We start from the raw sequence: 56,364 nt of genomic DNA, 5'->3' as shown, positions 1-56,364 counted from the left end.
GCGTACGGCTCGTGTGTACGAGGCGTACGCACGCATCCATGGCCGAGCCGGGCCGACCGTGGCGGTGCGGTCGGTCAGCTGCCGCAAGAGATGTGATCGGTCGGCATCGGGGACGAGCAGCACACCGGTGGCGTCCGGCAGATCGTCGAGGACGAGGGTGGTCGGGTCGAGCGCGCGGTAGGCCGGCCGGGCCTGGGCGGCGGGCAGCAGGACCGCGGTCAGCGAAATGGGAGGCTGCCACCCGGCCCGTTGCACGGAGGCCAGCAGCACGTCCGGGCTCGCGCCGGCGAGGAGGTCGCGGGCCAGGTGTTCCAGGTGGCGTTCGTGGGCCATGCCTCGGGCGGCCAGTTCGTCGGCGTGGCCCGCGGCGCTGGCGGCGGAGAGCTCGTCGATGTAGGCGAAGGTGAGTTCGGCGAACTTGGCGACCTCGGCGGCGGGCAGACCTGCGGGTACGGCACCCGCTGCCAGGCATCGCCAGGCCACGCGGGCGCCGACGCGGTAGGCGCTGAGCAGGGCGTCCATCGAACGGCCGTCGCGCACCTCGCCGCGGCCCAGCTCGTAGGCTGCCTCACCGGCGTCGCCGCCTGTGGCGTTCCCGCTCGCGAGGTCCAGGTAGTGCCCCAGGGCGGTACGGACGGCTCGGCGGATGGTGCCGCCCATGCGGCCCGAAAGGGCGTTGGCGTAGGGAGGGACCTCGTCGATGATCGCCTGGACGACCTCGTCGGCGGTGGTCCTCAGTGCGGCCCGGAGTGCGGTGACCGTCGTCTCATCCAGGGCCAGTTCGCTGGCCCTCCGGATTGCATGGCTCATGTTTTGTTCCCTGCGAACAATTCAGCCGACCAGATTTACGTCCTGCGGTCAGGACTTTACGCCTTGAGGCGCAGCAAGCTGGAGCCATGACGAGTGCAGCCCTCCGCAGCAGGGCGTGGAAACTGCTGGAGATGGTCACGACGCCGCTGCTGCCGTCGGACTACCTCGACCTGGTCAGCCCGCTGCGTGCGGGCGCCGACCTGCGTGGGCGCATCGAGGCCGTGCACCCCGAGACGGGTGACGCCGCGACTGTCGTGATCAGGCCGGGACGGGGCTGGCGCGGCCACACAGCCGGTCAGTACGTGCGGATCGGGGTCGACATCGACGGGGTACGCCTGTGGCGTGCCTACTCCATCACCTCGCCGACAAACCGTCAGGACGGCCGCGTCACGATCACCGTGAAGGCGATCCCGGACGGCAAGGTCAGCAACCACCTGGTCCGCCGGGCGAAACCGGGCACGCTGATCCAGCTCGACCAGCCGACCGGTGACTTCGTGCTGCCGCAGGCCAAGCCCGCCAAGGTGCTCTACCTGACGGCCGGCAGCGGCATCACGCCCGTGATGGGGATGCTGCGCGACATCGAGTTCGACGACGTCGTCATGGTCCACTGCGCGCCACGGTCGCAAGACGTGATCTTCCGCGACGAACTGCACGACCTGGTCGCGGACGAGAAGCTGCGGCTCACCGAGGTGCACACCGACACAGACGGCCTGCTCGACATCGCCCGTCTCGACGAACTCGTGCCCGACTGGGCCGAACGCGAGACCTGGGCCTGCGGGCCCGCGGGCCTGCTCGACGCCGCCGAGAAGCACTGGACCGAGCACGCCGTACAGGAGCGCCTGCACACCGAACGCTTCCGCCCCAGCATCGTCGTCGCCGGCGACGGCGGCGAGGTCACGTTCAGCGTCACCGGCAAGACCGTCGACGCGGACGGCGCCACGCCGTTGCTGGACATCGGCGAGGAGGCCGGCGTGCTCATGCCCTCCGGGTGCCGCATGGGCATCTGCTTCGGCTGCGTCACGCCACTCAAGGCGGGCGCCGTCCGCGACCTGCGCACCGGCGAGATCACCGAGGCCGAGCCGGGCGTCCTCATCCAGACCTGTGTGTCCGCCGCGGCGGGCCCCTGCGACATCGAACGGTAGGAACACCTTGACCGCCATCGACCCCACCGCCCACCTGACCGCGGAGCAGATCGAGGAGCTCGGCCACGAGCTGGACGCGATCCGCGACGAGGTGATCGCCGGCCGCGGTGAGAAAGACGCCGCCTACATCCGTAAGGTCATCTCGGCGCAGCGCAAGCTCGAGCTGGTCAGCAGGGGCGTGCTGCTGTTCTCGATCTTCCCGCCCGCGTGGCTGCTCGGCACCGCCGGTCTGTCCGTGGCGAAGATCATGGACAACATGGAGATCGGCCACAACGTCCTGCACGGCCAGTGGGACTGGATGCGAGACCCGAAGATCCACTCCACCACCTGGGAGTGGGATCACGTCTCGCCGTCCGAGCAGTGGAAGCACTCGCACAACGAGCTGCACCACACGTACACCAACGTGATCGGCAAGGACAACGACCTCGGCTACGGCATCATGCGCGTCGACGAGGACCAGAAGTGGCACCCCTTCCACCTCGGCCAGCCGCTGTGGAACTTCATCAACGCCTGCTTCTTCGAGTACGGCATCGCGGCGTACGACCTGGAGCTCGCCAAGAACCTGCACAAGCGCCACCGCAAGAACCCGGAGTTCCGCGCGCGGGCCAAGGCCGTGGGCCGCAAGATCCGCAAGCAGGTGCTCAAGGACTACGTGATCCACCCGCTGCTGTCGGGCCCGTCGTTCCTCACCACGCTCGGCGCCACGTTCACCGCGAACCTGGTCCGCAACATCTGGTCCCACTCGGTGATCATGTGCGGGCACTTCCCCGAGGGCGTGCAGGTCTTCGAGCGCCGGTCGATCAAGGGCGAGACGCGCGGCCAGTGGTACCTGCGCCAGATGATGGGCTCGGCGAACATCAGCGGCAGCAGGGCCATGCACTTCATGACCGGCAACCTGTCGCACCAGATCGAGCACCACCTGTTCCCCGACCTGCCGAGCAACCGGTACGCCGAGGTCGCGGTGAAGGTGCGCGCGCTGTTCGAGAAGTACGAGCTGGAGTACGTCACCGGGCCGCTGCCCAAGCAGGTGGTCTCCGCGTGGCACAAGGTCTTCCGGCTCTCGCTGCCGAACAAGAAGCCCAAGGTCATGACGCCGGACCACGAGCAGGAACTCGTCGCGGCCTGACTCCCGGTACTGGTTCAGATCTTTCGGCCGTACCGGCGGCACCGCCGGCTTCGGACGGTCGCTCAGACACCCGGAAAAGGCGGCGTTTCATCCATTATGAGGCCCGGACCAAGCGGCACTCCGACGGTCGGCCGCAGACTTCAGCGTCGCTGCTGCCCGGCGTCCGGGTCGACGTGGACGCCGAGCCGCGGCCGGACTGCGGCGCCTTCCGGATCGGCGGCGAGCGGGACCGACTGGAGCCCGGCAAGGGCGAGTTCGTGCTCCTTGTCCAGCTGACGGTCGGTCAGAGCCGCTACGTATGGCCGGTGTTCCTCTTCTGCGGGCAGCGCGCCCCATCAGTCGGCGACGCGCTGTCCCGCCCTCGGACATGAGCGGCTGGCCCGCGAGTACGGTGACGCCTCCTTCGTCCTGTTGCTGAAAATCGTCAACTCACAGGCGTACGGCCCCGATGTGGTGGAACTGGTCGCGGACGTGACCCGGGCGGCGGAGACCGAACCGCCCCCGGTGGCGGCCCGCACCTCACACCGGGCCTCCTGGGACGCGGTACCTCTCAACGCACGACCGCGGTCGGCGCCGTGTCCCCGACCCTCGCCGTGGGGTCGGCACGCCTACTCCTCCGCGACCTCGGCGTACAGCTGCGAGAGTTCGGGGACACCGCTGTCGGCCCACTCGTGTCCGAAGGCGACGACGTCGAACTCCCGGCCCGAGAGGAGCCGTACGACGGGCCGGCCGTCCGGCCACAGCTCCCAGACAGCCCCGGGGACCGTGCGCACGATGACGGTCCCGAGATACAGACCGGCGTCGTTGCCCAGCCAGTCGAGGATCTCCTCGTCGTCCCGCCAGCGCGGCACCAGCTGGTCCAGCGCCTCCAACGAGCCGGTGGAATCGTCGAGTCGGACGCCCTCCCGGGCCGCGTGGGAGCGGAGGAGTTGGCACTCGGAGAGCAGCTCGGCGATGCCTGCGGGGTCGGGAGCGTCGTGCCTGGCGCCCCGGTTGCCCAGGAAGGGGATGTTCATGACTCCAGCGTGTCACCGGCACCGCCGTACGCACCACAGGCGGGAGCCAATGGCGTGTCCGGACCGGTCCGGAAACCGCCAACGGCCCTGCCCCGCGCGGGGGTTGACCCGGCGCCCCGGCCGGGCGCCGGTGGTCAGACGTCCAGGTCGACGACGACCGGGGCGTGGTCCGAGGCGCCCTTGCCCTTGCGCTCCTCGCGGTCGACATAGGCGTCCGTGACCGCCTTCGCGAACGGCTCGTTGCCGTACACCAGGTCGATCCGCATACCGCGGTTCTTGGGGAAGGCGAGCTGACGGTAGTCCCAATAGGTGTACGGGTGCTCGTACTTGAGCGGGCGCGGGACCACGTCGGAGAGGCCCGACCCGCGCAGGGCGGCGAGAGCGTCCCGCTCGGCGGGGGTGACATGGGTGGCGCCCTCGAAGGCGGCCGCGTCGTAGACGTCGTCGTCCGTCGGCGCCACGTTGTAGTCGCCGAGTACGGCGAAGGGACGGCCGCCCCGGGCATCGTCCGCGACGGCCGCCCTCAGCGCCTCGAACCACCCGAGCTTGTAGGTGTAGTGCGGGTGGCCGACCTCGCGGCCGTTGGGCACGTAGACCGACCAGACGCGGACCGGGCCGCAGGTCGCGGAGACGGCCCGGGCCTCGCGCGCCCCCTCGTACCCGGGGTCGCCCGGGAGGCCCTTGACCACGTCCTCCAGGCCCACCCGGGACAGCACCGCCACCCCGTTCCACCGGCCGTCCGCGTTGACCGCCGCCTCGTAGCCCAGCTCGCGCAGCTCGTCGAACGGGAACTGCGCCTCCGCCAGCTTGGCCTCCTGGACGCAGAGCACGTCGGTGCCGCTGCTCTCCAGCCAGGCCAGCAGCCTCGGCAGGCGTGCGGTGATCGAGTTCACGTTCCAGGTCGCGATGCGCATGTCCCCCAACCTACCGGGCGGGTCCGACACTCACAGGACCGTGGCCTCGCCGGGCGCCAGCCGCAGGTGCTCGGCGCCGCCGAGGGCGCCGATCTGGTGGTCGTAGATGGGCCGGGCGAGGTCGGTGAGGAGGGCGTCGTGGATGTCGTAGGCGCGCTGCGGTCCGACTTCGCGGACGTACTCGATGACCTCGGAGATCTTGTTCCAGGGGGCCATCACCGGGAGCATCAGGGTCTCGACGGGCAGGCCGGGGACGGTGAGGGCGTCGCCGGGGTGGAAGACCCGGCCGCCGTCGACGAGATAGCCGACGTTGGTGATGCGCGGGATGTCCGGGTGGATCACCGCGTGGAGCTCACCGTGCACCTGGATGTCGAACCCGGCCGCGGTGAAGGTGTCGCCGTGACCGACGGTGTGCACCCGGCCGGGGAAGGCGGCGGAGATCTTCTCCGCGACCGACCGCAGGGTCCAGATCTCGGCGGCCGGGTTCGCCTCCAGACCGGCCCGCAGCCGCTCCTCGCTGAAGTGGTCGGGGTGCTCGTGGGTGACGAGGACGGCGTCCGCGCCGGCCGCGGCGTCCTCCTCGCTGAAGGCGCCCGGGTCGATGACGAGGGTCCGGCCGTCCTTCTCCAGACGGATGCAGGCGTGGGACTTCTTGGTGAGCTTCATGGTTCCATCCTGTCCCGCGGACCCGGCGGACGGACCGCCGATCACTCCGTGGGGGTCGTCTCCTCGCGGATGACCCGTTGGGCCACCTTGAAAGCGCTGTTCGCCGCCGGCACCCCGCAGTACACGGCCGCCTGCAACAGCACCTCCCCGATCTCGACCGGCGTCAGGCCGTTGCGCAGCGCCGCGCGGGTGTGGACGGCCAGCTCGTCCAGATGGCCGCCCGCGACCAGCGCGGTGAGCGTGACACAGCTGCGCGAACGCCGGTCGAGGCCGGGCCGGTCCCAGATCTCGCCCCACGCGTAACGGGTGAGGAACTCCTGGAAGTCCCCCGAGAACGCGTCGGCCTGCGCCAACGTCCGGTCGACATGCGCGTCCCCGAGCACCTCACGGCGCACCTTGATCCCGGCGTCGTAGGGATCGGGCCGTCCCGTGACCTGCGGCGGTACGACGACGGCGGGCGCGATCTCGGCGATGGGCGCGGTCTGCGGCGGCGCGACGACGACGGGGTTGGCCAACGCCCCTGGAATGGCGACCTGCCCGGTGGCGGAGTCGACGAAGGCGGGCTGCCAGGCGGTGGAGAAGTGCCGGACCAGCAGGTCGGTGACGGCCGTCGGCTGCTCGACCGGGACCAGGTGCGAGGCGTCGGGTACGACGGCGAGGCGGGCGTCCGGGATACCGGCGACCAGGGTGCGGGCCTCGGCGGGCCCGGTGACCTGGTCGTCCGAGCCGACCAGGACCAGCGTCGGCACCCCGATCCGGGACAGCTCGGCCCGTACGTCGAACGCGGCCAGCGCCTCACAGGCGGCGATGTAGCAGCCGGGGTCGGTGGTACGCACCATCTGCACGGCCCACTCGGTGATCGCGGGCTGCGCCGCCGCGAACCCGCCGGTGAACCAACGCTCGGGCGCCGTACGGGCGATGGGGTCGAGCCCGTTGGTACGCACGATCACTCCGCGCTGCCGGAACTCGTCCGCCGTGCCGAACCGCGGCGACGCGGCGATCAGCGCCAGCGAGGCCACGCGCTCCGGGTGCCGCAGCGCCAGCTCGATGCCGACGGCGCCGCCGAAGGCACAGCCCGCGTAGCCGAAGCGCTGCACGCCGAGGGCGTCCAGCGTGGCCAGCAGCCGGTCGGCCAGGTCGGAGACCGAACCGGCCGCGTGCGCGGGGGCACCGCCGTGGCCGGGCAGATCGAACCGGAAGACCCGCCACTGGTTCACCAACTCGGGCACCTGCCGGTCGAACATGTGCCACGTCGTACCGAGGGAGGGTCCCAAGATCAGGACGGGCAGGTGTTCTGGCCCGTCAAAGCGATACTGCAGCGTTTCGATCTTGCTTCCGCGCACGGGATCACACCTTCATCTGTCACGATCTGTCACACGCCCCCTGCGAGACCTCCGCGAGCCCGCGACGCTGGAAGCAGACCCGCCGCGTCCGGCTTCACGTACCACCTCCGGGCCGTCCTCACGTCGCTGCGCCCAACCCACATGGCCGACAAGTGATCCGGCAACCGTTGTCGGCCAGGTACGTCAGTCAGGACGCCCGAGCATCGTACAGACGGAGCCTTGGAAGACGGTTTTCGTCCAGAACCCTGGGGGCCGGCGGGCGAAGAGGAGAACAGCGAATGAGTGAGTCCGTCGCCCTCGTCCCCGTCACGCTGCCCAGCCGAGTCACGGGGTGTCGGAGCCGGAGCCGGAGCCGATGTCGAGGCTGCCGAGGGCTCCGGTGGGGGCGGTGCTCCACACCGCTCTTCTTCTTCGGCGGCTGCGGCTGGAACGGCGGGGCCCCGTACGGCCGCTGCCCGTAGGTCCGGCAGGCCGAAATCCCCCAACCCACAGGCGAGTTGCCAACGGCCACGCTGAGAGGAAGGCGCCCGGAAGTACGGGACCGCCGCCAAGACCAGCGGGGGCTCGGGCAGGCCGTCGCCCGGTGCTCGGCGCGCTCCGCGTGTGGTCAGGGGTGTGCGCTGGTCCGGCTGCTGGATGTAGGACGCGGCGCCCTGTGCCTACGCCTCGAACGTCCGCGGCCGTAGAGCCACTTGGTGAGGGGGCTTCTCAGGTCAGGAGGGGCGGGATGCGGCGTCGCTGCGGGGCCGGGCCGCCTCGCTCGGCCCGGTGGCGTGGGCGAGGAGGCGTAGGGCTGTCGCCGAGGGGGACCCGGGAGCGGCCGTGGCGATCACGACGACCGGTCCGTTCCCCTGCGGGCTCTGGAGCGTCTGCTGGGTGACGGTCAGGGTCCCGACCGTGGGGTGGCGCATCTCGTAGTCGGCGACATCGCAGGCCTGAATCCGGTGATCGGCCCACATCGCCGCGAACTCCGGGCTGTGCATGGTCAGTTCACCGATGAGCCCGGCCAGCAGGGGGTCCTCCGGATACCGGCCGGCGGTGATGCGCAGGTTGCCGACCACGGCCCTCGCCTTGGCGGGCCAATCGGTGTAGAGGTCCCGGGTGTGAGCGTCGAGGAACACCAGCTTCGCCATGTTCGGCCGACGGCCCGGTTCGGCGGGACTGTCCCGGTCGAAGTGGCCGGCGAACAGCGCGTGGCCCTGCGCGTTCCAGGCGAGCACGTCAGTACGGCGGCCCAGAACGATGGCGGGTGTGCCTTCGACAGCTGCCAACAACGCGCTGACAGCCGGGGTGACCCGCTCGGGGCGGGGACGCGACGCGGCTTTTCCCCGCTTCGGCGCTCGGGCGAGCTCGTGCAGATGGGCCCGCTCGGCCTCGTCCAGGCGCAGGGCGGTCGCGAGGGCCTCGAGCACCTCGCGCGAGGCGTTGTGCGACTGGCCCTGTTCAAGCCGGGCGTAGTACGGCGCGCTGATGCCCGCGAGCATCGCCAGTTCCTCCCGCCGCAGCCCCGGCACCCGGCGCCGCTCGCCGTACGTCCGCAACCCGACACCCTCGGGCCGCAGAAGGCCCCGGCGTGCCTGGAGGAAGTCGGCGAGCTGCCCGTGCTTGTTCATGGCACCGAGTATGCGCACCAGCGACGCGCTGTGCCTCACCCTGCCAGGGTGCGGATCGGCAGGGTCTGGCCGCTCTGCGCACCGGCCCCCACGATGAGCCGTATGCCCTTTCCACCGTCTGCGCCTTCGGGAGAATGCATGAGCACACCAGCGTCCCGGAGCAGCGTCTCCCCCTCGCGCGACGCGCTGGTCGGCCTCGATCTGACGCCCCTCACCTTCACCAGGCGGTGCTGGGTCGACCTGCCGCCGGACTCCGTGTACCCCCTGATCAGCGACGTGTCCCTGATCGAGACGTGGAGCCCGAGCGCCAGCGCCGTGAGCTACGAGCCCGGAGACGGCCCATGGGTCGGCGCGCGGTTCAGCGGCCGCAACCGGCGTGACGGGCGCGAATGGGTCACCCACTCCGAGGTGGTGCGGGCCGATCCGGGTTCCGCGTTCGCTTTCGTCGTCGGCGGCGCCGAGGAAGGCATCGTTCGCTGGGACTGGCACCTCCACCCGCGGGGCGCCGGCAGCGTCGTCCAGCAGACCTGGCGACTGCTGCGTACCGACCCGGTCCTGGGCGACACGCCCGAGGACCTCTATGCCCTACGGGACCACATGGCGGACAGCGCGGAGACCACCCTGCTCGCCCTGGCGGAGTGGATCGCGGGCCGTCGCGACCGGTAGCCATCCCCGCTCGTGGATCTCGTGACCGAGGCCTTCGCCGTCCTACGCGACGGATGTCGCCGGCTGCCTGCCTGACGGCGTGTGCGCCCTGCGGGCCGCGGGCAGCCGGGGACCACGTCGGGGATCGCTTCCAACAGCCGGGCGTTCGTCTCGGCGGGGGACGAGTGGGGGTCGAGCGAGCACGCCGTCGAACGTGGTGCACGCGGCTGCCGAGGACACATGGGGGCGGCGAGCCGTGAGGGTGTGGGACCGGGCGTCGCGGCGGTGGCGCCGACCGTGAGCGATCCCCAGGACGGCCGCGGCCGAGAGGCAGGGTACGGCGATCGCCGGCTGCCGGTGCCGGGGTGGGGTGGGGTGGGGTGGGAAGGAGCGGCGGTGGCGGTACGAACGGGCGCGTGTGTTCCCCAGCCGGAGGACGAGTAGAGCTGCCGCCGGCGCGGCGCCGGACGGCCCGGACCACGCGCGACGCTCGCCGCCAGGGCTGGGTCAGAGCCCGCCCGGTGTGCCGAGGCCGGTCAGCGCGCCGACCGGGTCCAGGTCGGGGGTGCCTCTCGGCCACCAGTCCTCGCGGCCCGGTTCGGACTCGTAGGCGTACCACAAGTGGTCCTGGCCCAGGCGAAGTTGGACATGGCCGAGCGGGTGGGTGAGGTGGTTGTGCCGGGGGCGGAAGGCGGGGAGGTCGGCGGCTAGGAGCAGCGGCCTGGCCCGGTCGAAGCGGCCCGCCGGCGGGTCCCAGGACTCTTCGAGGACGGTGAGCCCTTCGAGGCCGCCCTGCCGCCACGCGGCGACGGCGCGCGCCAGCTCGGTCGGGGTACGGCCGACGGCGGTGGCGAGCGAGGCGTAGAGGGACCGGGTGGCGGCGGTCAGTCCGGAACCGGGGCGGGCGGCGGCCAGGCGCACCGCGTCCTGCCAGAGCGTCAGTTGACCGACGGGGTCGCGGCCGGAGCTGAGCAGGGTGTGGGCGCGGGCCGCCGCGTCCGTCGCCAACTGATCCAGCGCGAACGGGTCCGGGCCGCCCGGGGCCGCCGGATAGGCGGGGGGCTGTCCGGGGTGCGGCGGCACGGGCAGTGGCGCGGGGAGCGGCGGGAGCCGGCGCGGCGCGAGCGCGTCCGTAGCCCGGACGCCGGGCAGGGGCGCGGGTTTCTTCTCCTGGGCGGCGCGGGCCGCACGGGCGGCGTTGCGACGGGAGAGCTCGTCGAGCAGGCTGCGTTCGCCCCGGCCGCGCAACAGGAGCAGGACGAAGGGGTCGGCGTCGAGCAGCCGGGCGGTCTGGTAGCAGAGGGCGGCGGCGTGCTTGCAGGGGTGGCCGGCGTCGGGGCAGCTGCACTGCGGGTCCAGGTCGCCCGGGCCGGGCAGCAGCGTGACCGCGTGCTCCGCCAGCGACCGCGGCATCTCCTTGTCGAGCAGTGCGGCGATGTCCCCGGGCCGCTCGGCGACGGCCTCCAGGAACAGCTCCCAGTCCGCGTCGTCGAGTGTCCGCAGCCGCACCTGCACCCGGTACGGACGCGGACGGCTGCCCTTCACGTACGCGAGCACGAGCCCAGGGGTCACGGTGATGGCGTCGACGTGGCCCTGCTCCGCGTAGCCGCGTCCGCGGGCCAGCCGCTTGACGTCGAGGGCGCCCTCCTCCAGCGCCGAGACCCAGGCGTTCCCCCACCAGCTTTCGGCGAACCCCGCGGCGGGTGAGGCGACGGGCGGAAAGGCGGGGAAGGTGCGCCGCAGGTCGCCGTCGCGGCTCGGAGCGGCCATGGACGAGGGGAGTTGCGGGTCGGGCCGGGGGACGGCGGCGAGCGGCGGGGGCGGCACGGCGGCCGGCGGGGGCGGCACGGACCGTCCCGTGCCACCGTCCGGAACGGGGGTCGCCGACACCAACATCGACGCGGCGTCGGGGAGTTCTCCGACCGTCCGGGGCGGTGGCCCGAACGTCCGGGGCGGTGGCCCAGCGGGAACGGCGTCGCTCGGGTCGGCCGAACTACTCTGCGGCACACGGCTGTTGCTGTCGGCCTCCGCCTCCGGCGAGGTGTCGTCGGCGGGCATCCGGAAAGCATCCGCGAGCAACTCCCGTAGCTGCCGGGCCCGGGCCTCCGCACCGGGCACGCGCGCCTCGCTCGGGCCCCGAGCCGCCCCGGACGCGGCACGGGAGGACCGGCGACGCGAATCAACTCCCGTTCCTGCGGCCTCCGTTCGGACCCGCCGCGCCTCGTCGCGGGCGGCCCGCAGCGCCTCGCGGGCGACGTCGGCGGGACGCCCGGCCTGGCCTCCGGCCCCCACTGCGGGAGTTGTCGCGTGCGTCCGCGCCGGGCCGGATTCCGGCGGGCGGGGTGCGTTCGTGTCGTCGCGGGGAGTTGACCACGCGCCGGAGTTGTCACCGGAGGGGTCCGGGGCCGCACCGTCCGTCGGAGTGCTCAGACGCTCGGCCGGGGCAGCGGTGGTGTACCCGTCGGACCCGGCGCCCTTCCCCGCGTCCCGCTCGGTGGCTTGCCCAGTCCTCTGGTCGGTGGCCTTCCCTGTCTTCCGTCCGGTGTCCCGCCGCCCGGTGTCCTTCTCTGTTTCGTGCGCTGTTTCGTTCGCTGCGTCGTGCGCTGTGTCGTTGTCTGAGTCGTGCGCTGTCTCCGGGGCTGCCTCTACGCCGGGGTCCTCGTCCGTCGCGACGCCCGCGTTGCGGCGCTCGGCCACCGCGCGGCGCAACGCGGCACGGGCCGCGTCCCCCGGGCGTGCCTCCGACCCGGCAGTGCTTCCGGGCGTCGTCGGGCGACCGCCCCGAGCCGTGCCCGCGTCCACATCCGCGTCCGTCTCCCGCTCCGCCCGCTCGCGTGCGGCCAGGAGGGCGCGACGGATCGTCTCCGCGGGCCGAGCCTCCGGGGTCTCCTCCAACGGAGGCCGCGCGACGGCCTGTTCGCCGTCCGCCGACCCGGACCCTGGCTCCCGCTCCCGCGAGGTGTGCGCTTCTCCGCGCATACCGAGCAGCTTCCCCGCAAGATCCCCCAGCTTGACCGGTTCTGTCTCCTGTCGGTCTCCCCCGGCGGGCTCTCCGCTCCCCGGCGGCCACGCGTCTTCGGCTGCCGTCATGACGCACCCCGCAGCGACACCAGGTCGGACAGCTCGCGGTCCGTGAGTTCGGTGAGGGAGGACTCGCCGGAGCCGAGGATCGCGTCGGCGAGGGCGCGCTTGGCCTCCAGCATCTCGGCGATGCGGTCCTCGACGGTGCCCTCGGCGATGAGGCGGTGGACCTGGACCGGCTGGGTCTGGCCGATGCGGTAGGCGCGGTCGGTGGCCTGCTCCTCCACCGCCGGGTTCCACCAGCGGTCGAAGTGGACGACGTGCCCCGCGCGGGTGAGGTTGAGTCCCGTGCCGGCCGCCTTGAGGGAGAGCACCAGGACCGGGATCTCCCCGTTCTGGAAGCGGTCCACCATGCGCTCGCGCTCCGGCACCGGCGTACGGCCGTGCAGAAGGTCCACGGGGACGGCGCGGGCCGACAGGTGCGTGGCGATGAGACGGGCCATTCCGACGTACTGGGTGAAGACGAGGGCGGAGTCGTCCTCGGCGAGCAGGGTGTCCAACAGCTCGTCCAGCAGGGCGAGTTTGCCGGAGCGGAGCGCCTGCCGGTCCGTCCCGCCGTGCGTCGGCTCCTCCTTGAGGTACAGCGCCGGGTGGTCGCAGATCTGCTTCAGGGAGGTGAGCAGTTTCAGGACCAGGCCCCGGCGGGCGATGCCCTTGGCCGTCTCGATGGCCAGCAGCGACTCGCGGACCACCGCCTCGTACAGGGAGGCCTGTTCGCGGGTGAGCGGTACCGGGTGGTCCGTCTCCGTCTTGGGCGGCAGTTCGGGGACGATGCCCGGGTCGGACTTCTTGCGGCGCAGCAGGAAGGGGCGCACCAGCCGGGCGAGCCGGGTCGCCGCCTCGGCGCCGGCGGCCTCCCCGTTCTCCACGGCGCGCGCGTGCCGGGCGCGGAAGGACTTCAGGGGGCCGAGGAGCCCCGGTGTCGTCCAGTCGAGGAGGGCCCAGAGCTCCGACAGGTTGTTCTCGACCGGTGTGCCGGTGAGGGCCACGCGCGCGGCGGTCGGGATCGTACGCAGGGCTTTCGCGGTCGCGGAGTAGGGGTTCTTGACGTGCTGTGCCTCGTCCGCGACGACCATGCCCCAGGGCTGCTCGGCGAGGGCGGGGGCGGCCGAGCGCATGGTGCCGTACGTCGTGAGGACGAAGCCGCCGGTCAGGTCCTCCAGGGTGCGGTCGGGGCCGTGGAAGCGGCGGACGGGGACACCGGGGGCGAAGCGGGTGATCTCCCGCTGCCAGTTGCCGAGGAGGGAGGCGGGGCAGACCACCAGGGTCGGTTCGGGGCGCGCGCGGCGCAGGTGGAGCGCGATGAGGGTGATGGTCTTGCCCAGGCCCATGTCGTCGGCGAGGCAGCCGCCGAGGCCGAGTGAGGTCATGAGGTCGAGCCAGGCCAGGCCCCGGAGTTGGTAGTCCCGGAGGGTGGCGCGCAGCCCGGGCGGCGGTTCGACGGTGCGTACCCCGGCGGTGAGACGGTCGCGCAGGGCGGCCAGCGCGCCGACCGGGACCGCCTCGACGGTCTCACCGTCGATCTCCGCGGTGCCGGTGAGGGCGACGGACAGGGCGTCCACCGGGTCCAGTAGGCCCAGTTCGCGCTTGCGGGCCTTGCGGACGAGGGCAGGGTCGACGAGCACCCACTGGTCGCGCAGCCGGACGACCGGGCGGTGGGCCTCGGCGAGGAGGTCCATCTCGGCTTCGGTGAGCGGGTCGCCGCCGAGCGCCAACTGCCAGCGGAACCGCAGCAGTTCCTCGCTGTCGAGGAAGCCCGTGCCGTCCGTCGCCGAGCCCGGTGCCGACCGGACCACCGCGGTCGCCGAGAGGTCCTGCGCCAGGTCCCGGGGCCAGTGCACGGCGACCCCGGCCGCCGCGAGCCGGCCGGCGGCGACCCCGAGGAGGTCGCCCAACTCCTCCTCCGACAGGGCCAGTACGTCGGGGACGTCCTGTTCGGCGAGCCGGTCCAGCGGGGGCCAGACGCGGGCCGCGCGCCGTACGGCCAGGGCCGCGTCGACCCGCGCGCGGGGGCCGAAGGCGGTGTCGGCCGCACCGGCCCACAGGGGCGCCGCGTCCACCACGAGGGTGGGGTCGGCGAGGCTGTGCACCTGGACGACGGCGGCGCCCGCGGTGCGGACCTGTCCGCCGTCGTCGAAGAGGTCGCACGCCGACAGGTCCAGGCGCAGCGAGATCCGTACGCCCGCGTCCATCCCGGCGGCGACCTCCGCGGCCCAGTCCTGGGCGCCGGTCAGCCGCTGGGGGCGGCGGTCCGCGAAGGGTTTCCCGGACACGTACGGTGCGGCCGGGGTGCGGGGCAGGGTGTCCGCGACCGCGTCGAGGAAGGCGCGGGTCAGTGCCTCCGGCTCGGGCAGCCGGAGCGGGCCCGGTCCGGGCAGCGGCACCGCGTGTCCCTCGTACGGCAGGGCGGCGGCGACCGCGCGGACGTACGCGATGTCCTCCGGGTCCAGGGGGCCGGCCCGCCAGGCGTCGTGGCCCGTGGCGGTGAGGCCGGGCAGCAGCCGGCCGCGGGCGGCGAGCCGCAGGGCGTGCAGGGCGGCGGCGCCCCAGCAGGCCGTGGCGGGGTGGGCGGCGGGGTCGCGCCGGGCGCGCACCAGCAGCGGCAGCGCCTCGTCGAGCGAGAGGGTCAGCGCGGGGGCGGGCCCTCGGCGCACTCCGGTGCCGTACCGCCGTACGACGGTGAGTTCCGTACGTCCCGGGTGGTCGGCGGCCTCGGTGGGGAGGGGGCCGTCGTCGGGGGCCCAGAACGCCATCCGGCCCTCGCGCGGGAGGGACGACGGCAGGAAGACCGCCGCCAGCCGCACGGGGACGCACTCCGCCGGCGCCGTGCCGTTCATACGTCCTGTCACCTCCCGCCCGTCGGTCCCGCCAGTTGTCTTCGACTCTACGGGCGGGGTCTGACAATCGGCTCCGGCGGCCGTGCCGAGGGCGGGCGGAGAGCCGGTGCCGGGGGGCGGGGCGGTGCTACGGAACCGTGCGGGAGACGACGTAGACCATGGGGAAGACCGGGTCGGCGAGGTTCACCACGATGTCCTGCGTGGGCGCCGGGGCCTTCTGCTTGCGGACGGTGCCCCACCAAGGGCCGGGGCCGGTGAAGTGCCAGCCGGTGATCTTCTGGTCGCGGGCGCTGATCTCGATGTCGCCCTTCTTCAGCTGGTCGCGGTTGACCTCGACACCGGCGAGGAAACTGTCCAGGCCGGCCTGGGTGGTGCGGAACTGGGCGTAGAGACGGCTGGTCTTCCAGTTGTTGGTCTCGTAGTAGGCGGTCCGGTCCGCGGGGTGCGGGACCGGCAGCTGGTAGAGGCGGCGCTGCACCTTGGAGGGCCAGCCGGCGGTGAGGCCGGTCGCCGAGTACTTGTCCTCCTTCTCCTTGCCGCTGTGGCGGCTCTGGTTGGCGGAGATCACCAGGTAGCCGGCCGGGACACCGATCAGGAGCACGATGATCAGCAGGGTGAGCGCCCTGCGACGCGCCTTGTGCCTGGGGTCCTCCGGTGGCCGGCGCGGCTCGTCCGGGGGTGTGGCCTGGCGGGGCAGCGAGGCCGTCACAGGGTGTCCCGGGTGGAGCGGCGGGCCTCCGCGTACCGCTCGTAGCGTTCCGAGCGCTCCACCCTGCGGCGCTTGGCGCGGCGGAAGCGGCGGGCGACCAGGCGGGCGAGGTCGGCGGCGCCGACCATGCCGGCCTCGGGGCCGAGCTGGGCGCGCACGATGCGGGCCTCGGGGCGGTAACCGCGGCCGGTGAGCTGGCGCTTGAACGCGTCCCGGGCGGGGCCGATCAGCAGGTCGTCGGCGGCCGAGACGCCGCCGCCGATCACGAAGCAGGACGGGTCGAGGGCGGCGGCGAGGTTGGCGATGCCGACGCCGAGCCACTGGCCGATGTCCTGGAGCAGCTCGATGCACATCGCGTCGCCGTCGCGGGCCAGTTCGGTGATCATCGGGCCGGTGATGTCGCCGATGCTGCCCTTGACGTGCTCGATGATCCCGTACGCCACCGGGGAGTCGGCCGCGGCCAGTTCGCGGGCCTCTCTGACCAGGGCGTTGCCGGAGCTGTACTGCTCCCAGCAGCCGCGGTTGCCGCACGGGCAGCGGTGGCCGCCGGGCACGACCTGCATATGGCCGAACTCGCCGGCGACGCCGTACTTGCCGCGCTTGACCTGGCCGTCCTCCAGGATCGCGCCGCCGATGCCGGTACCGAGGGTGATCATGACGAGGTGGTCCTCGCCGCGGCCGGCGCCGAAGCGCCACTCCGCCCAGGCCGCGGTGTTGGCGTCGTTGTCGACCAGTACGGGGACGGAGAGCCGCTCCGAGATGCGGTCCCGGAGGGGCTCGTTGCGCCAGGACAGGTGGGGGGCGAACAGGACGCGGTTGCGGTCCGCGTCGACCCAGCCGGCCGCGCCGATGCCGACCGCGTGCACGTCGTGCCGGTCGGAGAGGTCCAGGACGAGCTCCACGATGGTGTCCTCGACCACCCTGGGGCTCTTGGACTTGTCCGGGGTCTCCGTGCGGAGCTTCTCCAGGATGTTGCCGTCGGCGTCCACGACGCCCGCCATCACCTTCGTGCCGCCGATGTCGATGCCGACCGTGGGCACGCGGGGTGCCGTCAGGTGGGAGCGGCGCTCGCGGGTGCCCACGGTGCGGAGCGCTGTCGCGCGGCGGGAGCCTATGGGGGCGCTGAAGTTGCCGTAGGTGCTCATCGTGCCCGATTCTGCCTCACGCGCGCGTGGGGTGCCGTATGGGGGAGCCGAGGGGGCGTCGGCCGTGGCCGGGTGCGGGTGCCGGACGGCCGCTCATCGTTCCACGGCGCGGCGGTACGAAGCGGTCGCCCAGGAGGTCCCGCCCGCCCGGGAGGGGGGTCCGCGTCCCGGGTGGTTCGGCGGCCCCGGCGGTCGCATTGTCCTGACATTGCGACGAACCGCGGGGCCCGGCGGCGGTCCTCAGGGGCGGACGAGGAGCTGGAACTCGAAGGAGTAGCGGCTGGGCCGGTAGGTGTGGCTGCCGTACTCGACGGCCCGGCCGGTGTCGTCGAAGGTGGTGCGCTCCATGGTGAGCAGCGGTGCGCCCTCGGCCTCGTCGAGCCGCTCGGCCTCGACGGCGGTGGCGCCGCGGGCGCCGATGGACTGGCGGGCACTGTGCAGGGTGATCCCGGCGGTGCGCATCATGCGGTACAGACCGGTGGACTCCAGCTGCGCGGTGTCCATGCCGAACAGGCCGAGGGGCAGATGGTTGCGGAGGTAGGCCATCGGTTCGCCGTGCGCGAGGCGCAGCCGTTCGACCTGGTGCACCTCGCTGCCCTCGGCCACCCCGAGGGCGGCGGCGATCTCCGCGGGCGCCGGGACGACGGTGTTGAGGAGCACCGTCGTCGCGGGGCGCTGTCCGGCGGCCTCCAGATCGTCGTAGAGGCTGCTGAGTTCCAGCGGGCGTTTGACCTGGCTGTGGACGACCTGGGTGCCGACGCCTCTGCGGCGGACCAGGAGGCCTTTGTCGACCAGGGACTGGATGGCCTGGCGGACCGTGGGCCGGGAGAGACCGAGCCGGGCGGCCAGCTCGATCTCGTTGCCCAGCAGGCTGCCGGGGGTCAGCGCACCGTGCTCGATCGCCGCCTCCAGCTGCTGGGAGAGCTGGAAGTACAACGGCACCGGGCTGCTCCGGTCCACACTGAGTTCCAGCGACACGGTCGGATCCACTTCTGGTTTCGGCACGGGGCCGAGCGTAGCTCCGTGGGTGGTTGACGGGAAGTTGTGTAGTTCGGTTGTCCGGACATACGCATTGACAGCGCGCCGGGTCGGCCCTCAGTTTGTTCCCATGCGCATCGGAGTCATCGGTACGGGCCGCATCGGGACCATCCATGCCAGGACCCTCAGCAGGCATCGGGAGGTCGGATCGCTGATCCTCACGGACGCGGACCCGGCACGGGCCCAGGAACTGGCGAACCGGCTGGGAGAGACCGCGGCACCGAGTACGGAAGAGATCTTCAGGTGGGGAGTGGACGCCGTGGTCATCACGACGGCCACGTCCGCACACGCCGAACTGATCGGCCGGGCGGCACGCTCCGGCATCCCCGTCTTCTGCGAGAAGCCCATAGCACTGGACCTGCCGGGCTCGCTCCAGGCGGTAGCGGAGGTGGAGGCGGCCGGGACGGTCCTGCAGATGGGCTTCCAGCGCCGCTTCGACACCGGTTACACGGGCGCCCGTGAGGCGGTGCGTTCGGGACGGCTCGGGCGGCTGCACACCGTACGGGCGATGACTTCCGACCAGTCGCCGCCCGCGCGTCTGGCGCTCTCCGGCGGGCTGTACCGGGACAGTCTGATCCACGACTTCGACATGCTGCGCTGGGTGACGGGCCACGAGGTGACCGACGTCTACGCGGCCGGTTCCGACGCCGGGCCGCCGCTGTTCCGGGAGGCGGGGGACGTCGACACGGCGGCGGCGGTCCTCACCCTGGACGACGGCACGCTCGCCACGGTGACCGCCACCCGGCTGAACGGCGCGGGCTACGACGTCCGCATGGAGCTCGCGGGCGAGCTGGACCAGATCGTGGTCGGGCTGGACGACCGCACGCCGATCGCGTCCACCGAGCCGACCGGACCGCCGGCCGCGACCAAGCCGTGGACCGGGTTCCTGGAGCGGTTCGGGCCCGCCTACGAGGCGGAGCTCGCCGCCTTCGTGGAGGTGGTGGTGGGAGCGCGGACCAACCCGTGTGACGGCCGCGAGGCGGTGCAGGCGCTGCGGATCGCCGAGGCGTGCGAGGTGTCGCGCAGAGAGCGCAGGCCGGTCCGGATCGCGGAGGTCGCGGGCGCCGCCGCCGTCGGCTGACCAGCCGGGACCGTACGCCGTTGCAGGCATCCAACTTCCATGTCCGTGAAGGGAGTTGACGTCGAAGGATTGCCGGTGCGGCTCGGTCGACCCCGCCGATCCGCGCGGTCGCGGCACCGGCCGCCTCGGTCTCCGGTCGGGGTCCCGGGGCTGGCGGCCGCGGCGGCCGGGCCGCTCTACCAGCGCACCGGCAGACTCCGCACCCCGCGGATCAGCAGGCCCGGGAGCCAGTCGCCGGGCGGTCCGTCGAGGGCGAGGCCGGGGGCCCGCTCCAGCAGCGACCGTATCGCCGTACGCGCTTCGAGGCGGGCCAGCGGGGCGCCGAGGCAGAAGTGGATGCCGTGGCCGAAGGCGACGTGGCCGCGGGTGTCGCGGCGGATGTCGAAGCGGTCGGGGGCCGGATAGCGGCCCGGGTCCCGGTCGGCGGCGGTGAGTCCGATCATCACTGTCTCGCCCTGCGCCACGAAGGTGCCGCCGATCTCCAGCGGCTCCGCCGCGTAGCGGAACGTGGCGTTCTCGACGGGTCCCTCGTAGCGCAGCATCTCCTCGACCGCGCCGTCGATGAGGTTCATGTCGGCGCGCAGCAGGGCGAGTTGCTCGGGGTGGCTGAGCAGGGCGTGCACGCCGGTGCCGAGCAGGTTGACCGTCGTCTCGTGGCCCGCGATGAGCAGGATGTAGGCCATCCCCCGCAGCTCCTCGGGGGAGAGCCGGTCGCCGTCCTCGGCGGTGGTGCGGATCAGATCGCTCAGCAGGTCGCCGCCAGGGCCGGCGCACCGCTTGTCCTCGATCAGCTCGCCCAGGTACTCGGCGAGGCGGACGAACGCGGCCTGCTCGCTCTCGGCGCTGACGGGCGCGACCGCCTCCGTGGACAGCTTCCGGAACTCGGCGCGGTCGATCTCGGGAACGCCGAGCAGTTCGCAGATGACCGTGATCGGCAGCGGGTAGGCGAAGGACTCCATCAGGTCGGCGCGGCCGGAGGGGAGCATTGTGTCGAGGAGTCCGTCGACGATCTGCTGGACCCTGGGCCGCAGTTCCTCGACCCGGCGCATGGTGAACGCGCGCGTGATCAGCCCGCGCAGGCGGGTGTGCTGCGGCGGGTCGGCGGCCAGCAGGTGTTTGCCGATCAGCTCCTCGTCGAGGAACGTCGTCCCGATCCTGTTGCCGTCCTTGGACAGACGGGGGTCGGCGAGCGCGGAACGCGCCTCTTCGTAGCCCACGACCAGCCAGGTCTCGTACGCCGGATCGGAGGCCGGCAACCGCACGCGGTGCACCGGACCGCGCTCGCGCAGCCGCGCGTAGACCGGATGCGGGTCGCGGCGTAACCCGTCGCCGAACTCCCCGAGGTCGATCACTTCCGTCATGCGCTCCCCCTTCGGGCCGCCCCTTCGAGGCCGCCTCTCCCCGGACGTCCCCTGACGCCGCCGCACTCTCCAGAACGTTCAGGGACCCCGGCAAGTGCCCGTCCTCGTCGAGCGGGCCGTCGGCGGCGCCCCGGCCGACGCCGGTGGGCCGAGCGGTGGCCCGACGGTGTGCCGGGAAGGCGGTGGAATCCCACCGCGGGTGTCGGCCATTTCGTGCGCGGCCCGTCGGCCGGCATGCCTCGCCCCGCGGCCGTCGAGCGTGGGGGGCCGCGGGGCGAGGGGTGAACCGGGAGGTGGTCGAGGGGCCGGGACCCGGTGGGATCGGGACCGGGTCTCCGGCTGGTGGCGCCGTTCCTTCGCGGGCGTGCCGTCGGCGGTCGTCCCCGCGGTGGGGCGGGGCCACGACGACCGTCGCGTCAACCGGTGTGTCCTGTCGGTCGGTTCAGCAGCCGAAGTCGATCAGGTCGAAGGTGACGTAGTGGTCCGAGGTGTAGTAGTCCTCCTCGTACTTCTTGCCGGTGACGATCCGGCGGGCTCCGCGTGTGGAGGAGCCGGGCGTCTTGACCGTGTACTCGTGGTAATACCCCGAGGACTGGCCGGGCAGCACGCCCTCCTGGTTGCGGAAGACGACACCGTCCTGCGAGTACGGGAAGGGGCCGCCCGACGCGATCAGGTCGAGGGTGTCGTACGCCTGGGAAGGCAAGTCGCCGTAGCAGATGCTGCCGACCGAGGTGGCCGCCGCGTCCGCCGTGGTGGCGGAGACGGTGCCGCCCACCACCAGGGCCGAGAGGAGGGCGGCCGCGGCACCGATGCGGGTTGCGCGTGGGGGGAATCTCATGGCACTCATGATGACGCGCGTAGACAGTGGCATGTCAATGACAACTCTGGAGTTTTTCCCGTCAAGTCACGTGAATTTTCGGGGAGTTAACCTACGGCACCGGTCCCCCACACGGTGCTCACCCCTCCCGGAGCGTCCGGCTCACCCCGTGTGGGTCGAGAACATCCCGCCGGTCGGGCCCTGTTTGTCGCCGCCCTGGGCCTTCTTCAGGGCGTTGGCGAGGCCCTCGATGGTGAGGGACTGGAGGATCACCCGGCCGTTGCCCTCCAGGGTGGCCAGGGAGAGGCCCTCGCCTCCGAAGACGGCGTTCATCAGACCCTGGCGGTTGAGGCCCCCGACGCGCTGGACGCCGTACCGGATGCCTTCCTCGAAGGCGACGACGCAGCCGGTGTCGACCTCGATACGACCGCCGAAGTCGGCCGGGTTCAGGTCGATGAAGTTGCCCGCGCCGGCGATGATCACCGTGCCGTGCCCGGTGAACTTCTCCAGGATGAAACCCTCGCCGCCGGTCGTGCCCGACCGGCCGCCCTGGAAGGCGATGCCGAACTCGACACCGGCCTCGGCGGCGACGAAGGCGTCCTTCTCCGCGAACCACGCGCGCGTGCCGTCGAGTTCGAGGGCGCGCATCTCACCGGGGAGGACGCCCGCGAACCCCACGGTGCCCTCGCCGCCCTGGGCGGTGAAGTACTGGAACGCCATCGACTCGCCGGCGAGCATGCGCTGGCCCACCTGCATCGCCGTGCCCATGGCCTGGCGGAGCATGCCGCCCATGCCCGGGCCCTGCTGCTGCCCGGCGCCGCCCGAGGGGCCCGACAGGCGGGTCTCCATGGTCACGTTCGTCGTCTTGAAGAGGAACTTGCCGGCCTCGCAGTACACGGTCTGGCCGGGGCTCAGGCTGACGATCGCCATCTGCATGGCGTTGCCGACGATTTCTTGCTGAAGGGTCACGACGGAAGAACGCGGCAGCCGCCCGAAAGAGTTCCGGGCGGTCACCCCATCGGACCACCCAGGCTTCGCCGACCGGTGTTCAGCCGCCCAGTTCCTGGTGGCGGGTCGCGAGCCGGGCCGCGCCCGGCTCCGTGAGGGAGCCGAACAGGCGCACCCGGGAGATGCCGCCGTCGGGATAGATGTCCACGCGCGCGTGCGTGGCGAGCGCGGGGGCCGGGAGGACGAAGCGGTGGTTCGTGTCGGGCTGGAGGCGGGTGCGCGGCAGGATCTCGGTCCAGCCGCCGTCCGCACCGCTCCCCTCGTCCGCACCGCTCCCCCCGTCCGCGCCGCCCCCGTCGACGCCGTTGTTCCGTACCGCGACCGACGCCCAGCCCGCGCTGTTGCCTTTCAGGTACGCCGTGTCGATCTCCAGCGCTCGGATCAGGGACTGGGCGGCCAGTCGGTACCGGATCCAGTCGTTGCCCCGGTCGCGCCGTCGGCGGGTCTCCCAGCCGTCGTCCATCCTCTGGGAGCGGCCCGGCCGGATGGTGTTCGTGGCCGGCGAGTAGAAGAGGTCGGAGGCGTCCTCGACCCGGCCGCCGTTCTCCAGGGCCACGACGTCGAAGGTGCCGAGGGCCGTCAGCCACCGGGGGTCGGGGACCACCTCGCCGTGGACGCGCAGGCGGGCGATGCCGCCGTCAGGGTGCTGGTTGATCCGCAGGTGGGTGAAGCGCTGTTCGGCGGAGACGGCGAACCCGTTCTCCGCGTGCCCGCCGACCGGCGTGCGCGCGACCAGCGTCGTCCACTTGACGTTCTCCGACAGCAGCTCCTCCGGAGAGGGGGAGCCGGCCACCGAGGCGCCCTCGACCGAGACGGCCTGCGGGTGGTTGCCACGGAAGTGGGCGGTGTCGACGACGATCCCGCGGATCACGCCCGGAGCGCCGAGCCGGACCAGGGCCCAGTCGTGGTCCTCCGGCGCCGGCCAGGGGTGCTCGGCCGACCCGCCGCGCCGTCTGCGGGTCTCCCAGCCGTCCATGATCTTGCCCTTGTGTCCGAAGCGCTCGGGGTCGAACTCGGCCCGCCCGGGCAGCAGCAGGTTCTCCCGCTGGGCGAAGAACTCGTCGTTGGCGGCGATCACACCGGCGCCGAGCCGCCGGTCGGCGAGGTCGGCGTACCGGGTGAAGGGCAGGTCGGCGGTGCGGTGGTCCGCGTAGGGGTCACCACCGCCGTAGGGGTTCGCGTCGCCGGTGAAGGAGGGGATGGCCGTCACGGTGATCAGGTCTGCCTTTCGGGAGTCGGCCGCCGCGGCTGCGGGACGGGCGGGGCGGGTTTCCCTGGTCCGGGCCGGTGGAGGAACGGAGGAGGAAGTGCGGTCGGGCAGTTGGGGCTTCGGGTTGTGAATCACGTTCTACGGATGAGGAGTTGGCCCCGCGGTTCCGTGAACTCGCCGCCGTGGAATACTCGTTCGCCGCGCAGCCAGGTGGACTTCACGACTCCGCTGAGCGTCTTGCCCGCGTACGCCGTGACGCGGTTGCGGTGCTGGAGGGCCGCCGGGTCCACGGTGAAGGTCTCGTCCGGCGCGAGGACGGCGAAGTCGGCGTCCCGGCCCGCCTCGATGGCGCCCTTCCGGTCGTCGAGACCGACGAGCCGTGCCGTCCGGGCCGACATCCAGCGGACCACGTCCTCCAGGCCGTGCCCGCGCCCGCGCGCCTCGGTCCACACGGCGGCCAGGCTGAGCTGGAGGCCGGATATGCCGCCCCAGGCGGTGGCGAAGTCGTCGGTCTTCAGGTCGGCGGTGGACGGCGAGTGGTCGGTGACCACGCAGTCGATGGTGCCGTCGGCGAGCGCCTGCCAGAGCAGGTCCTGGTTGGCGGACTCGCGGATGGGCGGACAGCACTTGAACTCGCTCGCCCCGTCCGGGACTTCCTCCGCCGTGAGGGTCAGGTAGTGGGGGCAGGTCTCCACCGTGACGCGGACGCCGTCGGCCTTGGCCGCGGCGATCAGCGGCAGCGCGTCGGCGGAGGAGAGGTGCAGGACGTGCACGCGGGCGTCGAGCCGTCGGGCCTGCTCGATCAGCCCGGCGATGGCCGTGTTCTCGGCGTCCCGGGGGCGGCTGGCGAGGAAGTGGGCGTACTGGGGGCCGCCCCGGCGCGGGGCCGCGTCGAGGTGGTGCGGGTCCTCCGCGTGCACGATGAGCAGACCGTCGAAGGCGGTGATCTCGGCCAGCGCGCGGGCGAGTTGGTCCTGGTCGAGGTGCGGGAACTCGTCGACTCCGGAGGGTGACAGGAAGGCCTTGAAGCCGAAGACCCCGGCGTCGTGCAGCGGACGCAGGTCCTTGACGTTGTCGGGCAGGGCGCCGCCCCAGAAGCCGACGTCGATGTGCGCCTTGGCCGCGGCCACCTCCCGCTTGGTGCGGAGGTGGCCGGCCGTGGTGGTCGGCGGGAGGGAGTTGAGGGGCATGTCGACGAGGGTGGTGATCCCGCCGGCCGCGGCGGCGCGGGTGGCGGTCCAGAAGCCCTCCCACTCGGTGCGGCCGGGGTCGTTGACGTGCACGTGGGTGTCGACCAGGCCGGGCAGCAGGACGTCGTCGCCGAAGTCCTCGAACCGGGCCCCCGCCGGCACCTCCGTGTCGTGCGGCAGTACGGCCGTGATCCTGCCCCCGGAGACCGCGACCGCCGCGGCCCGGCTGCCCTCGGGGGTGACGACCCGCGTGGAGCGCACCACCAGTTCAGCGTCCAACACCCGGACCCCTCTCTTCGCCGCCGTTGACTTCCGGGAAACGGGATTTACTTCCGCGTAACGAAATTCAACGTTCTGTTGAAGGAGTCTTCACTCCCGCCTCCGCGCCGTCAAGGGTGGCCTTCCCTCCCGCGAATCCCCACGCGCCCGCGCGGCGCCGCCACGGAGCGCGACCAGGATTCCGGAGAGCGGAACGTGGATACGGCCAGGCGGGCGGTCAACCGGCCGCCCGGTAGGCTTCAGCCCTTCCCGCCAGTGCCGAAAGGAACGCGCCGTGCCGCCCTCCAGCGCCAGCACCACCGACTCCGCCAAGTCTTCAAGCGGCGGGGTCCAGTCCCTTGAGCGCGCCTTCGACCTGCTGGAGCGCATGGCCGACGCGGGCGGCGAGGTGGGGTTGAGCGAGCTGTCCGCGAGCAGCGGGCTGCCGCTGCCCACCATCCACCGGCTGATGCGCACGCTCGTGGTCTGCGGTTACGTACGCCAGCAGAGCAACCGCCGGTACGCCCTCGGCCCGCGGCTGATCCGCCTCGGCGAGTCCGCGTCCCGGCTGCTCGGCACCTGGGCACGGCCCTACCTCGCCCGGCTGGTCGAGGAGACCGGCGAGACGGCGAACATGGCGTTGCTCGACGGCGACGAGATCGTGTACGTCGCGCAGGTGCCGTCGAAGCACTCGATGCGGATGTTCACCGAGGTCGGACGGCGGGTCCTGCCGCACTCGACGGGCGTCGGCAAGGCGCTGCTCGCCGGTGTGCCGGACGCCGAGGTGCGCGCCCTGCTGGCCCGCACCGGCATGGCCGCCGCGACCGAGAAGACGATCACCACGCCGGAGGGGTTCCTCGCGGCGCTGGAGGACGTGCGCCGGCTGGGGTACGCGATCGACGACAACGAGCAGGAGATCGGTGTCCGCTGCCTAGCGGTCTCCGTGCCCGGCTCCCCCACCGCCGCGGCGATCTCGATCTCCGGTCCGGCGGGCCGGGTCACCGAGGCGGCGACGGAGCGGATCGTGCCGGTGCTCCGGCAGGTGGCGGTGGAGCTGTCCCAGGCGCTGGCCGCCTCGGGCGGCACCGGCGCCTGACCTCGCGGCCGGCCGTCCGCAACTCCGCTCAGCGGCGCGGTGGTTCGCCGAACAGGTCCACCGCGTCGCGGACCTCCCGCAGCCCGCGCGCGAGGGCGCTCACCGAGCCGATCGCACCGGCGAGCACGAGTAACGAGCCGCGCAGCCGGGGGACTTCGGGGATGCCGTCGATCGCCATCGCGGCGAGCGCGGTGAGTTCGTCCTCGGCGATGCCCCGGTCGGGGAACTCCGCCGGATGCGCGGCGAGTTGACGGCGCAGCCGGGAGACCGCGGTCCGCAGTCCCGCCACTCTGGGATCCAAGTCGCTGCCGGTCACTGGTCTCTGCCTCAAGCTCCGCAACACAGCTCTCCCCCTCGCACGCCGGTGTGCGCCCAGTCCGTGCTTCCGCCACCTCACACCCCCGGGACACTGGTCGGGCGCCGGGGGACGCGGGCAAGTAAACGCCACCCGGTGCGGGGTGCGCCACACCATGGACCGAATCAAGTCCGATGATTGCGCCCGGCGGCGCCCCGGGGAACGGTGTCGGGTATGCAGGACACATGACGGACCACGAAGATCCCGGCGACGACGCTCCGAGCGGTGCGCACCCGAGCGGGGTGGACCCCTGTGACGCGGGCCCCAGGGAGGCGTTCCCGGTGGCCGGGCTGCTGCTCGCGGCGGGCGGCGGGCGGCGGCTGGGCGGCCGGCCCAAGGCCCTGCTCACCCATCGGGGGCGCCCCCTGGTGGAGCACACGGCCGGGGAGCTGCTCGCGGCCGGCTGCGCGCGCGTCCACGTGGTGCTCGGGGCGCGCGCCGACACCGTACGGGAACGGGCCGAGCTGGCGGGGTGTGCGCTCGTGGAGAACCCGGAGTGGGAGCGGGGCATGGGGTCCTCGCTGCGCGCCGGGCTGGACTCGCTCGCCGGGACGGGGGCGCGGGCCGCGCTGGTCTCACTGGTGGACCAGCCCGGGATCGGCGCGGCGGCGATGGCGCGGGTGCTGGCCGCCTGCCGGGGCGAGGAGTCGCTGGCATCGGCCGCCTACGACGGCGTACGCGGGCACCCCGTGCTGTTCGGGTCCGCGCACTGGGCCGGGATCGCGGAGAGCGCGACCGGCGACCGGGGGGCGCGCGCCTACCTCCGGGCGCACGCCCAGTCGGTCACGCTGGTCGAGTGCGGGGACGTGGCACGGCCCTACGACATCGACACGGAGGACGATCTGGTCCACCTCGAGTGAGCGGTCCGGCGCGGCTTCGCCCCGCACCCGCAGCGTCTCGACAGCAGGAGACCGACTCAGCCGAGCGACTCGGCTGACCGGCTCAACAGACCATTGAACTTCCACCATGAGGAAACTAGTCTCCACGGATCAGAAGCGCCCTGAACGATGACGGGGTGTTTCCCGCCCCGCCCGGGTCGCCCGGCACCCGGTGCCACGCTCGCTGAAAGGAAGTGACAGCTCATGTCCGCACCAGCGCCGTCCCCGCCGGCCGTCGTCGACGCCGAACCCCTGCCCCGGCAGGAAGAGGTCCTCACCGAGGCGGCCCTCGCCTTCGTGGCCGAGCTGCACCGCCGCTTCACGCCCCGCCGGGCCGGGCTCCTCGCCCGCCGGGCCGAGCGGCGCGCCGAGATCGCCCGCACCTCCACCCTCGACTTCCTCCCGGAGACCGCCGCGATCCGCGCGGACGACTCCTGGAGGGTCGCCCCCTCCCCCGCCGCCCTGGACGACCGGCGGGTCGAGATCACCGGCCCCACCGACCGCAAGATGACGATCAACGCCCTCAACTCCGGTGCCCGGGTGTGGCTCGCGGACTTCGAGGACGCCTCCGCGCCGACCTGGGCGAACGTCGTCCAGGGTCAGCTCAACCTGATCGACGCCTACACCCGGGCCATCGACTTCACCGACCCGGCGTCCGGCAAGTCGTACGCCCTGAAGGCCGAGAACGAGCTGGCGACCGTCGTCATGCGGCCGCGCGGCTGGCATCTGAACGAACGTCACCTGCTGGTGGACGGTGAGCAGGTCCCGGGCGCCTTCGTCGACTTCGGGCTGTACTTCTTCCACAACGCCCAGCGTCTGCTCGACCTCGGCAAGGGCCCGTACTTCTACCTCCCCAAGACCGAGTCGCACCTCGAAGCCCGCCTGTGGAACGACGTGTTCGTCTTCGCGCAGGACTACGTCGGCATCCCGCGGGGCACCGTCCGCGCCACCGTGCTGATCGAGACGATCACCGCCGCGTACGAGATGGAGGAGATCCTCTACGAACTGCGCGACCACGCCTCGGGGTTGAACGCCGGCCGCTGGGACTACCTGTTCTCCATCGTGAAGAACTTCCGTGACGGCGGGCCCCGGTTCGTCCTGCCGGACCGCAACCTGGTCACGATGACCGCCCCGTTCATGCGCGCGTACACCGAACTCCTCGTCCGCACCTGCCATCGGCGCGGAGCGCACGCGATCGGCGGCATGGCGGCGTTCATCCCGTCCCGGCGCGACGAGGAGGTCAACAGGGTCGCCTTCGAGAAGGTGAAGGCGGACAAGGACCGCGAGGCGAACGACGGGTTCGACGGATCGTGGGTGGCCCACCCGGACCTGGTGCCGATCGCCCTGGCCTCCTTCGACGCGGTGCTCGGCGACCGGCCGAACCAGAAGGACCGGCTGCGCGAGGACGTGGACGTCAAGGCCGCCGACCTGATCGCCGTCGACTCACTGCGCGCCAGGCCGACGTACGCGGGTCTCGTCAACGCCGTTCAGGTGGGCATCCGTTACATCGAGGCATGGCTGCGCGGCCTCGGCGCGGTCGCCATCTTCAACCTGATGGAGGACGCGGCCACCGCCGAGATCTCACGTTCGCAGATCTGGCAGTGGATCAACGCGGGTGTCGAGTTCGAGACCGGTGAGCGGGCCACTCCCGGACTCGTACGGACCATCGCCGCCGAGGAGTTGGCGAACGTCCGGGCCGAGATCGGCGCGGACGCCTTCGCCGCGGGCCACTGGCAGCAGGCCCACGACCTGCTTCTGGAAGTCGCGCTCGACGAGGACTACGCCGACTTCCTGACCGTTCCGGCGTACCAGCGGCTCAGGGGCTGACCTCCCGGCGGGCCCGGTCCGGCCCGATCCGGTCAGCCGAGGTGTACCGACCAGTCCTGCTGGGCCGCCGGTCTGCCGTGCAGGTCGGGGACGCGTTTGAGCCAGCTCGGCCGGTCGCGCTCCGTCCGTGCCGCGCGCCGGGCCTCCTCCGCGGCGAGCTCCTCCCGGCCGGGGAAGTCGGTGGGCAGCCAGGCGGCGGAGGCCCGCACGCGCGCGTGCAGGTAGGTGACGTAGGCCTCTCTGACCTCGTCGGGCGTGGCGAAGCCCGGTTCGCCCGCCAGCCAGGCGTCCGGCACCTCCGCGACGATTCCGCGCAGCAGCTCCCGCGTCACCCGGGGCGCGAGTCCGGCGTCGGCGGCCCGGGTGTCGGGGCCGTAGCGGCCGAGCGCGTGGTGGCGGAAGTCGTAGCTCCTGGCGGGGTCGGAGGCGTCCCAGCGGTGGTGGAAGACGAGGGCGGCGCCGTGGTCGATCAGCCACAGGCGCGGGGGCGCGACGCCGAGGGTCGGCCAGACCATCAGGTTGGAGCTGTGCACCGTACGGTCCACGTTCACGGTCAGGGCGTCGAGCCAGACGATCCGCCCGGCCTCCAGCGGGCCGACCGTGCATCGCTCGGCGACCTCCGGGGTGAAGTCGCGGGCGCCCGGCAGATGGTCCATGCCGAGGTTGAGCCCGGCGCTCGCGCCGTGCAGCTCGCGCACCTCCTGGTGCGGCTCGTCGTCCGCGATCGCCGGGTCGAAGTGGACGAGGACCAGCTCGGGGAAGCGCAGCCCGAGGGCGCGCGCGAGCTCTCCTACGATCACCTCGGCGACCAGCGCCTTGCGTCCCTGCGCGGAGCCGGTGAACTTGACCACGTAGGTGCCGAGGTCGTCGGCCTCCACGACGGCGGGCACGGAGCCGCCGGAGCGCAGGGGGGCGACGTAACGGGTCGCGGTGACCTCTCTCAGCACTTTCTCCGGCCACCTTCTTCTTCGGCCCGGCGTTCCACGGCCGACTCCGGGGGCGTCAGGGAGTGGCATCGCTCGTCATGAACTCTGCGGGGAGTGTGGGGAGTTGCGAATGTCATGCGGATCTCCCTGTCCCCCCAGCAGTCCGTCAGTCGGAGTCCGGCCTTCGTTCCTTCCGGACTCCGGCATGAAGTGAGCATAGTAACCGAGGGTGACCGCCGGCGAGGAGTGTCCGAGCCACCGCACCACGGTCACGGCGGACGGGCCTGCGGCCGGGTCAGGGAAGCAGGACGAGGAGGACCGCTGCTCCTGTGCCGGCGACGACGAAGTAGGGCGCGTTGACGAGTCCGTAGAGGAGAGGGCGGGCGAAGACAGGGTTGATCGCTATGTTGAACGCCATGGCCGTGAGGTAACCGGCACTCGTCAGGAGGCCGAACGCGACGGCGGTTCCGACCGTGTCGACACCGAGGGCGCTGAGAAGGATCGCACTGGTCAGGACGTTGGCCAGGGAACAGACCAGTGGACCGGCGATGAACAGCGGTGACGCCGGAGCGGGCGCGTCCGTGGCGCGGCCGACGGCCCTCGCATAGGGCTTGCTGACGACGACGGCGAACCAGACACCGCCGAGGAGTGCGAAGAGGGCGGTGCCCGCGAGCACACCCCACCAGTGGATGTGCGCGAATGCGTCGAGGATCATGTGCTGCTCCCTGGCTCGGTACCGACGTCCGTGCGGCCAGGACGAATGGGGTGGGCGCACGAGTGCGGGGCTCACGTGCCGCTGGGACGCGACGGCCCCGCACCGGTGCGGGCTGGGTCAGGCGGCGTGGGGGGCCTGGACGTCGAGGACCCAGGTGACGCCGAACCGGTCGGTGAGCATGCCGAAGCCAGGGGTCCACGCCGACGCGGCGAGGGGCTCGATGACGGTGCCGTCCTCGGCGAGGGCTTTCCAGTAACCGGTGATCTCGTCGAGGGTGTCGGCGCGAACGGACTGGAAGAACGTCCGGTCGGTGACCGTGGCACCGTTCTCCCGGTGCGTGGAGCCGGCCGTCACCGTGATGTCGGTGTCGTCCTGGCCGGGAATGTCGTAGGCCATGACGCGGAACCCGTCCTCGTTCTCGACCTGCCCGAACACGACCTTGTCAGCGCCGGGAGCCTCTTTCGGCATGCCGAGGTCGCCGTAGGTGGCGAGGACGGTCCGGCCGCCGAACACGGTCGCGTAGAACGCGAGCGCCTGGCGAGCGGTGCCGCGGAAGTTCAGGTGGGTGGTCGTCCTGATCGCCATGATCTTGCTCTTCTCCTCGATGGAACCGACCGGCGGGTGTGCCGTCCGGGACGAGCATCTCGACAGAAGAGGTCAGTGACGGTCCTCTACTCGGAGCACACTCGACTCATGATCGGAAGCACTTCACGGATGCTCGCCCTGCTCTCCCTCCTCCAGACGCGACGGGACTGGCCGGGGCAGGTCCTCGCGGAACGCCTGGACGTGAGCCCGCGCACGGTCCGCCGTGACGTGGACCGCCTGCGGGAACTCGGCTATCGGATCGGGTCGATGAAGGGACCCGACGGCGGGTACCGGCTTGAGGCCGGCTCCGAGCTGCCGCCGCTGCTGTTCGACGACGAACAGGCGGTCGCGATCGCGGTCGCGCTCCGGAGCGTGCCCTCCGTCGGGGTCGACATCGACGAGGCGGCGGCCCGCGCGCTGGCCACCGTCCGTCAGGTGATGCCGTCCAGGCTCCGTCACCGGGTCGACGGCATCCGCTTCACCGGAACCGAGCCCTCCTCCCGTGTCGATCCCTCGGTGCTGGAGACCGTCAGCGCCGCGGTCCGGGACCGGCACACGCTCCGATTCGACTACGGCGAGAGCGACGTCCCTCCACGGCGCGTACAGCCGCACGCGATCGTCGCTCGCAAGAGCCGGTGGTATCTGATCGCCTGGGACCTGGACCGGGACGACTGGCGCGTCTTCCGCCTGGACCGCATGGCGCCGCGCACCCCGACCGGCCCGGCCTTCACGTCCCGCACGCTTCCCGCAGCCGATGCGCGCTCCTTTCTCGCCGCCCGGTTCAAGGGATCGGAGAGCGAGGATCGCTGGCCCTGCGTGGGCGAGGTCGTCATCGAGCTTCCCGCGCGTGACATCACACCCTTCATCGGTGACGGTGAGGTCGAAGAGCTCACCGAGCGGTCCTGTCGCGTGACGATCGGGTCGTGGTCCTGGGGCGGTCTGCTCGCCCGCGTGCTCCGGTACGACGCCCCCTTCACCGTGGTGGGCCCGGACGCCCTGACCGAGGCCGCGGCGAAGCTCGTCGGCCGGGTCCGGGCCGCCGTCTCTCCGCCGGTGCCGGGAGACTGACCGTCGAGCAGGACGAACCTGAGCACGGCCACCTGGGGTGATCGCGGCGAGGAGTGCCCGGCCAACTCGGCACCGGTGTCTCACCGGACGTCTCGATGCCTGCCCGCCGGAAGTCGTCCAGGGTGGAGGTCTCCTCCAGCAGCCTGTCCAGGGCGGCCACGTAATCCGGACTCGCTCACCGGACCAGCGGGTTGGGCAGCGGCAGGTAGCGGGCGTCCGCTCCGTCGGCGCCGGTCCAGCGCAGCAGCAGGTTGGTCTTGCCGGGCACGGTCGGCGCCCGGAGCAGTTCGGCGGCTTCCGGGACCTGGTGCCGGGCCAGCTCGCGGCGTACGGCGGGCCACGGGTCGAGGGCCGGGTGGCGCTCGGCGAGAACCTCGGCGACCTCGACGAGATGGTTGACGACGAGGCAGTAGACGAGTCGTTCCCAGCCGGCGGCCCGGTCGACGTCGGTCAGCAGCTTCACGCCCTCCGCGTCCCGGTAGAGCGCCTGCGCGGGCATCCCGTCGGCGTCCACGGCGACCAGCGTGTTCTGCAGATGTGCTTCGAGTACGACGCCGTGGTCGGCGAAGGCGGTCAGCGCGGGCGGTACGACCTGGCGCAGGTACGCCTCCCACCAGGCCGCCGGGTCGGAGCCGCCGTCGAGCGGACTGCCCTCGAAGCCCTCGACGAGGGCCGCGGCGAGCAGCGGGGTCGTGCCGGGCAGGAGGTGCTCGCCGAAGCCGTCGCGGACGAGGACGGCGAGTTCCTCGAAGGCGAAGGCGGCGGTGCGGTAGCCCCGGTCGCTCAGCCAGGCCGCGGGGCCGCCCATCGCCGCGAAGGCGTCCGTGACGGCCGTGTCGGTGTGCCGGAGCTTCAGCAGGTCGTGGCGCCACAGCCGGCGGATGTCGTTGGTGATGCGTACGTCCAGGCTGAACTTGAGGAACAGGTCGTCGTCGGGGCTGTACACGGTGCGGATCGCGGCCGTGGGCCGTACCGGGGAGGCGGTGGTGCCGAGCCGGATCAGCCGCCCGTCCGCGAAGGCGTCCGCGAGGCCCGCGCCGACCAGGTCGAGCTGCCAGGGGTGGGCGGGGAGCAGCCGGTAGCCGGGCGGGGCCGCGCCCAGGGCGTCGAGCGCCGAGGTGTCCCCCTCCTCGACGACGGCGTCCTCCCGCACCCCGAGCAGCACCAGCGGGAAGCGGGCGTACGCCTCGGGCGCGTACGGCAGCCAGCCGGTGACGGGGCCACCGCCGCGGGCCTTGGGCGCGGGATGGTAAGGATGGCCGGTGATCAGGGACTGTTCGGAGCGCGTGTACGGGTCGCCGGGCGGTGTCGCGCGGGCCCGGGCGGCGAGCAGCGCGGCGACCGCGTCACGGCTGTCGGTCATCTCGGCGGGCAGTTCATGGTTGGGCAGGCCGGTGCGGCGGGCCAGTTCCTCGGCGACGACTTTCACGAGTTCGGGGTGGCCGGCCCGGTGCCAGCGGCCCGCCGCGTACACCTCGGGTTCGGCGGGCCGCCGGGTGCCGCGCACGCGCAGCAGTCGGCCCGTGCCGGGGAGCCGGTACAGCCGTCGGCCGTCGGTCGCGGGCAGCGGTTCGGCCACCTCGCGGATCAGGCAGTTGAGCAGCGGCGCGGCCGCGTACGCGTCGGCGCGCTCGGCCAGGTCGTGGTCCTGGGGTGTGAAGTCGGCGTGATCCATTCGTTCCCCCAGTCCGTGTGCCGCGATCGCGCCCAGTATGTCTGTCGTGGTCGGACGCCCTGGCCAGCTACCCGTTCCCCGAGGAGCCGAGCGTGGACCGATTCCCGTATTCCGAGGCCGAGGTCGCCACGGAGCTCGCCGCCGTACGGCCCGGCCTCCTGCCACGGTACGCGGCCGAGCTGCCCGGCGCCCGGGCCGCGGTCCTGACCCGGCTGTGGCGGGCGCTCGCCCACGAACCGCTGCCCTGGGTCACCCGCCGGGTGCGGGGGGCGCACAGTCTCGCCCTGTACCTCGCCGACGGCCGCGTGCTGCACGGGCCGCACGCCGATCCGTACGCGACCGGCGACCGGGTCACCGCCGTCCGCCTCGACCGGACGGCGTACGACGATCCGGCGCGGCTGACCGCGGCGCTCGGTGTCCCGCACGGCGGTGCCTTCGCCGCCGAACTGGAGCACAGCGTCGCCTCGTTGGCGCTGTCACGGTCCGATCAGCCGGAGCGGGCGGACGGTTGGCCGTCGCGCGACTGGGAGTGGGAGCAGCGGATCGTCGACGGGCACCCGTTCCACCCCAACTGCCGTTCCCGGCCCGGCTTCTCGGTGGCCGAGCAGCTCGCGTACGGGCCCGAGCACCGGCCCGTGGTGGCGCTGGGGTCGGTGCCGGTCGAGGCGGACGAGTCCCTCGTGACGGGGGTGTGGCCGGACGAACTGCGGGACGGGGCGCGGCTGTTGATCCCGGTGCATCCGTGGCAGGCGGCGCATGTGCTCAAGCGGGCGGGCGAGCGTCCGCTGGACGCGCATCCGCTGATGTCGCTGCGGACGCTCGCCCTGGTGGACGGACCGCATGTCAAGACCGCGCTGAGCGCCCGGCTGACCTCCTCGGTGCGGGACATCTCGGTCTACTCGATCGGGCTGTCGGCGACCCTCTCGTCGTTCGGCGAAGAACTGGCGGCGCGTTCGGAGGGGTTGCTGCACATCACCCGCACGCTGGGGGCGGCGACCGCGGGCTCCCCCCACCTCGCGGCCGTGGTGCGCGAGTCCCCGCAGACGTACGCCGACTCGGCGGCGGGCGAGCGGGTGCTGCCGGTGGCCGCGCTCGCCACCACCGGCCTGCCCGAAAAGCCGGGCTGGCTGGCCGGCTTCACCCGTCTCGCCCTCAGCGTCTGCCTGCGCCTGCTGGAGTCCGGCGTGGCCCTGGAGGCACACGGCCAGAATTTGCTCGTGGTGCTGGACCGCGACGGCCGCCCGCTGCGCCTGGTCTACCGCGATCTCGCCGACATCCGGGTCAGCCCGGCGCGGCTGGCCCGGCACGGGATCCCGGTGCCGGAGCTGACCGGACGGATCGTCACGGACGACGAAACCACCCTGCGGCGCAAGCTGTTCGGGTCCCTGGTCGGCGGGGCCCTCGCCGGGACGGCCGGTTCGGGGACCGCGCTGGGGGCGGCGCTGGCGGCGGTCGTAGGGGATCTGCCGCCTACGGCGGATCTGCCGGCGCTGCTCCAAGGGCCGCTGCCCGTCAAGGCGTTGACGCTGATGCGGCTCTCTCCGGAGCGGCCCGGGGACCAGTGGGCGGCGCTGCCCAACCCGCTCGTTTTGGAGCCCGGTCCCTCTGGTCAATAGGATCCGGCGATGATCACAAGACAACGGCTGGCGGCAGGAGTCTGTGCCCTGCTCGCCACCCTCACGGCCGGGGTCGCCTTCCCGGCCGGAGCGGTCGCCGACGAGACGGACTCCGCGACCGCCCCCAAGGTCGAACTCGTGCTGGACGTCAGCGGTTCCATGAGCGCCCGGGACATCGACGGCGGCTCGCGGATGGCCGCGGCGAAGCAGGCGTTCAACGAGGTGCTCGACGCGACACCGCAGGAGGTGCAGCTCGGCATCCGTACCCTGGGCGCCAACTACCGCGGCAACGACCGGAAGACGGGCTGCAAGGACACCGCGCAGCTGTACCCGGTGGGGACGCTGAACCGCACCGAGGCCAAGACGGCGGTCGCGACGCTCGCCCCGACCGGCTGGACGCCGATCGGCCCGGCGCTGCTGAAGGCGGCCGACGACCTCGACGGCGGTGACGGCACCCGCCGTATCGTCCTGATCAGCGACGGCGAGGACACCTGCCAGCCGCTGGACCCGTGCGAGGTGGCCCGGGAGATAGCCGCCAAGGGCGTCGGGCTGACCATCGACACACTGGGCCTCGTGCCGGACGCCAAGACGCGCGACCAGCTCAGCTGTATCGCGGACGCGACCGGCGGCACGTACACCTCCGTGCAGCACAAGGAGGAACTCTCCGACCGTGTCGGCCAGTTGGTGGACCGGGCCGCCGACCCGGTGGTGACTCCGGTCGCCACCGAGGGCACGGCCCGCTGCGACAGCGCTCCGGCTCTCAAGTCCGGTCTCTACACGGACCGTGAGGAGTTCGGGCAGCAGCGCTGGTACCGGGTGGACATCAAACCCGGTCAGGAGCTGCGTACTTCGGTGAGCGTCGCGGCCGACCGGGCGGTGCGGCCGGACTACGGTGTGCTGCTGCGGGCGGTCACCGCGCACGGCCGGGAGATCGTACGCGGCGAGGGCACCGGCAACGGGCGGACCGACGTCATCTCCACCGGCCTGCGCTATCCCAAGGCGGACAGCGACGAGGACGACGCCCCGGCCGAGACCGTGTGTCTGGAGGTCACCAACTCCTTCTCGGCGGAGTCGGGGGTGAAGACCACTCCCGGTCTGCCCCTTGAGCTGACCGTCGACGTGGTGGACGCGCCGAGCGCGGCGAGCGACGTGGCCTCCTTCGGCCTCGGCCGCGGCTGGTGGCTGCTGGGCGCCCTGGTGCTGACCGGTTTCGTGGCGGGTCTGCTGTGGGGCTGGGTCTCCCGCTGGCGGCTCGCGGTCTGGAGGACCAACTGATGCGCACCACACAGCTGTTCACTGCCGTCGTCCTGCTGGCCGGGCTGGGCGCCGGTCCGGCCGTCGCCGACTCCTCGCCCTCCGCGAGCCCGTCCGGCGACGGCTCCGCGCCGACTCAGGCGGGCACCTCGTTCCGTACCGCGACCGAGCTCGACCAGGGGCAGACGGGCACCGCGAGCGGCTCCACGGGTGACTACCTGTACTGGTCGTTCCCGGCCGACGCGGGCCAGCGGCCGACCGTGAAGGCGACGGTCAAGCTGCCGGACACGCAGGCGGGCGAGACCTGGCAGCTCGACGTCTACGACGGGCTGCGGCGCCGCCAGGCCTGCCAGTACGGCGCGTCGACGCGCACCGCCGCGCAGGGCGCCTCCTCCCTGGAGCTGGCGTGCACACTGCGGACGGTGCGTGCCTGGTCGGAGCCGTGGGCCAACGACCCGCTGCCGGGCACGTACTACGTCCGGCTGACCGTCGTGGACCTGAAGTCGTCGGACCTGGGCCAGCCGATCCACGCCGAGGTGCGGGCGGACGCCAAGGACATCGGCGGCTCGGCCGCGGTGGACGGTTCGCTGGCGCAGCCCCTGGTACCGGGGATCGCCGTCAAGTCGACCTCGGACGCGTCGAGTTCGGACACGGACGGCGGTTCGGCCAAGTCGGCGGTGCTGTCGAGCATCGAGCCCGACGACGGCTGGTCGTCGGGCTGGTGGTCCGACCGCTGGGTGTGGACGGGGGTGGGCGGTGTACTGGCCGCGCTCGCGGGGATCGGCGGCTACGCGCTGACCCGCGGTACGGGCCGGCCGCGCCGGGTGCCGCCCGGCGCCTGACCGCACACCGCTCTGTATCCGACGTCTCGTCAGAAGGCCTGCCACCGGCGGGCCTTCTGGCGTCTCACCCCGCCCGCAGCGCCTTCGCGAGAGCGCTGTCGCCGCTCACGTCGATCCGCCCGGCGCGTACCGCGTCCGGCACGGTCAACTCGCCCCGGGCGAGCGCCGTGCAGGTGCCGGTGTCCAGGACCAGCCGGGCGTCCGGCTCCCGTGGGGCGCGCCCCTCGCCGTAGACCGGCCGGCCCCCCTGCCCGGCCTCCCGGGCTCCCCCGGCCTCCCGGTCCTTCGCCGCTGTCACGTCCTCGGCGTCCCTCACGTCCCTCACGTCCCTCACGTCCGTCGCGTCCGTCACGTCCTCGTCCGCACCGACGTACAGATGGAACTCGCCCTCCTCCAAACCGACTTCGACGAGCCCCTCGCCGGTCTCGCCGCGCTCCCGCAGGGCTCGCAGCAGGGGCAGGGCGAACCAGTGCGCGCGCACCGCGTCCGTGGGCCGGCGCTCGGCCAGTTCGGGCGCGCCCCAGCTGCCGAGGGCCAGCAGGACGGGCAGCAACTCCCGCCCGCGACCTGTGAGTTCGTAGACGTAGGCGGCGCCGGGCGGGGGCAGCCGGCGTCGGGTGGCCAGGCCGTCGCGTTCCATGTCCTTCAGCCGGGAGGCGAGTACGTCCGTGCTGACGCCCGGCAGGTCGGCGTGCAGATCCGTGTAGCGGCGCGGGCCGCCGAGGAGTTCACGGACGATCAGCAGGGTCCAGCGGTCGCCGACCGCGTCGAGTGCCCGGGCGGCGGAACAGTACTGGTCGTAGCTTCGGCGAGGTGACATGCGACGCAGTCTAGACATGTTGTTGGACTTTCCAAGCTCGAACTTGGTAAAACCAAGCAACACCACAACCGGAGGGCGCAGCGCATGGAGTTCCGGCAGTCGAGCAAGCTCAGCGAGGTCTGTTACGAGATCCGCGGTCCGGTGATCGAGCACGCCAACGCGCTGGAGGAGGCGGGCCACAGCGTCCTGCGCCTGAACACCGGCAATCCCGCGCTCTTCGGCTTCGAGGCGCCGGAGGAGATCATCCAGGACATGATCCGGATGCTCCCCCAGGCACACGGCTACACGGACTCGCGCGGCATCCTCTCCGCCCGCCGCGCGGTCGCCCAGCGCTACCAGACCCTCGGCCTCGCGGTCGACGTCGACGACGTCTTCCTCGGCAACGGCGTCTCGGAGCTGGTCTCCATGGCCGTACAGGCGCTGCTGGAGGACGGCGACGAGATCCTCGTCCCCGCCCCGGACTTCCCGCTCTGGACGGCGGTGACGACCCTCGGCGGCGGCAAGGCGGTCCACTACCTCTGCGACGAACAGGCCGACTGGTACCCGGACCTCGCCGACATGGCGTCGAAGATCACCGACCGCACCCGGGCCGTCGTCATCATCAACCCCAACAACCCCACCGGCGCCGTCTACCCCAAGGAGATCGTCGAGGGCATCCTCGACCTCGCCCGCCGGCACGGCCTGATGGTCTTCGCCGACGAGATCTACGACCAGATCCTCTACGACGACGCCGTGCACCACTCGGCCGCCGCGCTCGCCCCCGACCTGGTGGTCCTCACCTTCTGCGGGCTGTCGAAGACGTACCGGGTGGCGGGGTTCCGTTCGGGCTGGCTGGTGGTGACGGGGCCGAAGCAGCACGCGAAGAGCTATCTGGAGGGCCTCACCATGCTGGCCTCCATGCGGCTGTGCCCCAACGCGCCCGCGCAGTACGCCATCCAGGCCGCGCTGGGCGGCCGCCAGTCCATCCGTGACCTGACCGGTCCCGGTGGCCGGCTGCGCGAACAGCGTGACGTGGCGTGGGAGAAGCTCAACGAGATCCCCGGCGTGTCCTGTGTGAAGCCCAAGGGCGCGCTGTACGCCTTCCCGCGTCTCGACCCCAAGGTGCACAAGATCCACGACGACGAGAAGTTCGTCCTGGACCTGCTGCTGCGGGAGAAGATCCAAGTGGTGCAGGGCACCGGCTTCAACTGGCCGGCCCCCGACCACTTCCGCATCCTCACCCTGCCGCACGCCGACGACCTGGACGCGGCGATCAGCAGGATCGGCCGTTTCCTGAGCGGCTACCGGCAGTAGCCGCCCCCGGCTCCTACCCTGGGCCCATGGGTGATCTTTTCCTCGTACGGCACGGCGAGACCGAATGGTCCCGGTCCGGGCGGCACACCGGCGCGACCGACGTTCCGCTCACCGGGCGGGGGCGTGCGGAGGCCCGCGGGCTGGTGCCGCTGATCCGCTCGCACCGGATCGGCGCCGCGTTCGTGAGCCCGAGGCAGCGGGCACGGGAGACCGCGGAACTGATCGGACTCACCGACGTACGCGTCGACGTCGACCTGCACGAGTGGGACTACGGCGGCTACGAGGGGATCACGACCGTCGAGATCCAGCGCACCCGGCCGGACTGGTTCCTCTTCACCGACGGGGTGGCGCCCGGCCCGCCCGAGCGTCCCGGGGAGGACGCGGAGGAGGTGGGGCGGCGCGCGGACCGCGTGCTGGCCACCGCGGACGCCGCGCTCGCCAACACCGAGGGCGCGGTCGTCCTGGTGTCGCACGGCCACTTCCTGCGGGTCCTCACCGCCCGACGGCTCGGGCTGCCGCCCTCGGCCGGGGCGTTGTTCCAACTGGCCACCGGGACGGTGTGCCGGCTGGGCACGGAACACGGCCGGCCGGTGATCGCCGCGTGGAATGTCAGACCCGGGCCGTACTCTTTGCACGGGTGAGGACCGCCGCCGCGCGGAGCGGGGACCACTCCCGCCGATGGCCGCCGATCCCCGCGGAGGAGCATGCCGTGACCCGACCGCCGACCGCCGCGCAGCGGCGTGTCATCGACGCCGCCGAACCCGTCACCGGACGGCTCAGGGGCACTCAGGCACAGCTCGCGGCGCTGGTGCGGCGAGGGCTGGCGTTCCGCCATCCGCGCCCTCCGCACGACCACTTCCTGACACCGGCGGGACACCAGGTCCGCGAGTCCGTGTCCCCGGACCCCGCACCGCCGGCCCAAAGTCCCCCGCCCTCCGGGGTGTTCGCCGCGCGGGTCGGCGGCGAGGAGGAGACCGGCGCGGGACCGGCCCGCACCCGCGAGGTGCACAGCGCCTGGCAGGGCCTGCTGGAGCTGCGCCGGATGACCAACGCGGACGGCTCCGTCGACCGGCCGTGCGGCTGGGAACGCGGCCACCTGTTGCGGGCCGCCGCACTCGCCCTGGAGGCGGCCGGACACCGGCCGGCGGGTCCGCACTCCGACGGCTACCGGGTGCGCGCGACCCCGCAGCCGGAGGCCGTCGCCGTCCGCGATCCGGACCCCGAGGCGCTACGGGCCTGCGCGGGGACGCTGGAGCGGGCGGGCTGGCAGGTGAGCGAGCACAAGGAGCCGCGTACCGGGGCGAGTTACCTGCTGGCGTCACCGCGTCGGGCGTGACGGACATGCCAAGATCGGACGAGCAGCGCATCCACCGGTACGCGGGCCCGGCGCGCCGGTTCGGCGCGCGGGCCCGGTGCCAGAGAGGGAGACCATGAACGGGCAGCCTTTCTCCGTCCCGGTGACCGTCCGCGGTTACGAGACCGATGTCCAGGGCCATCTGAACCAGGCCGTGTATCTCAACTACGCGGAGCACGCCCGCTGGTCGTTACTCCAGGCCGCGGGGATCAGCCAGGCCGACCTGGTCGGCCAGGGCATCGGCCCCGTCGCCCTGGAGACGACCATCCGCTACCGGCGGGAGCTGCTCGCCGGTGACGAGGCCGAGGTGACGTGCGCCTTCGACTGGAACGACGGCAGGACGTTCCGGATCGAGCAGACGATCCGCAAGGCGGACGGCACGGTCGCCGCCGAGATCACCGCCGTCGGCGGCCTGCTGGACCTCAAGTCGCGCCGGCTGATCAGCGACCCACGGCAGATGTTCAAGCAACTCGCGTCCCAGCCCGGCCTGTTCGGGCTCTGAGCCGACCGAGTCGGGCCGTGCACCGACCCGGTCCCGGGCAGGTACCGGCGAGGGGACAGCAGACGTAAGGGGCGGTCACCGAGGCTTTTCAACTGGTGTGCGTGGGGCGTCACTTCCGCGCGGCGATGCGCGCCAGCCGCCGCGCCTCGGTGCGCGTGGCACGGGCGATCTCGTCCTCGTCGGCGTACAACAGCCGTCCTTGCTGGACGATCTGACGGCCGTTCACGAACGAGGCGGTGACCGGGGCGGCGGCGCCGAAGACCAGCGCGGTCACCGGGTCGGCGATCGAGGCGTGGGCCAGCGTGTCCAGGTTCCACAGCACCAGGTCGGCCAGCTTGCCCGGCTCCAGGGAGCCGATCTCGGCCGCGCGGCCCAGGACCTGGGCGCCGCCGTAGGTGCCGAGGCGCAGCGCCTGGCGGGCGGTGAGCGCCGCCTCCCGGTGGGCGCCGAGGCGGTTGACGAGGAGGGCGTTGCGCAGTTCGGTGTGGAGTTCGCCGGACTCGTTGGAGGCGGCACCGTCGACGCCGAGGCCGACCGGGACACCGGCGGCGAGCAGGTCGGGGACGCGGGCGATCCCGGCCGCGAGGCGGGCGTTCGAGGACGGGCAGTGCGCGACACCGGTCCTGGTACGGGCGAAGGCGGCGATGTCGGAGTCGTTCATGTGGACGCAGTGCGCCATCCACACATCCGCGCCGAGCCAGCCGGTGGACTCGAAGTAGTCGGTCGGGCCCATGCCGAACAGCTCCTTGCAGAACTGCTCCTCCTCGACCGTCTCCGAACCGTGCGTGTGCAGCCGTACGCCGAGCCGTCGCGCCAACTCGGCTCCCTGTCTGAGCAGTTCGGTCGAGACGGAGAACGGTGAGCAGGGCGCCACGGCCACCTGGGTCATCGCGTCGAAGGAGGCGTCGTGGTGCTCGCGTACCGTCTCCTCGGTGGCGGCGAGCGCGTCGTCGAGGGTCTCGACGGCGAAGTCGGGGGGCAGCCCGCCGTCCTTCTCGCTGCGGTCCATGGAGCCGCGGGCCAGGGTGAAGCGGACGCCCATGTCGCGGGCGGCGCCGATGATCGCGCCGGAGAGGTCCCCGGAGCCGTGCGGGAAGACGTAGTGGTGGTCCATCGCGGTGGTCACTCCGCCGCGGGCCATCATCGCCAGGGAGCCCTGGGCGGCGGCGCGGACCATCGGTTCGTCGATGCGCGCCCAGGTCGGGTAGAGCGCGACGAGCCAGTCGAAGAGGTTGTGGTCGGTGGCCAGGCCGCGGGTGATCCACTGGTAGAAGTGGTGGTGGGTGTTGACCAGACCGGGCGTGACCAGGTGCCCGGTGGCGTCGATGCGGCGCTCGACGTCCGGCAGTCCCTCGGGGGCCCGGCCCGCGCCGAGCGACTCGACGCGGCCTCCCGCCAGGACCAGGTGACCCGAGGCGTACTCGGTGTCGTCCGCGTCGACGGTCGCTATCGCACAGTTCTCGATGACTGTGCGCCGGTCTGCTGCCATGGTTCGTCCTGTCGCTGTCGGGCGGGCCGGGGGTGCCGAGGGGGCGCGGAGCGGGAGGCGTCAGAGGTTGGTGAGGTCCACCGGGATCCGCGGCTCGTGGCCGTCGCGCAGGACGGTCGCCTCGATCAGGCCGTAGGGGCGGTCGGCCGCGAAGTACACCTCGTTCTCGTTCTTCAGCCCGAACGGCTCCAGATCGACGAGGAAGTGGTGCTTGTTGGGGAGCGAGAAGCGGATCTCGTCGATCTCGTCGCGGTGGTCGAGGATGCGGGTGCCCATCTGGTACAGCGTCTGCTGGAGCGAGAGCGAGTACGTCTCCGCGAAGGCCCGGAGCAGGTGGGTGCGGACCTGCTCGTAGGACTCGTCCCACGCGGGCACCGGCTGCTCGTCGTCGGACCAGCCGAAGCGCCAGCGGGCGGTGACCTCGGTGGCGAGGATGCGGTCGTGGGCCTCGGGGAGCGTCGTGTACTTGTCCTTGACGTACCCCCAGAACTCGGAGTTCGTCGAGTTCAGCACGGTGAGGTCCGTCAGGCCGGATATGACCTCCCAGGACGCGCCGTCGTAGGTGATCTGGGTGACTCGGGTCTCCTGGCCGGTGCGGACGAAGGAGTGCCTGGGCCGGTCGGCGCCGGCGGACGCGGAGGGCGCGCCGGGGGTCTCGATGCGGTCCCAGGCGTACTCCTCGATCCGGACGCGGGCCGTCTCGATCGGCTCCTGGCTGGTCACGAAGTGCCGGGCCAGGAGGATGCCGAACTGCTCGGCGGAGTCGATGCCGTGTTCCTTGGCGAAGGCGTACACCGTGTTCTTGGTGGTGTCCGTCGGCAGCACGTTGGCGTTCGAGCCGGAGTAGTGGACCTCGTCCATGTCGCCGCTGAGCGCCACCGAGACGTTGAGGTCCTTGATGTGGTGGGTCGCGCCCTCGCGCGTGATCCTGACGACCCGGCTCTCGGCCTTGCCGTACTGGTTCTGGCCCAGGATCACCGGGCGGGCGGGACGGTCTTTCTCTGCCATCTGCTGCTAGCTCCCTCGGTAAACGGAGTAGCCGAACGGGTTGAGCAGCAGCGGGACGTGGAAGTGCTCGCCCGGCACGACGGCGAACGTGATCGCCACCTCCGGGAAGAACACCCCGCGCCCGCTGTCCCGATGCGCGGGGACGTCCTGCTGCGGATCGGCTCGCTGGTTGCCGGCTCGCTGGAAATACGCCTCCACGGCGAAGTCGAGCCGTACGTGCGTGGTCCCCTCGGGCAGCGCCGGGAGGTCCTCGCACCGGCCGTCGGCGTTGGTCGCGGAGCCGCCGAGCGCCCGCCACTCCGCCGCGTCACCGGCGCGGGCGGCGAGCCGGACGGCGACGCCCTCGGCGGGCCGGCCGGCGGAGGTGTCCAGGATGTGCGTGGAGACGGAGGCGGTGGTGGAGGTGCTCATGCCTGTTCTTCCTCTACGAGGCGGCCCAGCCGGATGCGGTTGATCAGACCCAGTTCGGCGCGCACGATCTCCCGCTCGTCCTCGGGAGAGTTGGCCATGCGTTTCCTGGCCGCGTCGCGCATCTGCTCACCGGTCCGGCCGGTCGCGCAGATGAGGAAGACCTGGCCGAACCGCTCCTGGTAGGCCAGATCGAGGTCGAGCAGTTCGGCCCTGAGCTGCTCGGAGGCGTCCGCCATGCCCCGCTGTTCGCGGGCCGAGACGGGGTCGCCGGGTGCGGGGCGGCCGATCGGCGGGTGGCCGGCCATCGCCTCGGCGAGGTCGTCGGCGGTCAGGCCGGCCATGGCGGTGTCGCTCATGGCGTAGAGGTCCTCGGCGTCGGCGTACGGGCGGCCGGCGAGCAGTCGCCCGACCCATGCCGCGGAGGCGCACGCCTCGTGGAGGGCGGCGGAGGCCGCGGGTTCCGCCAGGGCGTTGAACCGGGCGAGGCCCGGTGGCGTGGCAGTCGACGTCACGGGAGCCTCCGTGGCCTGGTGCTGATCGGGCTGCCTGTAGCTAACGCGCTCCGCACGTTCGCGTCAACACTTTGTTGAAAATTCTGGGTAACATGCCGCGGTGGCGCAAGCGCCGGTCAGGCGTCCTTCTCCCGGTTGAGGTAGTTGTAGACGGTGAAGCGGCTGACGCCGAGGGCGCCGGCCACCGTCTCCACTCCGTGCCGTACCGAGAAGGCGCCGCGTGCTTCCAGGGTACGTACGACCTCCTGCTTGGCCTTGCGGTCGAGGTCGGCGAGGGGTTTGCCGCGCCTGCGCTCCATGGCGGCCAGGATGTGGTCGAGCGAGTCCGCGAGCTGGGGCAGGCGGACGGCGACGACGGCGGCGCCCTCCCAGGCGAGCACGATGTCGTCGGGGCCGGCCTCGTCAGGTGGGAGCAGCGCCCCGCCCATGGCGTCGATCAGCGGCTTCACGGCCGTGATGAACGGCTCGTCCCCGGCACCGGTCACCGGTGGCCCTCCCCGACCACGTTGACCTGGAGCGAGACACGGGTGGCGCCGGCCTTGAGGGTCCGGCGCAGCAGCGCGTCCACGGCGGTGAGCACCTCGTCGGCGCCGCCCTCGACGGTGTTGCCGAACGGGCCGACGTCCACGGCGTCCAGCGGGGCCCCCTCGATCACGTCACGGGCGACCAGCGCGTGCGCGGGTGCCTCGTCGAGATCGAAAGGCTCCGTGGTGAACTCCACTCTCAATCGCACTGCGCCCCCATAACATCGGCCCTGACCTGCGAGTTCCCCCCGATGCGCCCCGACCCTAACAGAACGCGCGGGAGGGCCGCCGCCATCTCGGCACACCCGGATTCCGGTCGATCCGACAGCCCCGAGGAGGGACGAAGGGGCACCGCCCCGCACCCCCGAAGCCGAGGAACGACACCCCGTCCCGCGCACGCCGTAGAACGGCTACGCCATCCTCAAATCAACCTCTGAGCCTGCCCCGGAAGGCTTCAACCGCCCCTGCGCGGGGGCACATTGGTCTCACGGGGCCCGCCGGCACGGGGGCGGCGGGCCCCGCACGGGGAGGCAGCGGATGAGTACGGACACGACGGACCGGCTCCAGCCGCACGCGGTAGCGCTGCTGCGCGGCGGCCCGCGCGCGGCCGTCACGGTCGCCGTGGTGGCGTTGTACCTGGCGGACGCCGTCGAGGCGAGCGGGCAGCACACGATGCGCACGTCGGGGGTGCCCGCCGGCGCGGCGGCGCTTCCACCGCTCACGAAGGCGGTGCACTCCGCGCTCTACCGGCGGGCGGAGATGGGCCAGTTGACGGGGCGGCTGGCCGTGCGCACCGCGCTCGCCCGGCTGCGCGAGGAACTCACCGCGGCCGGTCTGCTGCGCGCCTTTCCGCCCGGCCGCACCCGGGCCGCCCGCGCCGCGCTCCGGGCCCTGCGTCGCGGGCATCCGCTCCCGGCCGGCCGGGAGAGCCCGCCGGACGAGGAGACGCTGCTGCTGGTGGCGTTGTACGGGGACCGGGCGCTCGCCGCGTTCGTGCCGGGGTTCGCGCGCCGGGCGGGGCTGGTCCGCCGGCCCGGTGCGGCCGAGCGGGGTCTGCCACAGTCGTGGGGCAGCGGAGCGGGCGGCGGCGGGGTCGGCTGCGACGTGTGACGGCGCGGGAGCACTCGGCCGGGGACAGCGCGAAAGAGGCGGTCGGGCCGCGGTGCCGCGCCCCGACCGCCGGCTCCTCGATCACGGACCGGAAGTCGTGAAGGGACGGACAAGCGGGGGCCTCCAGGAGGACGATGGAGGCATGTCCGAGAGCGTGCCGGTGCGCTGCCCGGCCTGCCGACGCGAGCACGTCTACGCCGCACCGTCGTACCCCTGTGTGTGCGGTGCCCCCGTCGCCCCGCCGCTGGATCCCCGCGGCGTGGCGACGGCCGTCACCCACCGCGTCTGGGACGAGGACTGGGTGATCGTGGCCTGCGGCGCGTGCGGCCGGCGTGACGAGTGGCCGCAGCCCGAACTGGGCTGCCCCTGCGGGACGGTGCTGCGCATTCCGGTGGACGGCCCCCGCTCGGAGGTCCAGCCCGTGCGGGAACCCGGCGCCGTCGCCGGGGCCGGGGGGCGGCCGGCCTTCCGGCCCGTCTCGATACGCACCGCGCGGGACGCGGTCACCGCGGCCGCCCTCTATCTGCGCTGGCTCGGCTACGGCGACATACGCCGCGCCGACCAGCGGCCCCCGTCCGGCATCGGTCTCGCGGCCCGCGGGGTCCTGGCGCAGGTGGACCCGACCGTGCGGCCGGCGTCGCTGCGCGACGTGGAGTGCCTGTGGCTGACGGCGATGACGGAGTCCACGGGCTGTGTCTACTTCTCCCTCGCGGGGTACGCCGACGACGCCCGCGCGGGCGCCGACGACCTGGGCGTCCCGCTCTTCGTCCTCGACCTCACCGGCACCCCGCAGCCGGTGAACGAACCGGCCGACGAGCTCAACACCACCGGCGCCGGGGCCGGTTGAGGGCCGGGCGGGTCGGCCGCCCGTGCTCAGAGGCCGTACGTCCGCCGCAGTTCGACCTTGCGCACCTTTCCGGAGACCGTCATCGGGAAGGCGTCGAGGATCTGGAGCCGGCTCGGGATCTTGTAGTGGGCCAGCCGCCCCTCGCAGTGGGCCCGCAACTCCTCCAGGGTCAGTGGGTCGGCCGCGTCGCGCGGGATGACACAGGCGAGGACCTCCTCGCCGTACCGCTCGTGCGGTACGCCGACGACCTGGACGTCGGCGACCTTCGGATGGGCGTAGAGGAACTCCTCGATCTCGCGCGGGTAGACGTTCTCGCCGCCCCGGATGATCATGTCCTTGATCCGGCCGACGATCTCGACGTAGCCGTCCTCGCGCATCACCGCGAGGTCGCCGGTGTGCATCCAGCGGGCGGCGTCGACGGCCTCCGCGGTCTTCTCCGGTTCGTTCCAGTAGCCGAGCATCACGCTGTAGCCGCGGGTGCACAACTCGCCCGCCGTGCCCCGGGGCCGGGTCACTCCGTCGACCGGGTCGACGATCTTGACCTCCAGGTGCGGCAGGACGCGGCCGACCGTGCCGGTGCGGTGTTCCAGGTCGTCGTCGGTCCGGGTCTGGAGGGAGACCGGGGACGTCTCGGTCATGCCGTAGCAGATGGACACCTCCGCCATGTGCATCTCGGCGACCACCCGTTTCATCACCTCGGCCGGGCAGGGCGAGCCCGCCATGATGCCGGTGCGCAGCGAGGAGAGGTCGTGGTCGGCGAAGCCGGGCAGGTTCAACTCGGCGATGAACATGGTCGGTACGCCGTAGAGCGAGGTGCAGCGCTCGTCCTGGACGGCGCGCAGGGTGGCCGCGGGGTCGAAGGACGGGGCCGGGATCACCATGCACGCGGCGTGCGAGGTCGCGGCCAGGTTGCCCATCACCATGCCGAAGCAGTGGTAGAAGGGCACCGGCAGGCAGATCCGGTCCCGCTCGGAGTAATTGACCGACTCCCCGACGAAGTAACCGTTGTTGAGGATGTTGTGGTGGGAGAGGGTGGCTCCCTTGGGGAAGCCGGTGGTGCCCGAGGTGTACTGGATGTTGATGGGGTCGTCACAGGACAACTCGGCTTCCCGAGCGTGCAGTTCGGCCTTCCGGTCCGCCGTGCCCCGGGCGATCAGCGCGTCCCAGCCGGGGTCCCCGAAGTAGACGGTCTCGCGCAACCGCGGGCATGCGCCCCGGACTTGCTCGACCATGGCCCGGTAGTCGCTCGTCCGGTGCCGCGGCGTCGCGAACAGCAGGGAGATCCCGGCCTGGTTGAGGACGTACTCGACCTCGTGGGTGCGGTAGGCCGGGTTGATGTTCACCATGATCGCGCCGATGCGGGCGGTGGCGTACTGGACGAGCACCCACTCGGCGCAGTTGACCGCCCAGATCCCCACCCGGTCGCCCTTGGCGACCCCGGTCGCGAGCAGCGCGTACGCCAACCGCTCGACGTCCGCGCCGAATCGGCGGTAGGTCCAGCGCCGTCCGGACGGGACGTCGACGAGTGCCTCGCGGTCCGGCCAGGCGGCGACGGCCCGGTCGAGGCTGGCGCCGATGGTGTCGCCGAGCAGCGCCGTGCCGCTGGTGCCATGGGTGTACGACGGTCGGGTCACCGGAAGTCCTCCTCGCGGTACTCGTCGGCGGAGCCCTGCGCGGTGGCCTCGCGCAGTTCGATCCGGCGGATCTTGCCGGACACGGTCTTGGGCAGCTCCGCGAACTCCAGCCGCCGCACGCGCTTGTAGGGGGCGAGCACCTCGCGCGAGTGCTCGAACAGCGCCTTCGCCGTGTCCGGTCCCGGCTCCCAGCCCTCCGCCAGGACCACGTACGCCTTCGGCACCGACAGGCGCAGCGCGTCGGGCGCGGGCACCACGGCCGCCTCGGCGACCGCCGCGTGTTCCAGCAGGGCGCTCTCCAGCTCGAACGGGGAGATCTTGTAGTCGGACGCCTTGAAGACGTCGTCGGCCCTGCCCACGTAGGTGATGTAGCCGTCCGCGTCCCGCGCGCCGATGTCACCGGTGCGGTAGTAGCCGCCGGCCATCGCCTCCGCCGTACGGTCCGGGTCGCCGTGGTAGCCGGTCATCACGCCCACCGGCCGGTCGGCGAGGTCGAGGGCGATCTCCCCCTCGTCGGCGCCGGTCGCGCCGGAGACCGGGTCGAGGAGTTCGATGCGGTAACCGGGGCTGGGACGGCCCATCGAACCGGACTTCAGCTGCTGGCCGGGGCTGTTGGAGACCTGGACCGCGGTCTCGGTCTGCCCGAAACCGTCCCGGATGGTCACCCCCCAGGAGCGGCGGACCCGCTCGATCACCTCGGGGTTGAGCGGCTCGCCCGCCGCGACGGCCTCGCGGGGCGGGGTGTCCAGTTGGCTGAGGTCGGCCTGGATGAGCATCCGCCAGACGGTCGGGGGCGCGCAGAACGTGGTCACGCCCGCCCGGTCCATCTCCCTCATCAGCCGGGCCGGGTCGAAGCGGCTGTAGTTGTGGATGAAGACGGTGGCCTCCGCGTTCCACGGCGCGAAGAGGTTGGACCAGGCGTGCTTGGCCCAGCCGGGCGAGGAGATGTTCAGATGCACGTCGCCGGGTTTGAGCCCGATCCAGTACATGGTCGCCAGGTGCCCGATCGGATACGAGGCGTGGGTGTGCTCGACCAGCTTGGGACGAGCGGTCGTACCCGAGGTGAAGTAGAGCATCAGCGGGTCGTCCGCGTGGGTGGCGCCGTCGGGCGTGAAGACCGGGTCGGCCGCGTAGGCGTCCTGGTAGCTCCGCCAGCCCTCGACCGCCGGACCGACCGCGATCCGGGTGTAACGGCCGGGCACCTCCGCGAACTTGGCGGTGTCCCCGGTGCGGACGATCACCTGCCGGACCCGGCCGCGTTCGACGCGGTCACGCAGGTCGGCGGGGCCCAGCAGCGGGGTGGCGGGGATGACGACGGCGCGCAGCTTCATCGCGGCGAGGGCGATCTCCCACAGTTCGGCCTGGTTGCCGAGCATGACGAGGACCCGGTCCTCCGGGCGTACGCCTTGGGCGCGGAGCCAGTTGGCCGCCCGGTCGGAGCGCTCGGACAGCTCGGCGAAGGTCAGCCGGACCTCGGAGCCGTCCTCCTCGACGATGTGCAGCGCGGTGCGGTCGTTGCCGGCGGCGATGGCGTCGAACCAGTCCAGCGCCCAGTTGAAGCGGTCGGGGCGCGGCCAGGTGAAACCCTCGTAGGCCGTGGCGTAGTCCTCCCGGTGTGCCAGCAGGAAGTCGCGCGCCCCGCGGAACTGATCCGTCGCCGTCGTCGCCGTCGTCATTCGTCCACCTTCTTCTCGGTCGTCCGCCTCCAGGGTGCGCCCTCCGGCGTCGGGACACCGGCCACGCTCACCCCTTCGGGCCGCCGCGCACGGCTGCGGGCCCCGACGCGGTTCCGCGGCTCACTCCGTCGGTTCCGGACCTTGCCGGGCGGCTCTCTGACATCGTGTAATCCGTGATGCGGGTCTCACTACCCCCGTACGGGGGTGTGCGCCGCGGGAGAGCCGCGCGGAAGGGGTGAGCGGGTGGCGAGAGATGTGGCCGGGATGGTGGAGATGCAGGGTGCGCTGGCACGGCTGCGCCGTACCACGGGGCTGCCCGTCGCCTTCGGGGGTCTGCTGGAGCCCGGACAGCAGCAGGTACGCATCAGTGAACTCATGGGCACCGCCACCCCCGCCCTCCGGGCGCTCGCGGTGACCTCCGGCAACGGCCTCGGCGGCAAGGCGGTCGCCCTGGCCCGCCCGTGCGCCGTCGCCGACTACGCCGCCTCCCGCCAGATCAGCCACGAGTACGACGTCGCCGTCGCCACGGAGGGGCTCTGCTCGATCCTCGCGGTCCCGGTCGTCGTCCGCCGCCGGGTACGCGGAGTCCTCTACGGCGCGCTGCGCACCGCCCTGCCGCTCGGCGACCGCACGCTGAGCGCGGCGATGGAGGCGGCGCGGGACGTGGAGCAGGCGCTGGTGGTACGCGAGGAGGTGCGCAGCCTGCTGAACGCGGCGCACGCCGAACCGGTCCGCGACCCGGCGGCCGGTGCCCTGTGGGAGCAGGTACGGGAGGCGCACACCGCGCTGCGGGCCCTCGCGCCGAAGCTCACCGACCCGCAGCTGCGGGCCGAACTCCTGGACGCCTGCGGCCTGTTGACCGCCGGGGTGGCCACCGGGACGGTCGGCCTCTCGCCCCGCGAGCTGGATGTGCTGGCCTGTGTGGCGGCCGGGGCGACCAACGCGGTCGCCGGGGAGCGGCTGGGCCTGCGCCCGGAGACGGTGAAGGGCTATCTGCGCTCGGCCATGCGCAAGCTGGGCACGCACACGCGCGGCGAGACGGTGGCGGCGGCACGGCGGGCGGGTGTGCTGCCGTGAGCAAGGAGCGGAGAGCCGGGACGGTTCGGGGGACCGGGAGGGAAGCGTCTCCGGGGAGGGTCGGGCGGCGGCCGGGAGCGCTACCGTGAACCGGGCGCACGCGCCGCCCCGAAGCGGGCGAGGAGTCCGCGCGGCGGGGCCGGCGACGAGCGTCCATTCACTTACCGGCGCTCTGAATTTCCCTGTACCGAACCGTTGTTATTTCCCTCACCACCCCGTCCTCCGAATTTCACTGACGGATTGCCTAACATTGGCCCGGACACGACACGAGGGGAGCGGTGACCGTGCGAGGGGACTTCAAGGAGCCTGCCAGATGCCGCCCCGACCTGGTCATCGGCCGGGACGAGATGTTCACCGCCGCCCGGGAGCAGCTCGCCGACGGCGGCAGTGTGCTGCTCCACGGAGCCGCCGGAATAGGAAAGTCGACCGTCCTGCGGGCATTGGCCGCGCAATACGGGGACACCGCACGGACCGTGTTGCGCTGCTCGGCCACCGAGTCCGAATCCCACCTCCCCTTCCTCGCCCTCGCCGACCTCCTCGGCCTGGTCCTCGACGAGGTGTCCGACCGACTGCCCGGCGCCCAGCGCACCGCCCTCGAATCGGCGCTCACCGGACGCGGCGAGTCCAGCCTCCAGCGCGACGGACTCGCCCTGCGGCTCGCCGTCCTCTCCGCGCTGCGCGCCCTCGCCGCCGACGGACCCGTCCTCGTCGTCGCCGACGACCTCCAGTGGCTGGACCCGGCCAGCGCCGAACTCCTCGGCTTCGCCGCCCGGCGCCTCGGCGACACCCAGGTCCAGACGCTCTTCGCGGTACGCACCGAGGGCCAGGAGTACCACCGGTACCTGAGCGCCTCCCCGCCGGACACCCTCCCGGTCCGGCTCAACCCGCTCTCCCGCACCCAGGTCTCCGCCCTCCTCGACCACCGCGGCTACACCGGCCTGCCCCGGTCCACGGTCCGCGAGATCCACCGCACCAGCGGCGGCAACCCGCTCTTCGCCCTCGAACTGGGCCGCGCCCTCGCCGAGAACCCCACCCCGCCGCGCCCCGGCGAACCGCTGCCCGTACCCACATCTCTACGCGCGTTGGTGCTGAGCCGGCTCGACATGCTGCCGGCCGAGGCGCGCCGCACGCTGCTGGTCGCCAGCGCCGGCGCCCGCCCCACGGTGGCCCTGCTACAGACCGCGGGCCGGGGTAACGCCGAGGCGGAGACCGCCCAGGCCGCCGAACTCGGACTGCTCGCCTCCGAACAGGAAGGGCCCGCCGTACGGTTCGCGCATCCGCTGATCTCCGCGGCCCTGTACGCCGAGGCCCCCGCCCAGGACCGGCGGGCCGCGCACGCCGCGCTGTCGACCGCCGCCTCCGATCCCATCGAACGGGCCCGGCACCTGGCCCTCGCCACCACCGGCACCGACCCGGAGGTGGCCGCCCGGCTCGCCGAGGCCGCCACCCTGGCCCGGGACCGCGGCGCCCCCTCGGTCGCCGCCTCGCTCGGACTCCTCGCCGCCCGGCACACCCCCGGTGGCAGCACGCCGGGGCCCGACGAACGGCGGTTGCAGGCGGCCGAGGACGCCATCACCGCCGGCGAGCTGGACCTCGCCCGGGACATCGCCCGCGAGGTGCTCACCAGGGCCGCCGCGGTCGCCGCCGAGCGGGTGCGCGCCTGGATCATCGTGATCGACACCGCGGGCCACTCCATGGCGGACGTCGACGCCGTCTTCCCGCAGGCCCTCGCCGACGCGGGCGACGACCCCCGGCTGCTCGCCCTGGTCCGCTACCAGCTGGCCTGGCGGGCGCTGCTCGTACAGGGCGACTTCGCCGAGGCCCGCCAGGAGGCCGCGCGGTCGGCGGAGCTCGCCGCGCGGGCCGGCGACCGGCGTACCGAACTCCTCGCGCTGGCCTACCAGGCGCAGACCGAGACCCTGATGGGCCATCCCGACGCCCCCCTCACCATCAAACGGGCGCTGAAGGAGCCGCAGGACCCGAGGGTGGCGTGCCATCACAACGGCGCCGGCTCGGCCCGCTTCCGCTGGCTGATCATGAGCGACCAGCTGCCCGAGGCGCGCGCGGTCATCACCGCGCTGCTGCGCGAGGTGCGGCGGCGCGGGTCGGTGGAGAGCGAGGTGCACTTCCTGCGCGGGTTCGCCGAGACCGAACTGCGCTCGGGGCACTGCGGCCGCGCACTCGACCTGGCCCGGGAGAGCCTGCGGCTGGCCCGCGACTCCGGGATCGGGCAGACCGCCTCCGCGATGCTCACCTCCCTCGCCGAGGCCTCCGGCGGCGATGTGGAACAGGCGCTGGCACTGGCCCGGGAGGCGGTCGGGCACGCCGAGGAGGACGGCGACCAGATGTACCTCTCCCGGGCCCTGGGCGCCCTCGGCTACGCCCAGTTGGTGGCCGGGGACGCCGCCGGCACGGTCCGTTCGCTGCGCCGGGTGCGGGAGTTGGAGCACGCCCTCGGGATCACCGACCCGGCGCGCGGCCGGTGGCACGGCGACCTCGCCGAGGCCCTCGTCCGCACCGGAGAACTCGCCGAGGCGCAGGAGGTCGTCGACGAGACCCGCGAACGCGCGCTGCGCCTGGGCCGGGAGAGCGTCCTGGCGGTACTCGACCGGGCCGAGGCGCTGGTGCAGGCGGCGCGCGGCCGGCCCGAGGCCGCCGTCGCCCGGCTGACCTCGGTGCAGGACCGGCTCGCCAAGCTCGGGTACGGCCTGGAGGAGGCGCGCGCCGCGTTCGCGCTGGCCTCACTGCGCGCCCCGGCGTCCGGCCCCACGGCGTACGAGGAGGCGACCCGGCTGTTCCGGCGCTGCCGGGCGCTGCCCTGGCTGCGGCAGGTCGACGAGGCCGCCCGGGTGGAGCCGCCGCAGCCGGAGCAGACGCCCGCGCCCACCCCCGCGACGGACGGCCTCGACGGCCTGGCCGCGATGGAACGCCAGGTCGCCGCGCTGGTCATGGAGGGCGCCACCAACCGGGAGATAGCCGCCCGTCTCTTCATCAGCGTCAAGACGGTCGAGGCCACCCTGACCCGGGTCTACCGCAAGCTGGGGATCCGCTCGCGGGTGGACATCGTCCGGCTGGCGGCGGGGCGCCGTACGAACTGAGGACCCTACGGGTTTACTGAGCGGCGACCGAGGGTTTTCCCTGCCCAACTCCCCTAGGGGGTTCCCTCATTGGGAGCGGGGTGCACCGGGTCCTAGCTTAGGGATGTGCCGCTCGCCCGGGCATACGGGGGTCGGTCCCGCGACCCCCGTTGCACCCCCCACCCGCGCGACCCCCACCGGCAACCCGATGAGGAGACTCATGCTCGGGCTCAACCGCGCCAAGAGAACCACGGCCGTCGTGGCGGTCACCGCCGCCGCCGCGGCGACCGCACTGCTCAGCGCCCCCACCGCTGTGGCGGCCCCCCGGCCGATCGTCGGCGGCTCGACGACGACCACGACGGCGTACCCGTTCGTCATGCAGATCACGGACGCCTCACAGAGCCAGTTCTGCGGCGGCACCCTGGTCTCCGCCACCAAGGTGGTCACCGCCGCCCACTGCATGGTCGGCGAGTCCGCGAGCGGGGTGCGGGTGATCGGCGGCCGTACGTATCTGAACGGGACGGACGGGACCGTCAGCAAGGTCAGCAAGATCTGGGTCAACCCCGGGTACACCGACGCCACCAACGGCGACGACGTGGCCGTCCTCACGCTGGCGACGTCGATGCCGTACACCACCGCGAAGTACGTCGCTCCCACCGACACCGCCGTGTACGCGGCCGGCACCACGGCCCGCATCCTCGGCTGGGGCACCACCTCGGAGAGCGGCAACTCCTCCAACCAGCTGCGGACCGCGACCGTCCCGATCGTCTCCGACTCCAGCTGTACGAGGTCCTACGGTTCGGGTTACGTCCGGACCGACATGGTTTGCGCCGGATACACCTCCGGCGGCGTAGACACCTGCCAGGGCGACAGCGGCGGTCCCCTGCTCATCGGGGGCGTCCTGGCAGGGATCACTTCTTGGGGCGAGGGCTGTGCCGAGGCGGGTTACCCGGGTGTCTACTCCCGGCTGACCACGTTCTCCAGCCTGGTGACCACACAGGTCGCCTCGTGACCCGGAAGGTCTCCTGAGTACCGCTCAGGAAAAAGTCAGGGTGCGTTGCGGGCCTCCACGAGCGGCCCGCAACGCTGTTCGCTGCTCGGCCCGCGATGCCTTGCGGGGGACGAACAGGTGGGAGGCGCTGGCGCGGGTGCGGGGCATGAACATATCTCCAGACGGAAGGCG

50 protein-coding genes and 1 pseudogene (1 of these 51 only partly in view) are annotated in these 56,364 nt (G+C 72.5%); 21 read left to right on the top strand and 30 right to left on the bottom strand.

Going from position 1 to position 56,364, the window contains the following annotated elements; all coding sequences use genetic code 11:
* Positions 1 to 810: the 5' portion of a helix-turn-helix domain-containing protein gene (locus tag ABZT12_RS16470; protein WP_356383867.1), read on the bottom strand. 330 nt of this gene lie to the left of the window's left edge; the window shows 810 of its 1,140 coding nt (coding positions 1–810); it begins with the start codon at positions 808 to 810; its stop codon lies beyond the left edge, outside the window.
* Positions 811 to 896: 86 nt separating this feature from the next.
* Here ABZT12_RS16470 and ABZT12_RS16465 point away from each other — a divergent pair, with 86 nt between their 5' ends.
* From ABZT12_RS16465 to ABZT12_RS16455, 3 genes and pseudogenes are all read left to right on the top strand, one after another.
* Positions 897 to 1,952, top strand: coding sequence for a ferredoxin reductase (locus ABZT12_RS16465; RefSeq protein ID WP_356383864.1), 1,056 nt, complete (start codon positions 897 to 899; stop codon positions 1,950 to 1,952).
* Positions 1,953 to 1,959: 7 nt separating this feature from the next.
* Positions 1,960 to 3,078 carry an acyl-CoA desaturase gene (locus tag ABZT12_RS16460; RefSeq protein WP_356383861.1) on the top strand — a complete coding sequence of 373 codons (1,119 nt, stop codon included), beginning with the start codon at positions 1,960 to 1,962 and terminating at the stop codon, positions 3,076 to 3,078.
* Between the two features lie 143 nt (positions 3,079 to 3,221).
* Positions 3,222 to 3,612: pseudogene (locus ABZT12_RS16455) on the top strand (hypothetical protein); the annotation flags it as partial.
* A gap of 74 nt (positions 3,613 to 3,686) precedes the next feature.
* Here the strand turns inward: ABZT12_RS16455 and ABZT12_RS16450 are convergent.
* The 5 genes from ABZT12_RS16450 to ABZT12_RS16430 form a co-directional block, all read right to left on the bottom strand.
* Positions 3,687 to 4,094 (bottom strand): DUF6278 family protein, encoded by a 408-nt coding sequence (locus ABZT12_RS16450; protein WP_356383858.1) that lies wholly within the window; start codon positions 4,092 to 4,094, stop codon positions 3,687 to 3,689.
* A 134-nt stretch (positions 4,095 to 4,228) separates the two neighbouring features.
* A complete protein-coding gene (locus tag ABZT12_RS16445) occupies positions 4,229 to 5,008 on the bottom strand; it encodes an exodeoxyribonuclease III (RefSeq protein ID WP_356383855.1) in 780 nt (259 codons plus the stop codon).
* A gap of 30 nt (positions 5,009 to 5,038) precedes the next feature.
* Positions 5,039 to 5,674, bottom strand: coding sequence for an MBL fold metallo-hydrolase (locus ABZT12_RS16440; protein ID WP_356383852.1), 636 nt, complete (start codon positions 5,672 to 5,674; stop codon positions 5,039 to 5,041).
* A gap of 41 nt (positions 5,675 to 5,715) precedes the next feature.
* On the bottom strand, positions 5,716 to 6,918 hold the full coding sequence (gene pcaC, locus ABZT12_RS16435) for a 4-carboxymuconolactone decarboxylase (RefSeq protein ID WP_356383849.1): 1,203 nt from the start codon (positions 6,916 to 6,918) through the stop codon (positions 5,716 to 5,718).
* 812 nt (positions 6,919 to 7,730) lie between these two features.
* Positions 7,731 to 8,630, bottom strand: a complete 900-nt coding sequence (locus ABZT12_RS16430) for a helix-turn-helix transcriptional regulator (RefSeq protein ID WP_356383846.1) — start codon at positions 8,628 to 8,630, stop codon at positions 7,731 to 7,733.
* 138 nt (positions 8,631 to 8,768) lie between these two features.
* Here ABZT12_RS16430 and ABZT12_RS16425 point away from each other — a divergent pair, with 138 nt between their 5' ends.
* The gene (locus ABZT12_RS16425; protein ID WP_356383843.1) at positions 8,769 to 9,296 is read left to right on the top strand and encodes an SRPBCC family protein; all 528 of its coding nucleotides are present in this window, start codon (positions 8,769 to 8,771) and stop codon (positions 9,294 to 9,296) included.
* A 486-nt stretch (positions 9,297 to 9,782) separates the two neighbouring features.
* Here the strand turns inward: ABZT12_RS16425 and ABZT12_RS16420 are convergent, their stop codons facing one another.
* From ABZT12_RS16420 to ABZT12_RS16400, 5 genes are all read right to left on the bottom strand, one after another.
* Positions 9,783 to 12,170: an SWIM zinc finger family protein gene (locus tag ABZT12_RS16420; RefSeq protein ID WP_356384121.1), complete on the bottom strand. Its 2,388-nt coding sequence runs from the start codon at positions 12,168 to 12,170 to the stop codon at positions 9,783 to 9,785.
* A gap of 191 nt (positions 12,171 to 12,361) precedes the next feature.
* Entirely contained in the window at positions 12,362 to 15,193 is a 2,832-nt protein-coding gene (locus tag ABZT12_RS16415) for a DEAD/DEAH box helicase (protein WP_356383840.1), read from the bottom strand.
* A 127-nt stretch (positions 15,194 to 15,320) separates the two neighbouring features.
* Complete coding sequence (locus tag ABZT12_RS16410) at positions 15,321 to 15,902, bottom strand: sugar kinase (protein ID WP_356383837.1); 582 nt, start codon at positions 15,900 to 15,902, stop codon at positions 15,321 to 15,323.
* Complete coding sequence (locus ABZT12_RS16405; RefSeq protein ID WP_356383834.1) at positions 15,899 to 17,047, bottom strand: ROK family glucokinase; 1,149 nt, start codon at positions 17,045 to 17,047, stop codon at positions 15,899 to 15,901. The genes ABZT12_RS16410 and ABZT12_RS16405 overlap by 4 nt, the downstream gene beginning before the upstream one ends.
* Positions 17,048 to 17,287: 240 nt before the next feature.
* Positions 17,288 to 18,025, bottom strand: a complete 738-nt coding sequence (locus tag ABZT12_RS16400) for a GntR family transcriptional regulator (protein ID WP_356384118.1) — start codon at positions 18,023 to 18,025, stop codon at positions 17,288 to 17,290.
* Between the two features lie 130 nt (positions 18,026 to 18,155).
* Here ABZT12_RS16400 and ABZT12_RS16395 point away from each other — a divergent pair, with 130 nt between their 5' ends.
* Positions 18,156 to 19,166 (top strand): Gfo/Idh/MocA family oxidoreductase, encoded by a 1,011-nt coding sequence (locus ABZT12_RS16395; protein ID WP_356383832.1) that lies wholly within the window; start codon positions 18,156 to 18,158, stop codon positions 19,164 to 19,166.
* Between the two features lie 176 nt (positions 19,167 to 19,342).
* On the opposite strand, the gene ABZT12_RS16390 is transcribed toward ABZT12_RS16395, so the two are convergent.
* The 5 genes from ABZT12_RS16390 to allB all read right to left on the bottom strand — a co-directional run bounded on the left by ABZT12_RS16390 (position 19,343) and on the right by allB (position 25,034).
* Entirely contained in the window at positions 19,343 to 20,527 is a 1,185-nt protein-coding gene (locus ABZT12_RS16390) for a cytochrome P450 (RefSeq protein WP_356383829.1), read from the bottom strand.
* A gap of 442 nt (positions 20,528 to 20,969) precedes the next feature.
* A complete protein-coding gene (locus tag ABZT12_RS16385; RefSeq protein WP_356383827.1) occupies positions 20,970 to 21,365 on the bottom strand; it encodes a ribonuclease domain-containing protein in 396 nt (131 codons plus the stop codon).
* 141 nt (positions 21,366 to 21,506) lie between these two features.
* Entirely contained in the window at positions 21,507 to 22,313 is an 807-nt protein-coding gene (locus ABZT12_RS16380) for an AIM24 family protein (RefSeq protein WP_356383824.1), read from the bottom strand.
* A 79-nt stretch (positions 22,314 to 22,392) separates the two neighbouring features.
* Positions 22,393 to 23,562, bottom strand: coding sequence for an allantoicase (gene alc, locus ABZT12_RS16375; protein WP_356383821.1), 1,170 nt, complete (start codon positions 23,560 to 23,562; stop codon positions 22,393 to 22,395).
* A gap of 131 nt (positions 23,563 to 23,693) precedes the next feature.
* Positions 23,694 to 25,034: an allantoinase AllB gene (allB, locus tag ABZT12_RS16370; RefSeq protein WP_356383818.1), complete on the bottom strand. Its 1,341-nt coding sequence runs from the start codon at positions 25,032 to 25,034 to the stop codon at positions 23,694 to 23,696.
* Positions 25,035 to 25,305: 271 nt separating this feature from the next.
* On the opposite strand from allB, the gene ABZT12_RS16365 reads away from it, so the two are divergent.
* Positions 25,306 to 26,106: an IclR family transcriptional regulator gene (locus tag ABZT12_RS16365; RefSeq protein ID WP_356383815.1), complete on the top strand. Its 801-nt coding sequence runs from the start codon at positions 25,306 to 25,308 to the stop codon at positions 26,104 to 26,106.
* Positions 26,107 to 26,134: 28 nt separating this feature from the next.
* Here the strand turns inward: ABZT12_RS16365 and ABZT12_RS16360 are convergent, their stop codons facing one another.
* Positions 26,135 to 26,422, bottom strand: a complete 288-nt coding sequence (locus tag ABZT12_RS16360) for a DUF5955 family protein (RefSeq protein ID WP_356383812.1) — start codon at positions 26,420 to 26,422, stop codon at positions 26,135 to 26,137.
* A 224-nt stretch (positions 26,423 to 26,646) separates the two neighbouring features.
* Between ABZT12_RS16360 and ABZT12_RS16355 the strand changes: the two genes are divergently transcribed.
* Both ABZT12_RS16355 and aceB read left to right on the top strand, forming a co-directional pair.
* Positions 26,647 to 27,321 (top strand): nucleotidyltransferase family protein, encoded by a 675-nt coding sequence (locus tag ABZT12_RS16355; RefSeq protein WP_356383809.1) that lies wholly within the window; start codon positions 26,647 to 26,649, stop codon positions 27,319 to 27,321.
* A 222-nt stretch (positions 27,322 to 27,543) separates the two neighbouring features.
* Positions 27,544 to 29,166, top strand: coding sequence for a malate synthase A (aceB, locus tag ABZT12_RS16350; RefSeq protein ID WP_356383806.1), 1,623 nt, complete (start codon positions 27,544 to 27,546; stop codon positions 29,164 to 29,166).
* 32 nt (positions 29,167 to 29,198) lie between these two features.
* On the opposite strand, the gene ABZT12_RS16345 is transcribed toward aceB, so the two are convergent.
* The 3 genes from ABZT12_RS16345 to ABZT12_RS16335 form a co-directional block, all read right to left on the bottom strand.
* Positions 29,199 to 30,113 carry a HipA family kinase gene (locus ABZT12_RS16345; protein ID WP_356383803.1) on the bottom strand — a complete coding sequence of 305 codons (915 nt, stop codon included), beginning with the start codon at positions 30,111 to 30,113 and terminating at the stop codon, positions 29,199 to 29,201.
* Positions 30,114 to 30,387: 274 nt separating this feature from the next.
* Positions 30,388 to 30,807 carry a DUF1761 domain-containing protein gene (locus tag ABZT12_RS16340; protein ID WP_356383800.1) on the bottom strand — a complete coding sequence of 140 codons (420 nt, stop codon included), beginning with the start codon at positions 30,805 to 30,807 and terminating at the stop codon, positions 30,388 to 30,390.
* 117 nt (positions 30,808 to 30,924) lie between these two features.
* Positions 30,925 to 31,392, bottom strand: coding sequence for a VOC family protein (locus ABZT12_RS16335; RefSeq protein ID WP_356383797.1), 468 nt, complete (start codon positions 31,390 to 31,392; stop codon positions 30,925 to 30,927).
* A gap of 108 nt (positions 31,393 to 31,500) precedes the next feature.
* Between ABZT12_RS16335 and ABZT12_RS16330 the strand changes: the two genes are divergently transcribed.
* The gene (locus ABZT12_RS16330) at positions 31,501 to 32,460 is read left to right on the top strand and encodes a WYL domain-containing protein (RefSeq protein WP_356383794.1); all 960 of its coding nucleotides are present in this window, start codon (positions 31,501 to 31,503) and stop codon (positions 32,458 to 32,460) included.
* Between the two features lie 175 nt (positions 32,461 to 32,635).
* Here the strand turns inward: ABZT12_RS16330 and ABZT12_RS16325 are convergent, their stop codons facing one another.
* Positions 32,636 to 34,135, bottom strand: coding sequence for an IucA/IucC family protein (locus ABZT12_RS16325; RefSeq protein ID WP_356383791.1), 1,500 nt, complete (start codon positions 34,133 to 34,135; stop codon positions 32,636 to 32,638).
* A 92-nt stretch (positions 34,136 to 34,227) separates the two neighbouring features.
* Between ABZT12_RS16325 and ABZT12_RS16320 the strand changes: the two genes are divergently transcribed.
* Genes ABZT12_RS16320 through ABZT12_RS16310 form a run of 3 tightly spaced genes read left to right on the top strand, consistent with a single transcriptional unit; the run spans position 34,228 to position 37,847 of the window.
* Positions 34,228 to 35,751, top strand: a complete 1,524-nt coding sequence (locus ABZT12_RS16320) for an IucA/IucC family siderophore biosynthesis protein (RefSeq protein ID WP_356383788.1) — start codon at positions 34,228 to 34,230, stop codon at positions 35,749 to 35,751.
* Between the two features lie 9 nt (positions 35,752 to 35,760).
* Positions 35,761 to 37,026, top strand: coding sequence for a VWA domain-containing protein (locus ABZT12_RS16315; RefSeq protein ID WP_356383785.1), 1,266 nt, complete (start codon positions 35,761 to 35,763; stop codon positions 37,024 to 37,026).
* Entirely contained in the window at positions 37,026 to 37,847 is an 822-nt protein-coding gene (locus tag ABZT12_RS16310) for a hypothetical protein (protein WP_356383782.1), read from the top strand. Before ABZT12_RS16315 ends, ABZT12_RS16310 begins: the two co-directional genes overlap by 1 nt.
* Positions 37,848 to 37,911: 64 nt before the next feature.
* Here the strand turns inward: ABZT12_RS16310 and ABZT12_RS16305 are convergent, their stop codons facing one another.
* Complete coding sequence (locus ABZT12_RS16305) at positions 37,912 to 38,667, bottom strand: helix-turn-helix domain-containing protein (RefSeq protein WP_356383779.1); 756 nt, start codon at positions 38,665 to 38,667, stop codon at positions 37,912 to 37,914.
* Between the two features lie 84 nt (positions 38,668 to 38,751).
* Between ABZT12_RS16305 and ABZT12_RS16300 the strand changes: the two genes are divergently transcribed.
* The 4 genes from ABZT12_RS16300 to ABZT12_RS16285 all read left to right on the top strand — a co-directional run bounded on the left by ABZT12_RS16300 (position 38,752) and on the right by ABZT12_RS16285 (position 41,816).
* A complete protein-coding gene (locus ABZT12_RS16300) occupies positions 38,752 to 39,960 on the top strand; it encodes a pyridoxal phosphate-dependent aminotransferase (RefSeq protein WP_356383776.1) in 1,209 nt (402 codons plus the stop codon).
* 26 nt (positions 39,961 to 39,986) lie between these two features.
* A complete protein-coding gene (locus tag ABZT12_RS16295; protein WP_356383772.1) occupies positions 39,987 to 40,601 on the top strand; it encodes a histidine phosphatase family protein in 615 nt (204 codons plus the stop codon).
* A 68-nt stretch (positions 40,602 to 40,669) separates the two neighbouring features.
* A complete protein-coding gene (locus tag ABZT12_RS16290; RefSeq protein ID WP_356383769.1) occupies positions 40,670 to 41,296 on the top strand; it encodes a hypothetical protein in 627 nt (208 codons plus the stop codon).
* Positions 41,297 to 41,390: 94 nt separating this feature from the next.
* A complete protein-coding gene (locus tag ABZT12_RS16285) occupies positions 41,391 to 41,816 on the top strand; it encodes an acyl-CoA thioesterase (protein ID WP_356383766.1) in 426 nt (141 codons plus the stop codon).
* Positions 41,817 to 41,925: 109 nt separating this feature from the next.
* Here ABZT12_RS16285 and ABZT12_RS16280 read toward each other — a convergent pair whose 3' ends face one another.
* From ABZT12_RS16280 to ABZT12_RS16255, 6 genes are all read right to left on the bottom strand, one after another.
* On the bottom strand, positions 41,926 to 43,305 hold the full coding sequence (locus ABZT12_RS16280) for an 8-oxoguanine deaminase (protein WP_356383763.1): 1,380 nt from the start codon (positions 43,303 to 43,305) through the stop codon (positions 41,926 to 41,928).
* Positions 43,306 to 43,365: 60 nt separating this feature from the next.
* The gene (pucL, locus tag ABZT12_RS16275) at positions 43,366 to 44,313 is read right to left on the bottom strand and encodes a factor-independent urate hydroxylase (protein ID WP_356383761.1); all 948 of its coding nucleotides are present in this window, start codon (positions 44,311 to 44,313) and stop codon (positions 43,366 to 43,368) included.
* A 6-nt stretch (positions 44,314 to 44,319) separates the two neighbouring features.
* Positions 44,320 to 44,724, bottom strand: a complete 405-nt coding sequence (gene uraH / locus ABZT12_RS16270; protein ID WP_356383758.1) for a hydroxyisourate hydrolase — start codon at positions 44,722 to 44,724, stop codon at positions 44,320 to 44,322.
* Positions 44,721 to 45,236 carry a 2-oxo-4-hydroxy-4-carboxy-5-ureidoimidazoline decarboxylase gene (uraD, locus tag ABZT12_RS16265; protein WP_356383755.1) on the bottom strand — a complete coding sequence of 172 codons (516 nt, stop codon included), beginning with the start codon at positions 45,234 to 45,236 and terminating at the stop codon, positions 44,721 to 44,723. Before uraD ends, uraH begins: the two co-directional genes overlap by 4 nt.
* A 116-nt stretch (positions 45,237 to 45,352) precedes the next feature.
* A complete protein-coding gene (locus ABZT12_RS16260; protein ID WP_356383752.1) occupies positions 45,353 to 45,721 on the bottom strand; it encodes a helix-turn-helix domain-containing protein in 369 nt (122 codons plus the stop codon).
* On the bottom strand, positions 45,718 to 45,969 hold the full coding sequence (locus ABZT12_RS16255) for a hypothetical protein (protein WP_356383749.1): 252 nt from the start codon (positions 45,967 to 45,969) through the stop codon (positions 45,718 to 45,720). The genes ABZT12_RS16260 and ABZT12_RS16255 overlap by 4 nt, the downstream gene beginning before the upstream one ends.
* Positions 45,970 to 46,297: 328 nt before the next feature.
* Between ABZT12_RS16255 and ABZT12_RS16250 the strand changes: the two genes are divergently transcribed.
* Entirely contained in the window at positions 46,298 to 46,870 is a 573-nt protein-coding gene (locus tag ABZT12_RS16250; RefSeq protein WP_356383746.1) for a TIGR04222 domain-containing membrane protein, read from the top strand.
* A 142-nt stretch (positions 46,871 to 47,012) separates the two neighbouring features.
* Positions 47,013 to 47,717, top strand: coding sequence for a hypothetical protein (locus tag ABZT12_RS16245; RefSeq protein ID WP_356383743.1), 705 nt, complete (start codon positions 47,013 to 47,015; stop codon positions 47,715 to 47,717).
* 26 nt (positions 47,718 to 47,743) lie between these two features.
* Here the strand turns inward: ABZT12_RS16245 and ABZT12_RS16240 are convergent, their stop codons facing one another.
* Complete coding sequence (locus ABZT12_RS16240) at positions 47,744 to 49,351, bottom strand: AMP-binding protein (protein WP_356383740.1); 1,608 nt, start codon at positions 49,349 to 49,351, stop codon at positions 47,744 to 47,746.
* A complete protein-coding gene (locus tag ABZT12_RS16235; protein WP_356383737.1) occupies positions 49,348 to 51,027 on the bottom strand; it encodes an AMP-binding protein in 1,680 nt (559 codons plus the stop codon). Before ABZT12_RS16235 ends, ABZT12_RS16240 begins: the two co-directional genes overlap by 4 nt.
* Positions 51,028 to 51,270: 243 nt before the next feature.
* On the opposite strand from ABZT12_RS16235, the gene ABZT12_RS16230 reads away from it, so the two are divergent.
* From ABZT12_RS16230 to ABZT12_RS16220, 3 genes are all read left to right on the top strand, one after another.
* Complete coding sequence (locus ABZT12_RS16230; RefSeq protein WP_356383734.1) at positions 51,271 to 52,104, top strand: LuxR C-terminal-related transcriptional regulator; 834 nt, start codon at positions 51,271 to 51,273, stop codon at positions 52,102 to 52,104.
* Positions 52,105 to 52,382: 278 nt separating this feature from the next.
* Positions 52,383 to 55,202, top strand: coding sequence for an AAA family ATPase (locus ABZT12_RS16225; protein ID WP_356383731.1), 2,820 nt, complete (start codon positions 52,383 to 52,385; stop codon positions 55,200 to 55,202).
* A 199-nt stretch (positions 55,203 to 55,401) separates the two neighbouring features.
* Entirely contained in the window at positions 55,402 to 56,193 is a 792-nt protein-coding gene (locus ABZT12_RS16220) for a serine protease (protein ID WP_356383728.1), read from the top strand.
* The last annotated feature ends 171 nt before the right edge of the window (positions 56,194 to 56,364 follow it).

The sequence above is a fragment of the Streptomyces sp. NPDC005423 genome (genome assembly GCF_040606415.1).
In the GTDB taxonomy this organism is placed as follows: domain Bacteria; phylum Actinomycetota; class Actinomycetes; order Streptomycetales; family Streptomycetaceae; genus Streptomyces.
The sequence above is the reverse complement of the archived record's forward strand: the minus strand, read 5'-3'. Positions and strand labels throughout refer to the sequence as shown.

Excerpts from the sequence above, each read along its gene's own strand:
- ABZT12_RS16440 (WP_356383852.1), bottom strand. The coding sequence starts at position 5,674 with ATGAAGCTCACCAAGAAGTCCCACGCCTGCATCCGTCTGGAGAAGGAC.
- ABZT12_RS16295 (WP_356383772.1), top strand. The coding sequence starts at position 39,987 with ATGGGTGATCTTTTCCTCGTACGGCACGGCGAGACCGAATGGTCCCGG.
- ABZT12_RS16285 (WP_356383766.1), top strand. The coding sequence starts at position 41,391 with ATGAACGGGCAGCCTTTCTCCGTCCCGGTGACCGTCCGCGGTTACGAG.
- ABZT12_RS16300 (WP_356383776.1), top strand. The coding sequence starts at position 38,752 with ATGGAGTTCCGGCAGTCGAGCAAGCTCAGCGAGGTCTGTTACGAGATC.
- ABZT12_RS16245 (WP_356383743.1), top strand. The coding sequence starts at position 47,013 with ATGTCCGAGAGCGTGCCGGTGCGCTGCCCGGCCTGCCGACGCGAGCAC.
- uraH (WP_356383758.1), bottom strand. The coding sequence starts at position 44,724 with ATGAGCACCTCCACCACCGCCTCCGTCTCCACGCACATCCTGGACACC.
- ABZT12_RS16430 (WP_356383846.1), bottom strand. The coding sequence starts at position 8,630 with ATGAACAAGCACGGGCAGCTCGCCGACTTCCTCCAGGCACGCCGGGGC.
- ABZT12_RS16325 (WP_356383791.1), bottom strand. The coding sequence starts at position 34,135 with ATGGATCACGCCGACTTCACACCCCAGGACCACGACCTGGCCGAGCGC.
- ABZT12_RS16355 (WP_356383809.1), top strand. The coding sequence starts at position 26,647 with ATGACGGACCACGAAGATCCCGGCGACGACGCTCCGAGCGGTGCGCAC.
- ABZT12_RS16250 (WP_356383746.1), top strand. The coding sequence starts at position 46,298 with ATGAGTACGGACACGACGGACCGGCTCCAGCCGCACGCGGTAGCGCTG.
- ABZT12_RS16235 (WP_356383737.1), bottom strand. The coding sequence starts at position 51,027 with ATGACGACGGCGACGACGGCGACGGATCAGTTCCGCGGGGCGCGCGAC.
- pucL (WP_356383761.1), bottom strand. The coding sequence starts at position 44,313 with ATGGCAGAGAAAGACCGTCCCGCCCGCCCGGTGATCCTGGGCCAGAAC.
- ABZT12_RS16335 (WP_356383797.1), bottom strand. The coding sequence starts at position 31,392 with ATGGCGATCAGGACGACCACCCACCTGAACTTCCGCGGCACCGCTCGC.
- ABZT12_RS16425 (WP_356383843.1), top strand. The coding sequence starts at position 8,769 with ATGAGCACACCAGCGTCCCGGAGCAGCGTCTCCCCCTCGCGCGACGCG.
- ABZT12_RS16305 (WP_356383779.1), bottom strand. The coding sequence starts at position 38,667 with ATGTCACCTCGCCGAAGCTACGACCAGTACTGTTCCGCCGCCCGGGCA.
- pcaC (WP_356383849.1), bottom strand. The coding sequence starts at position 6,918 with ATGTTCGACCGGCAGGTGCCCGAGTTGGTGAACCAGTGGCGGGTCTTC.
- ABZT12_RS16385 (WP_356383827.1), bottom strand. The coding sequence starts at position 21,365 with ATGAGATTCCCCCCACGCGCAACCCGCATCGGTGCCGCGGCCGCCCTC.
- ABZT12_RS16465 (WP_356383864.1), top strand. The coding sequence starts at position 897 with ATGACGAGTGCAGCCCTCCGCAGCAGGGCGTGGAAACTGCTGGAGATG.
- ABZT12_RS16280 (WP_356383763.1), bottom strand. The coding sequence starts at position 43,305 with ATGGCAGCAGACCGGCGCACAGTCATCGAGAACTGTGCGATAGCGACC.
- aceB (WP_356383806.1), top strand. The coding sequence starts at position 27,544 with ATGTCCGCACCAGCGCCGTCCCCGCCGGCCGTCGTCGACGCCGAACCC.
- ABZT12_RS16330 (WP_356383794.1), top strand. The coding sequence starts at position 31,501 with ATGATCGGAAGCACTTCACGGATGCTCGCCCTGCTCTCCCTCCTCCAG.
- ABZT12_RS16390 (WP_356383829.1), bottom strand. The coding sequence starts at position 20,527 with ATGACGGAAGTGATCGACCTCGGGGAGTTCGGCGACGGGTTACGCCGC.
- ABZT12_RS16445 (WP_356383855.1), bottom strand. The coding sequence starts at position 5,008 with ATGCGCATCGCGACCTGGAACGTGAACTCGATCACCGCACGCCTGCCG.
- ABZT12_RS16340 (WP_356383800.1), bottom strand. The coding sequence starts at position 30,807 with ATGATCCTCGACGCATTCGCGCACATCCACTGGTGGGGTGTGCTCGCG.
- ABZT12_RS16405 (WP_356383834.1), bottom strand. The coding sequence starts at position 17,047 with ATGAGCACCTACGGCAACTTCAGCGCCCCCATAGGCTCCCGCCGCGCG.
- ABZT12_RS16220 (WP_356383728.1), top strand. The coding sequence starts at position 55,402 with ATGCTCGGGCTCAACCGCGCCAAGAGAACCACGGCCGTCGTGGCGGTC.
- ABZT12_RS16450 (WP_356383858.1), bottom strand. The coding sequence starts at position 4,094 with ATGAACATCCCCTTCCTGGGCAACCGGGGCGCCAGGCACGACGCTCCC.
- ABZT12_RS16310 (WP_356383782.1), top strand. The coding sequence starts at position 37,026 with ATGCGCACCACACAGCTGTTCACTGCCGTCGTCCTGCTGGCCGGGCTG.
- ABZT12_RS16415 (WP_356383840.1), bottom strand. The coding sequence starts at position 15,193 with ATGAACGGCACGGCGCCGGCGGAGTGCGTCCCCGTGCGGCTGGCGGCG.
- ABZT12_RS16315 (WP_356383785.1), top strand. The coding sequence starts at position 35,761 with ATGATCACAAGACAACGGCTGGCGGCAGGAGTCTGTGCCCTGCTCGCC.
- ABZT12_RS16395 (WP_356383832.1), top strand. The coding sequence starts at position 18,156 with ATGCGCATCGGAGTCATCGGTACGGGCCGCATCGGGACCATCCATGCC.